44 protein-coding genes (2 of these 44 cut by a window edge) are annotated in these 57,671 nt (G+C 72.6%); 32 read left to right on the forward strand and 12 right to left on the reverse strand.

What is annotated here, in order from left to right; all coding sequences use genetic code 11:
- From IE217_RS12620 to hflX, 3 genes are all read left to right on the forward strand, one after another.
- On the forward strand, positions 1 to 1,602 hold the 3' portion of the coding sequence (locus IE217_RS12620; RefSeq protein ID WP_190177921.1) for a RelA/SpoT family protein. The gene continues 597 nt to the left of window position 1, outside the view; only the last 1,602 of its 2,199 coding nucleotides appear in the window; the start codon falls outside the window, past its left edge; the stop codon is at positions 1,600 to 1,602.
- Between the two features lie 188 nt (positions 1,603 to 1,790).
- A complete protein-coding gene (locus IE217_RS12625; protein ID WP_190177922.1) occupies positions 1,791 to 3,275 on the forward strand; it encodes a M1 family metallopeptidase in 1,485 nt (494 codons plus the stop codon).
- 123 nt (positions 3,276 to 3,398) lie between these two features.
- Positions 3,399 to 4,889: a GTPase HflX gene (hflX, locus tag IE217_RS12630; protein WP_190177923.1), complete on the forward strand. Its 1,491-nt coding sequence runs from the start codon at positions 3,399 to 3,401 to the stop codon at positions 4,887 to 4,889.
- Between the two features lie 80 nt (positions 4,890 to 4,969).
- Here hflX and IE217_RS12635 read toward each other — a convergent pair whose 3' ends face one another.
- The gene (locus tag IE217_RS12635) at positions 4,970 to 6,205 is read right to left on the reverse strand and encodes a trypsin-like serine peptidase (RefSeq protein WP_190177924.1); all 1,236 of its coding nucleotides are present in this window, start codon (positions 6,203 to 6,205) and stop codon (positions 4,970 to 4,972) included.
- Positions 6,206 to 6,538: 333 nt separating this feature from the next.
- Here IE217_RS12635 and IE217_RS12640 point away from each other — a divergent pair, with 333 nt between their 5' ends.
- The 4 genes from IE217_RS12640 (at position 6,539) to IE217_RS12655 (ending at position 13,079) form a co-directional block, all read left to right on the forward strand.
- Positions 6,539 to 7,978: a diaminobutyrate--2-oxoglutarate transaminase family protein gene (locus IE217_RS12640; protein WP_373298007.1), complete on the forward strand. Its 1,440-nt coding sequence runs from the start codon at positions 6,539 to 6,541 to the stop codon at positions 7,976 to 7,978.
- An 81-nt stretch (positions 7,979 to 8,059) separates the two neighbouring features.
- The gene (locus IE217_RS12645) at positions 8,060 to 10,027 is read left to right on the forward strand and encodes an IucA/IucC family protein (RefSeq protein ID WP_190177925.1); all 1,968 of its coding nucleotides are present in this window, start codon (positions 8,060 to 8,062) and stop codon (positions 10,025 to 10,027) included.
- A 24-nt stretch (positions 10,028 to 10,051) separates the two neighbouring features.
- Positions 10,052 to 11,008 (forward strand): GNAT family N-acetyltransferase, encoded by a 957-nt coding sequence (locus IE217_RS12650; protein ID WP_373298008.1) that lies wholly within the window; start codon positions 10,052 to 10,054, stop codon positions 11,006 to 11,008.
- 85 nt (positions 11,009 to 11,093) lie between these two features.
- Entirely contained in the window at positions 11,094 to 13,079 is a 1,986-nt protein-coding gene (locus IE217_RS12655) for an ATP-dependent DNA helicase (protein ID WP_190177926.1), read from the forward strand.
- Between the two features lie 483 nt (positions 13,080 to 13,562).
- Here IE217_RS12655 and lexA read toward each other — a convergent pair whose 3' ends face one another.
- Positions 13,563 to 14,342, reverse strand: a complete 780-nt coding sequence (gene lexA, locus IE217_RS12660; protein WP_189704988.1) for a transcriptional repressor LexA — start codon at positions 14,340 to 14,342, stop codon at positions 13,563 to 13,565.
- A 579-nt stretch (positions 14,343 to 14,921) separates the two neighbouring features.
- On the opposite strand from lexA, the gene nrdR reads away from it, so the two are divergent.
- Together nrdR and IE217_RS12670 are read left to right on the forward strand one after the other, a co-directional pair.
- The gene (gene nrdR, locus IE217_RS12665; protein WP_190177927.1) at positions 14,922 to 15,512 is read left to right on the forward strand and encodes a transcriptional regulator NrdR; all 591 of its coding nucleotides are present in this window, start codon (positions 14,922 to 14,924) and stop codon (positions 15,510 to 15,512) included.
- A 162-nt stretch (positions 15,513 to 15,674) separates the two neighbouring features.
- Positions 15,675 to 18,569 carry a vitamin B12-dependent ribonucleotide reductase gene (locus IE217_RS12670; protein ID WP_190177928.1) on the forward strand — a complete coding sequence of 965 codons (2,895 nt, stop codon included), beginning with the start codon at positions 15,675 to 15,677 and terminating at the stop codon, positions 18,567 to 18,569.
- A 99-nt stretch (positions 18,570 to 18,668) separates the two neighbouring features.
- On the opposite strand, the gene IE217_RS12675 is transcribed toward IE217_RS12670, so the two are convergent.
- Positions 18,669 to 19,202 (reverse strand): TerD family protein, encoded by a 534-nt coding sequence (locus tag IE217_RS12675; protein WP_190177929.1) that lies wholly within the window; start codon positions 19,200 to 19,202, stop codon positions 18,669 to 18,671.
- Between the two features lie 156 nt (positions 19,203 to 19,358).
- Between IE217_RS12675 and IE217_RS12680 the strand changes: the two genes are divergently transcribed.
- The 3 genes from IE217_RS12680 to IE217_RS12690 all read left to right on the forward strand — a co-directional run bounded on the left by IE217_RS12680 (position 19,359) and on the right by IE217_RS12690 (position 21,715).
- Positions 19,359 to 19,964, forward strand: coding sequence for a YdbC family protein (locus tag IE217_RS12680; RefSeq protein ID WP_190177930.1), 606 nt, complete (start codon positions 19,359 to 19,361; stop codon positions 19,962 to 19,964).
- A gap of 161 nt (positions 19,965 to 20,125) precedes the next feature.
- Positions 20,126 to 20,794, forward strand: coding sequence for a histidine phosphatase family protein (locus tag IE217_RS12685; RefSeq protein WP_190177931.1), 669 nt, complete (start codon positions 20,126 to 20,128; stop codon positions 20,792 to 20,794).
- A gap of 3 nt (positions 20,795 to 20,797) precedes the next feature.
- Entirely contained in the window at positions 20,798 to 21,715 is a 918-nt protein-coding gene (locus IE217_RS12690) for an ADP-ribosylglycohydrolase family protein (protein WP_190177932.1), read from the forward strand.
- Between the two features lie 177 nt (positions 21,716 to 21,892).
- Here the strand turns inward: IE217_RS12690 and IE217_RS12695 are convergent, their stop codons facing one another.
- Positions 21,893 to 23,446 (reverse strand): MFS transporter, encoded by a 1,554-nt coding sequence (locus IE217_RS12695; RefSeq protein ID WP_190177933.1) that lies wholly within the window; start codon positions 23,444 to 23,446, stop codon positions 21,893 to 21,895.
- Positions 23,447 to 23,623: 177 nt separating this feature from the next.
- On the opposite strand from IE217_RS12695, the gene IE217_RS12700 reads away from it, so the two are divergent.
- The 3 genes from IE217_RS12700 (at position 23,624) to IE217_RS12710 (ending at position 25,742) form a co-directional block, all read left to right on the forward strand.
- Positions 23,624 to 24,247: a TetR/AcrR family transcriptional regulator gene (locus IE217_RS12700; RefSeq protein ID WP_190177934.1), complete on the forward strand. Its 624-nt coding sequence runs from the start codon at positions 23,624 to 23,626 to the stop codon at positions 24,245 to 24,247.
- 83 nt (positions 24,248 to 24,330) lie between these two features.
- Entirely contained in the window at positions 24,331 to 25,032 is a 702-nt protein-coding gene (gene rnhB, locus IE217_RS12705; RefSeq protein WP_190177935.1) for a ribonuclease HII, read from the forward strand.
- 68 nt (positions 25,033 to 25,100) lie between these two features.
- Entirely contained in the window at positions 25,101 to 25,742 is a 642-nt protein-coding gene (locus tag IE217_RS12710; RefSeq protein WP_190177936.1) for a hypothetical protein, read from the forward strand.
- 485 nt (positions 25,743 to 26,227) lie between these two features.
- Here the strand turns inward: IE217_RS12710 and IE217_RS12715 are convergent, their stop codons facing one another.
- Complete coding sequence (locus tag IE217_RS12715; RefSeq protein WP_190177937.1) at positions 26,228 to 26,842, reverse strand: hypothetical protein; 615 nt, start codon at positions 26,840 to 26,842, stop codon at positions 26,228 to 26,230.
- A gap of 281 nt (positions 26,843 to 27,123) precedes the next feature.
- Entirely contained in the window at positions 27,124 to 29,289 is a 2,166-nt protein-coding gene (locus tag IE217_RS12720) for a RecQ family ATP-dependent DNA helicase (protein WP_190177938.1), read from the reverse strand.
- 130 nt (positions 29,290 to 29,419) lie between these two features.
- On the opposite strand from IE217_RS12720, the gene IE217_RS12725 reads away from it, so the two are divergent.
- From IE217_RS12725 to IE217_RS12755, 7 genes are all read left to right on the forward strand, one after another.
- A complete protein-coding gene (locus IE217_RS12725) occupies positions 29,420 to 31,018 on the forward strand; it encodes a DUF4192 domain-containing protein (protein ID WP_190177939.1) in 1,599 nt (532 codons plus the stop codon).
- Positions 31,019 to 31,419: 401 nt separating this feature from the next.
- Positions 31,420 to 33,339, forward strand: coding sequence for a glycogen debranching N-terminal domain-containing protein (locus tag IE217_RS12730; protein ID WP_229865293.1), 1,920 nt, complete (start codon positions 31,420 to 31,422; stop codon positions 33,337 to 33,339).
- A 129-nt stretch (positions 33,340 to 33,468) separates the two neighbouring features.
- The gene (locus IE217_RS12735; RefSeq protein WP_190177941.1) at positions 33,469 to 34,227 is read left to right on the forward strand and encodes an NUDIX hydrolase; all 759 of its coding nucleotides are present in this window, start codon (positions 33,469 to 33,471) and stop codon (positions 34,225 to 34,227) included.
- Positions 34,228 to 34,288: 61 nt separating this feature from the next.
- Positions 34,289 to 36,505, forward strand: a complete 2,217-nt coding sequence (locus IE217_RS12740; protein WP_190177942.1) for an ABC transporter ATP-binding protein — start codon at positions 34,289 to 34,291, stop codon at positions 36,503 to 36,505.
- Positions 36,506 to 36,667: 162 nt separating this feature from the next.
- Positions 36,668 to 37,555 (forward strand): FadR/GntR family transcriptional regulator, encoded by an 888-nt coding sequence (locus IE217_RS12745; protein WP_190177943.1) that lies wholly within the window; start codon positions 36,668 to 36,670, stop codon positions 37,553 to 37,555.
- 478 nt (positions 37,556 to 38,033) lie between these two features.
- Positions 38,034 to 39,578: an RNA polymerase sigma factor gene (locus IE217_RS12750; RefSeq protein WP_268249143.1), complete on the forward strand. Its 1,545-nt coding sequence runs from the start codon at positions 38,034 to 38,036 to the stop codon at positions 39,576 to 39,578.
- A gap of 121 nt (positions 39,579 to 39,699) precedes the next feature.
- A complete protein-coding gene (locus IE217_RS12755) occupies positions 39,700 to 40,557 on the forward strand; it encodes a serine protease (RefSeq protein WP_190177945.1) in 858 nt (285 codons plus the stop codon).
- Between the two features lie 139 nt (positions 40,558 to 40,696).
- On the opposite strand, the gene IE217_RS12760 is transcribed toward IE217_RS12755, so the two are convergent.
- Positions 40,697 to 40,927 (reverse strand): DUF7455 domain-containing protein, encoded by a 231-nt coding sequence (locus IE217_RS12760; protein WP_189705007.1) that lies wholly within the window; start codon positions 40,925 to 40,927, stop codon positions 40,697 to 40,699.
- Between the two features lie 440 nt (positions 40,928 to 41,367).
- Between IE217_RS12760 and IE217_RS12765 the strand changes: the two genes are divergently transcribed.
- The 6 genes from IE217_RS12765 to IE217_RS12790 all read left to right on the forward strand — a co-directional run bounded on the left by IE217_RS12765 (position 41,368) and on the right by IE217_RS12790 (position 48,245).
- Entirely contained in the window at positions 41,368 to 43,491 is a 2,124-nt protein-coding gene (locus tag IE217_RS12765) for a DNA gyrase/topoisomerase IV subunit B (protein ID WP_190177946.1), read from the forward strand.
- Between the two features lie 188 nt (positions 43,492 to 43,679).
- Positions 43,680 to 44,204, forward strand: coding sequence for a CcdC protein domain-containing protein (locus tag IE217_RS12770; protein ID WP_190177947.1), 525 nt, complete (start codon positions 43,680 to 43,682; stop codon positions 44,202 to 44,204).
- Positions 44,201 to 45,352: a sensor histidine kinase gene (locus IE217_RS12775; protein ID WP_190177948.1), complete on the forward strand. Its 1,152-nt coding sequence runs from the start codon at positions 44,201 to 44,203 to the stop codon at positions 45,350 to 45,352. The genes IE217_RS12770 and IE217_RS12775 overlap by 4 nt, the downstream gene beginning before the upstream one ends.
- A complete protein-coding gene (locus IE217_RS12780; protein WP_190177949.1) occupies positions 45,349 to 46,032 on the forward strand; it encodes a response regulator transcription factor in 684 nt (227 codons plus the stop codon). Before IE217_RS12775 ends, IE217_RS12780 begins: the two co-directional genes overlap by 4 nt.
- Positions 46,033 to 46,101: 69 nt before the next feature.
- Entirely contained in the window at positions 46,102 to 46,656 is a 555-nt protein-coding gene (locus tag IE217_RS12785) for a DUF485 domain-containing protein (RefSeq protein ID WP_190177950.1), read from the forward strand.
- Entirely contained in the window at positions 46,653 to 48,245 is a 1,593-nt protein-coding gene (locus IE217_RS12790; RefSeq protein ID WP_190177951.1) for a monocarboxylic acid transporter, read from the forward strand. Before IE217_RS12785 ends, IE217_RS12790 begins: the two co-directional genes overlap by 4 nt.
- Positions 48,246 to 48,296: 51 nt before the next feature.
- On the opposite strand, the gene IE217_RS12795 is transcribed toward IE217_RS12790, so the two are convergent.
- A complete protein-coding gene (locus IE217_RS12795; protein WP_190177952.1) occupies positions 48,297 to 48,989 on the reverse strand; it encodes a response regulator in 693 nt (230 codons plus the stop codon).
- A 161-nt stretch (positions 48,990 to 49,150) separates the two neighbouring features.
- On the opposite strand from IE217_RS12795, the gene IE217_RS12800 reads away from it, so the two are divergent.
- From IE217_RS12800 to IE217_RS12810, 3 genes are all read left to right on the forward strand, one after another.
- A complete protein-coding gene (locus tag IE217_RS12800) occupies positions 49,151 to 49,966 on the forward strand; it encodes an ABC transporter ATP-binding protein (RefSeq protein ID WP_190177953.1) in 816 nt (271 codons plus the stop codon).
- Entirely contained in the window at positions 49,956 to 50,819 is an 864-nt protein-coding gene (locus IE217_RS12805; RefSeq protein WP_190177954.1) for an ABC transporter permease, read from the forward strand. Before IE217_RS12800 ends, IE217_RS12805 begins: the two co-directional genes overlap by 11 nt.
- Before the next feature lie 123 nt (positions 50,820 to 50,942).
- Positions 50,943 to 52,001: an ABC transporter substrate-binding protein gene (locus IE217_RS12810; protein WP_190177955.1), complete on the forward strand. Its 1,059-nt coding sequence runs from the start codon at positions 50,943 to 50,945 to the stop codon at positions 51,999 to 52,001.
- 54 nt (positions 52,002 to 52,055) lie between these two features.
- On the opposite strand, the gene IE217_RS12815 is transcribed toward IE217_RS12810, so the two are convergent.
- The 4 genes from IE217_RS12815 to IE217_RS12830 form a co-directional block, all read right to left on the reverse strand.
- Entirely contained in the window at positions 52,056 to 52,736 is a 681-nt protein-coding gene (locus IE217_RS12815) for a response regulator (protein WP_190177956.1), read from the reverse strand.
- The gene (locus IE217_RS12820; RefSeq protein ID WP_190177957.1) at positions 52,733 to 54,436 is read right to left on the reverse strand and encodes an ATP-binding protein; all 1,704 of its coding nucleotides are present in this window, start codon (positions 54,434 to 54,436) and stop codon (positions 52,733 to 52,735) included. Before IE217_RS12820 ends, IE217_RS12815 begins: the two co-directional genes overlap by 4 nt.
- Before the next feature lie 98 nt (positions 54,437 to 54,534).
- Positions 54,535 to 55,476 carry a ferredoxin family protein gene (locus tag IE217_RS12825; RefSeq protein WP_190177958.1) on the reverse strand — a complete coding sequence of 314 codons (942 nt, stop codon included), beginning with the start codon at positions 55,474 to 55,476 and terminating at the stop codon, positions 54,535 to 54,537.
- A gap of 95 nt (positions 55,477 to 55,571) precedes the next feature.
- Positions 55,572 to 56,831, reverse strand: coding sequence for a citrate synthase (locus IE217_RS12830; RefSeq protein ID WP_190177959.1), 1,260 nt, complete (start codon positions 56,829 to 56,831; stop codon positions 55,572 to 55,574).
- Between the two features lie 105 nt (positions 56,832 to 56,936).
- Here IE217_RS12830 and IE217_RS12835 point away from each other — a divergent pair, with 105 nt between their 5' ends.
- Positions 56,937 to 57,671: the 5' portion of a citrate synthase/methylcitrate synthase gene (locus IE217_RS12835; RefSeq protein ID WP_190177960.1), read on the forward strand. 432 nt of this gene lie beyond the right edge of the window; 735 of the gene's 1,167 nt are visible here — the first part of the coding sequence; the start codon lies at positions 56,937 to 56,939; its stop codon lies off the right edge, out of view.

Raw genomic sequence — 57,671 nt, forward strand, 5'->3', positions numbered from 1 at the left:
GCCCGCATCGCCAAGGTCACCCGTGACGTCCTCATCCCGCTCGCCGAACGGCTCGGCGTGCAGGCGCTCAAGACCGAGTTGGAGGACCTGGTCTTCGCGATCCTGCACCCCGAGGAGTACGAGCACACGCGCGGGCTGATCGCCGAGAACGCGTCCGCGCCGAGCGACCCGCTCACCGAGGTCGCCGAACAGGTGCGGGGCGTGCTGCGCGAGGCCGGCATCTCCGCCGAAGTCCTCATCAGGCCACGGCACTTCGTGTCCGTGCACCGGGTCTCCCGCAAGCGCGGCAAGCTCCGCGGCTGCGACTTCGGCCGGCTGCTGGTGCTGGTGAACGAGGACGCCGACTGCTACGGCGTCCTCGGTGAACTGCACACCTGCATGACGCCGGTCGTCTCTGAGTTCAAGGACTTCATCGCCGTACCCAAGTTCAACCTCTACCAGTCGCTGCACACCGCCGTCGCGCGCGAGGACGGCCAGGTCGTCGAAGTCCTCATCCGCACCCACCAGATGCACAAGGTCGCCGAGGCCGGCGTCGTCGCCCTCGGCAATCCCTACGCTCCTCCTTCGGAGGAGCAGCCGTCCGGCGAGCAGTCCCCGGGCGACGGCGAGCGCGCCGACCCCACCCGGCCCGGCTGGCTCTCCCGCCTCCTCGACTGGCAGCAGGCCGCGCCCGACCCCGACACCTTCTGGTCCACCCTGCGCGAGGACCTGGCCCAGGACCGCGAGATCACCGTCTTCCGGCCCGACGGCGGCACCCTCGGGCTGCCCGACGGAGCCACCTGCGTGGACGCCGCGTACGCCCAGTACGGCGAGGACGCGCACGCCTGCATCGGCGCCCGCGTCAACGGCCGGCTGGCCACCCTCAGCACCGTCCTGAGGGACGGCGACACCGTCCAGCTCCTCATGGGCCAGGACCCGGCCTCCGAGCCCTCGGCGGCCTGGCTGGAGCACGCCCACACACCGGCCGCCCGCATCGCCATCCAGCGCTGGCTGGCCACCCACCCGGCGCCCGGACAGGCGGCCGCCGGCCCCTCCGGTGAGGAACCCGAGGAGCGCGCGGCGCCCCACACCCCCGAGCGCGCCGCGGCCCCGGCACCCGACACCGGGGCGGACACCCGGCCCGCGCGGCCCGGCAGAGCCAGCGTCGTGGTCGTCGACAGGCCCCGCGCGGGCGCCCGCCTCGCCGGCTGCTGCACCCCCGTGCCGCCGGACGAGATCACCGGCTTCGCCGTGCGCGGCGGCATGGTGACCGTGCACCGGGTCGAGTGCGCCGCGGTCGCCCGGATGAACGGCGCGGGGCGCGCCGAGATCGACGTGCGCTGGGGCGACACCACCGAGTGCCGGGTCACGCTGCTCGCCGAATCGTTCGGCCGCCCCCATCTGCTGGCCGACCTCACCGAGGCCATCGCCCTCGAAGGCGTCGAGATCGTCTCGGCCACCGTGGCCCCGCCGACCCAGCAGCGCGTCCGCCACACGTACACCCTCCAGCTCCCCGACGCCGCCAGACTGCCCGCCCTCATGCGCGCGATGCGCAACGTCCCCGGCGTGTACGACGTGAGCCGCGCCCAGCACCACTCCCCGGCCCAGCCGCCCGGCGCCTGAGCCGCCCGGCGCGCAGGACCCACGCGCGGGCTCGCGCCGTACGCCCTGTGCGCGCCCTGCACGCCGCAGGCGCCGGGCGCGCCGCACGCCCCGGCGCGGCACCGTCGGCGTGCATCCACGGGCCCCGTTCGGGTGGGCCGGGCGCGCGCCGCCGCCGCCCGGCAGCCGGGCGCTGGTAGCGGTGGTGCATGCCGCTCACCCCCCGCCCCCGCGTTCCGCGCCGTATCAGGGCCGCGCTCCTCGGCTCCGCCGTGGCGGTCTGCCTCGTCGCCGCGAGCACCCCGCCCGCCCCGCTGGGCATCGGCGACCGCCTCTTCCCGTACCTCGGCAACCCGGGCTACGACGTGTCGTCGTACGACCTGGACTTCACCTACTCCGGAGACAACGGCAAGCCGCTCAAGGCAGTCACCACCATCGACGCCCGGACCACCCGGGACCTGGACCGGGTGAACCTCGACTTCGCGCACGGCACGGTCGACTCCGTGGAGGTCGACGGCCTGCCCGCCGCCTTCGCCGAGGCCGGCGAGGACCTCGTGATCACCCCGGCCACGCCCCTGCCCGGGCACAGCTGGATGCGGATCACCGTCCACCACACCAGCGACCCCGTGCCCGCCAAGGGCCGCGACGGCGGCTGGGTCCGCACCGCCGACGGCCTCGCCATGGCCAACCAGGCAGACGTCGCCCATCTGGTCTTCCCTTGCAACGACCACCCGTCCGACAAGGCCATGTTCACCATCCGCGTCACCGCGCCCCAGGGGTACACGGCCGTGGCCAACGGTCTGCCCGCCGGCGCCCGCCGTGCCGCGGGCGGCACCACCTGGACGTACCGCACCCGCCACCCCATGGCCACCGAACTGGCGCAGGTCTCCATCGGCCGCTCCGCCGTGGTGCACCGCGGCGGACCGCACGGCCTGCCGGTGCGCGACGTCGTCCCCGCCCAGGACCGCGACAGGCTCGAACCGTGGCTCGCGAAGACGCCGGACCAGATCGCCTGGATGGAGAGCAAGGTCGGGCCCTACCCGTTCGAGACCTACGGCGTCCTCATGGCCTCCGCGGCCACCGGCTTCGAACTCGAGACGCAGACCCTCTCGCTCTTCGAGAAGGGCCTGTTCACCGACCCCGCCTACCCGAAGTGGTACGTCGAGTCGGTCATGGTGCACGAGCTGTCCCACCAGTGGTTCGGCGACAGTGTCAGCCCGCGCGTGTGGTCCGACGTGTGGCTCAACGAGGGCCACGCCACCTGGTACGAGGCCCTGTACGCCGAGGAGAAGGCGGGCAAGCCCATGGAGGCGCGCATGAAGGCCGCCTACGGCGCCTCCGACCGCTGGCGCGCCTCCGGCGGACCGCCCGCGCTGCCCAAGCCCCCCAAGCCCGGGCAGAAGATCGGCATCTTCCGCGCCAACGTCTACGACGGTGCGGCGCTCGTGCTGTACGCCCTGCGCCAGGAGATCGGCAGGCCCGCCTTCGAGCGGCTGGAGCGCGCCTGGGTGCGCGCCCACCGCGACGGCACGGCCGGCACCGCCGACTTCGTTGACCTGGCCTCCCGCATCGCCGGACGCGATCTGAGCGGCTTCCTCAAGGGCTGGCTCTACGGCGAGAAGACCCCGCCCATGCCGGGTCACCCGGACTGGAAGCCCACGCCGGCCCCGACGGCCGAGGCGGTCAAGAAATAACACCGTGACGGGGCGGGCCGGACCGTGCGACCATCGTCGGGCCGGCGCGAGGCGGGTCACGGGAATCTCCCGGGGTACCCGCGCGTTGCACACGGTGAAGGAACCCGACGACGTAAGGACCCAATGACCTCCTCTTCTTCCTCTTCCCAGGCCACCAAGCGCCTCGCGCAGACCTACCCCGAAGGACTTCGGGCCGATGCCCTGATGGAAGAGGACGTCGCCTGGAGCCACGAGATCGACACGGAGCGGGACGGCGACCAGTTCGACCGCTCCGACCGCGCGGCCCTGCGCCGTGTCGCGGGCCTGTCCACCGAGCTCGAGGACGTCACCGAGGTCGAGTACCGGCAGCTGCGCCTGGAGCGCGTCGTGCTCGTCGGCGTCTGGACCACGGGGACCGTGCGGGACGCGGAGAACTCCCTGGCCGAGCTCGCCGCCCTCGCGGAGACCGCGGGCGCTGTCGTGCTCGACGGCGTGATCCAGCGCCGCGACAAGCCCGACGCGGCCACCTACATCGGCTCCGGCAAGGCGGACGAGCTGCGGGACATCGTCCTGGACACCGGCGCGGACACCGTCATCTGCGACGGTGAGCTCAGCCCCGGCCAGCTCATCCACCTCGAGGACGTCGTCAAGGTCAAGGTCATCGACCGTACGGCCCTGATCCTGGACATCTTCGCCCAGCACGCCAAGTCCCGGGAGGGCAAGGCGCAGGTCGCGCTCGCGCAGATGCAGTACATGCTGCCGAGGCTGCGGGGCTGGGGTCAGTCGCTGTCCCGGCAGATGGGCGGCGGCAGCGGGGGCCTCGCGACGCGCGGTCCCGGTGAGACCAAGATCGAGACGGACCGGCGCCGCATCCGCGAGAAGATGGCGAAGATGCGCCGGGAGATCGCGGACATGAAGACCGGCCGCGAGATCAAGCGCCAGGAGCGCCGCCGCAACAAGGTGCCCTCGGTCGCCATCGCGGGCTACACCAACGCGGGCAAGTCCTCCCTGCTCAACCGCCTCACCGGCGCCGGCGTCCTGGTCGAGAACGCGCTGTTCGCGACCCTGGACCCCACCGTGCGCCGGGCCGAGACCCCGAGCGGGCGGCTCTACACGCTCGCGGACACCGTCGGCTTCGTGCGGCACCTGCCGCACCACCTGGTCGAGGCGTTCCGCTCCACCATGGAGGAGGTCGGCGACTCCGACCTGATCCTGCACGTGGTGGACGGCTCGCACCCGGACCCGGAGGAGCAGCTGGCGGCCGTGCGCGAGGTGATCAGGGACGTCGGCGCCACCGACGTGCCCGAGATCGTCGTGATCAACAAGGCGGACGCGGCCGACCCGCTGGTGCTCCAGCGGCTGCTGCGGGTGGAGAAGCACTCCATCGCCGTCTCCGCCCGTACGGGCCGGGGCATCGCCGAACTGACCGCCCTGATCGACAACGAGCTGCCGCGGCCCTCCGTGGAGATCGAGGCGCTCGTGCCGTACACCCACGGCAAGCTGGTCGCCCGCGCCCACACCGAGGGCGAGGTGATCTCCGAGGAGCACACCGCGGAGGGCACCCTGCTCAAGGCCCGGGTGCACGAGGAACTGGCCGCGGACCTGGCGCCGTACACACCGGCCGCCGCGGTCTGACCGGCCGCCGGCATCGCAACCGGAAGGGCCGCCCCGCCGTCGAGCGGGGCGGCCCTTCCGGCTGTCGCCGGACGATCGGCTCAGCGGCCGGCGAACTTTTTGCCGGCCGCCTCGTAGACGCCCTTCGCCACCGCGCCCAGCCGCGGCCCCGCCAGCCAGCCCGAGGTCACCGGGCCGATCGAGGTGTTGGAGACCAGGGCCGGCTTGCCGTCCGCGCCGGTCTCCACCCAGCCGCCGCCCGAGGAACCGCCGGTCATGGTGCAGCCGATGCGGTACATCGTCGGGTCGGTGGCGTTGAGCGACAGGCGCCCGGGCTTGTCCTGGCACTGGTAGAGCCGCTGACCGTCGTACGGCGGCGCCGCCGGGTAACCGGTCGCGGTGAGGCTCTGCACCTGCGGCACGGCAGGCGCGTCGAAGTTCACGGGCAGCGCCGCGCCCACGGTCTCCTGGAGGGACTTGCCGCCGCTGCCCTGTTCCGGCGTCACATGGATGACGGCGAAGTCGTAGCCGGCGCCCTGGCCGCCGGTCGCGCCGCCCTGGGAGATCCACTGCTGCGAGGTCTGCGCCCAGTCCGCCCACCACACGCCGTAGGGCGCGATCGTCCGCCGCGGGGCGTTGCGCAGCTCGTCGGTGCTGCGGCCGTCGTTGTTGTACGACGGCACGAACGCGATGTTGCGGTACCAGCCGCCCTTCTTGCCCGCGTGCACGCAGTGGCCCGCCGTCCACACCAGGTTGGACCTGCCCGGGTTGGCCGGGTCCTCCACGACCGTCGCCGAGCAGACCATGGTCCCCTCGGGGGAGTCGAAGAACACCTTGCCCGCGGTCGCCGCGTTGGCGTGGTACGTCGGCGCCACCGCCTGCGCCCGCACCGGGGCCGGCGTCGGGTCGGTGACGCCCTGGTCACCGGAGAGGTCGTTCGAGTCGACCTGCTTGGCCGGGTCCTTGGCCCGGCGCATCCGGTCCGGGTTCCACAGGCCCTTGATGATCGGGTTGATGAAGTCGTTCGCCTCGCGCAGCCAGTCGTCCCGGCTCCAGTTCTTCCAGGCGCCGTTCTTCCACTTGTCGATGTCGATCCCGTGTTCCTTCAGCTTCTGCCTGATGTCGTCCGGGATCTGGATCTTGCCGTCGCCGCCGCCCGAGCCGGTGGCGCTCGCGGCGGCGGAGGACGCGCCGTCCGCCTTGCCGTCGCCCGAGCCGCAGCCCGTGACGGTGAGCGCCAGCACCGAGACCAGCGCGACGGCGGCCGGAACGGGGGAGGCCGTGCGGCGTGCGCCTCCTCCTCGGCGAGCGGTGAAGGACGGGCGTATGGGTCGCATGGTCTTGACTCCCCCTGCTGTGAACGGACTTGCTCGGTACCGCCGTGATCCCGCGTTCTCCCCGGCCGGGTTCGGGTGCTGCGCACGACGTGTGGAACGGCACCACACACTATGCGCTCGCTGTGGGGGACCGCCGACGGAACGGCAACGGTTCCGTCACGGCAAGGATCTTGGACGGCAAGGATCTTGGGACAACCCGTAACCGTGCGCGCGGCCGGCGGTTGTAGCGGTGGGGGGTCCGCTGTCCGCGTCCGGACCCCGGGGCTCGTCAGGAAGTCGAGGTGACGGCCCGTGAGGTGACGACGCCCTGGGAGTGTGGGAGGACGAGGAGCCGTGACCGTGACGGAGTCTGCGCCAGGGGCCGGGCCGCGGATGGACGCGGCCGCGGGGGCGCGCGCAGCGCACGAGGGCATCCTGCGGCGCCAGTCGGCGCGCGAGTCGGCGGCGCGCACCTACGCGCGCGCCCTGCCCATCGTCCCCGTACGGGCGCGCGGGCTCACCATCGAGGGCGCGGACGGCCGCCGTTACCTGGACTGCCTCTCGGGCGCCGGCACCCTGGCCCTCGGGCACAACCACCCCGTCGTGCTGGAGGCGATCCGCAAGGTGCTCGACTCCGGCGCGCCGCTGCACGCGCTCGACCTCGCCACACCCGTCAAGGACGCCTTCGTCACCGAGCTGTTCCGCACCCTGCCGCCCGGACTCGCCGGCCACGCGCGCGTGCAGTTCTGCGGGCCGGCCGGGACGGACGCGGTGGAGGCCGCGTTCACCCTCGTCCGGGCGGCCACCGGACGGGACGGCATCGTCGCCTTCGCCGGCGCCTACCACGGGATGACCGCGGGAGCCCTGGCCGCCTCGGGGCACGCGGCCGACGTACGGGTCGCCCGCCTGCCCTATCCGCAGGACTACCGCTGCCCCTTCGGCGTGGGCGGGGAACACGGCGCCGAACTCGCCGCCCGCTGGGCCGAGTCCGTCCTCGACGACCCCAAGTCCGGGGTGCCGCTGCCCGCCGGGCTGATCCTCGAACCCGTGCAGGGCGAGGGCGGGGTGATTCCCGCCCCCGACGGGTGGATGCGGCGGCTGCGGCGGATCACCGCCGACCGCTCCGTCCCCCTGATCGCCGACGAGATCCAGACCGGCGTCGGACGCACGGGCGCGTTCTGGGCCGTGGAACACAGCGCAGTGACACCCGACGTGATGGTGCTGTCCAAGGCCATCGGCGGCAGCCTGCCCCTCGCCGTCGTCGTCTACCACGAGGACCTCGACGTCTGGGGGCCCGGCGCCCACGCCGGAACGTTCCGGGGCAACCAGCTCGCGATGGCCGCCGGCACCGCCACGCTGGCCCACGTCCGGGAGAACGGCCTCGCCGAGCGCGCCGCCTCGCTGGGAGCCCGCATGCTCTCGCGACTCCGGGCGCTGGAGGGGGCGTACGAGTGTGTCGGTGAGGTGCGGGGGCGCGGGCTGATGATCGGGGTGGAGCTGGTGGAGGAGGAATGCGCCAAGGGGCGTGAGGGGGAGCTGGAGCGCGGTGCGGGGCGCGAGGGGGCGTGCGACGAGGGGCGCGCGGAGGGGCGTCCTCGCCCGGCCGCGCCTCATCTCGCCGCCGCCGTGCAGCGGGAGTGCCTGAAGAGGGGACTGATCGTCGAGCTCGGCGGCCGCCACGCGAGCGTCGTACGGCTGCTGCCCCCGCTGACGATCAGCGACGAGCAGGCGACGGCGGTGCTCGACCGGCTGGCCGACGCGATCGACGCGGCGGCCCGCGACCAGCCCGGGTAGCGCCCGGCGCCGCCCCGCGACCAGCCCGGGTAGCGCCCCGCGAGACGCCAGCCGTACGACCGCACGACGCACGAGGACTCCTTGAACGCCACCCCCGCACCACCCGGCCGCCCCCGCCCCCGCCCCCACGGCACCTCCGGGACCGTCCCCCACCAGCAGAACGATCAGTGGTCCGACCCCCTCGACCACCCCGACCCGCACACCGCAGCCCAGGCGGCGGCCGTGGACGGCCTCCTGCGCTGCTGGGTGCGCGAGACCGGCACGCGGGCCCCCGAGGGCGGCACCCTCCGCGTCCCCCTCCCGGCCACGGGCACCGCGCTGCTCGTCCCGGTCCTGCACTGGTCACCGACCGGCTGGCACCGCTTCGGCCCGCCCTGCCTGGTCGGCACCACGGACGGGGCGCCGGATCGACTCCCGCCGCTGGACGCCGTCACGCTCGCGGCACTGCTCGCCCGGGAGGCCGCCACGACACCCGGGCCCGCCGTGGACGGGTCGGGTGCCGCCGTGGACGCGCCGGGCCCCGCCGTGGATGGGCCGGGTGCCGCCGCGGACGGGGCGGGCCCCGTCGTGGAGGGGTCGGGCTCCGCCGTGGACGGGACGGACACCGCCGACCTCGTGGCCCGGGTCGCCGACTCCGTACGCCGCACCGCCCTCTTCGTGGCCGAACGCCGAGCCGATCCCGTCGACGGCCCCGACCTCTTCCTCTCCGCCGAACAGGCCCTGGTCCTCGGGCACCCGTTGCATCCGGCCCCCAAGAGCCGCGAAGGCATGACGGAGGCGGAGACGCGCGCCTGCTCACCCGAGCTGCGCGGCTCGTTCCCGCTGCACTGGGTGGCCGTCGACACGTCCGTGCTCGCCGCCGACTCGGCCTGGACCGAGCGCGGCCGGCCCGTCCCCGCCGAGCGGCTGACGGCCCGGCTCGCCGGACCGGGGCTCGCACTGCCCGAGGGCTGTGCCGCCCTGCCCCTGCACCCGTGGCAGGCGCGCGACGTACGGCACTGCCCCGGCCCGGCCGCGCTGTTCGAGACGGGGCTGCTCCGCGACCTGGGCGCCCATGGACCGCACTGGCACCCGACCTCCTCCGTGCGGACCGTCCACCGCTCCGGATCGGACGCCATGCTGAAGCTGTCGCTGGGCCTGCGCATCACCAACTCGCGCCGGGAGAACCTGCGCAAGGAACTGCACCGGGGCGCCGAGGTGCACCGGCTGCTGCGTTCGGGGCTTGCCGGGGAGTGGCGGGCCGCCCACCCGGACTTCGACATCGTGCGCGACCCGGCCTGGCTCGCCGTGGACGACCCCGGGGGCGAACCCGTGACCGGGCTGGACGTGGTGATCCGGCACAACCCCTTCGACCCTTCCGACGACGTCTCCTGCGTGGCCGGACTCGCCGCGCCCCGGCCCTGGCCCCGCGCGCTCGCCGCGCCGGCGACGCGGTCCCGGCTGGCCGACGTCGTCACCCGCCTCGCTGTCCGGACGGGCCGCCCGCGCGGGGCCGTCACCGCCGAGTGGTTCCTGCGCTACCTCGAACAGGTGATCCGCCCCGTGCTGTGGCTGGACGGCGAGGCGGGGATCGCCCTGGAGGCCCACCAGCAGAACACCCTGGTCCTGCTGGACGCCGAAGGCTGGCCCTCGGGCGGCCGCTACCGCGACAACCAGGGCTACTACTTCCGGGCCTCGCGGCGGGACGAACTCGACGCCCGCCTGCCCGGCATCGGTGAACACAGCGACACCTTCGTCTCCGACGAGGTCACGGACGAGCGCTTCGCCTACTACGTCGCCGTGAACAACGTGTTCGGCCTCATCGGCGCCATCGGTTCCCAGCGGCTGGCCGACGAACGGCTGCTGCTGGCCGCGTTCCGCCGCTTCCTCGAGGCCGCCGCCTCCGGGCCCGCCCGCACGCGCTCCACCCTGCCGGCCCGCCTGCTCGACGCCCCCGTCCTGCGCTGCAAGGCCAACCTGCTGACCCGGCTGCACGGCTTGGACGAACTGGTCGGCCCGGTCGACACCCAGTCCCTCTACGTCGCCATGGCCAACCCCCTGCACTCCTGACCAGCCCACCGAGAGGAGCGCGCCATGCCTCCCACCGACGCCGGTGCCGCCACCGGCCACGCCCCGGCGACCGGGGCCCCGGCCCTCACGACGCCGACCGCCGTACCGGACCTCGTCACCGGCACTGCCACCCCGGCATCCACCACGGACACCGCCGTCCCGGACACCGCCGTTCCGGACGCCGGCCCGGTGCCCGCCCTCCCGGTGTCCGCAGGGCCGGTGTCCGCCGGCCCGGGGCCCGCGGGGCCGGTCCTGGACCCCGCGCCCGCAGCACCCGCGGAGGACACCGGTGAGGCGGACAGCGAGGACACCGGGCAGGCGGACGGCGAGGACACTCTCGACCTCCGCCTCCCCGAGGAGTTCGTCGCGGCCTTCGGGCTGCTGCCCGGGACCGGCGCCCCGCGCAAGGACGCCCTGCTCGACGGCGTAGGCGACTGGGGAACCACGGTCACCCCCGTCGGGCCCTTCCGGCTGCTCCCGGTCCGCCTCGAGCGCGACCTGCCGGTCGTCAGCCGCTGGATGAACGATCCGGCCGTGGCGGAGTTCTGGCAGCTGGCCGGGCCGCAGAGCGTCACCGAGGCCCACCTGAGCGCGCAGCTCGACGGCGACGGGCGCAGCGTGCCCTGCATCGGCCTGCTCGACGGCACACCCATGAGCTACTGGGAGATCTACCGGGCCGACCTCGATCCGCTGGCCCGCCGCTATCCGGCCCGGCCGCACGACACCGGCGTCCACCTGCTGATCGGCAGCGTCGCCGACCGGGGACGGGGGCTCGGCAGCACCCTGCTCAGGGCCGTGGCCGACCTGGTACTCGACCGGCGCCCCGCGTGCGCCCGCGTGGTCGCGGAACCCGACCTGCGCAACGCGCCCTCCGTGGCCGCCTTCCTGACGGCGGGGTTCCGTTTCTCGGCGGAGATCGAGCTGCCCGGCAAGCGGGCCGCCCTGATGATCCGCGACCGGTCCCTGCGCCACCTGCTGTGACGGGGGGTCGTTGTGGCTGGGCGGAGGGGCCCTCCTCCACCGTGATCGCCCGTTTGTCAGTGCCGAGCCGTAGGGTGGTCGCGCTATGACGAAGCCCTCACTCCCCGAACTCCTGCATGCCGCCGTCGCCGCAGTCGGCGGCACGGAGCGCCCCGGCCAGGTGACCATGGCCCAAGCCGTCGCGGACGCCATCGACGACGGCTCGCACCTGCTGGTCCAGGCCGGCACGGGCACCGGAAAGTCCCTCGGCTATCTCGTGCCCGCCCTCGCGCACGGGGAGCGTGTCGTCGTGGCGACCGCCACCCTCGCCCTTCAGCGCCAACTCGTCGAGCGCGACCTGCCGCGCACGGTCGACGCCCTGCACCCGCTGCTGCGGCGCCGCCCGGAGTTCGCGATGCTCAAGGGCCGGTCGAACTACCTGTGCCTGCACCGGCTGCACGAGGGCGTGCCGCAGGACGAGGAGGAGGGCCTGTTCGACCAGTTCGAGGCGGCGGCGCCCACCAGCAAGCTCGGCCAGGACCTGCTGCGGCTGCGCGACTGGTCGGACGAGACCGAGTCCGGCGACCGCGACGACCTCACGCCCGGCGTGTCCGACCGCGCCTGGGCCCAGGTTTCGGTGTCCTCCCGGGAGTGCCTGGGCGCCTCGAAGTGCGCGTACGGCGCGGAGTGCTTCGCCGAGATGGACCGTGAGCGGGCGAAGCTCGCCGAGGTCGTCGTCACCAACCACGCGCTGCTGGCGATCGACGCCATCGAGGGCGCCCCGGTGCTGCCGCAGCACGAGGTGCTGATCGTCGACGAGGCGCACGAGCTGGTCTCCCGCGTCACCGGCGTCGCCACCGGGGAGCTCACCCCCGGCCAGGTCAACCGGGCGGTGCGCCGGGCGGCGAAGCTGGTCAACGAGAAGGCCGCCGACCAGCTCCAGACCGCCGCCGAGGGCTTCGAGCGGCTGATGGAGCTGGCGCTGCCCGGCCGGCTGGAGGAGATCCCGGAGGATCTCGGTTACGCGCTGCTGGCCCTGCGGGACGCCTCGCGCAACGTCATCTCGGCGCTCGGCTCGACCCGCGACAAGTCCGTCCAGGACGAGGACGCGGTCCGCAAGCAGGCGCTCGCCTCCGTGGAGAACGTGCACGACGTCGCGGAGCGCATCACCAACGGCTCCGAGTGGGACGTCGTCTGGTACGAGCGGCACGACCGCTTCGGGGCCTCCCTGCGTGTTGCGCCCATGTCGGTGTCCGGCCTGCTGCGGGAGAAGCTGTTCGCCGACCGCTCCGTCGTGCTGACCTCCGCGACCCTGAAGCTCGGCGGCGACTTCAACGGAGTCGGGGCCTCACTGGGGCTCGCCCCGGAGGGCACGGAGGGCGAGGACGTGCCCCAGTGGAAGGGCGTCGACGTCGGCTCCCCCTTCGACTACCGCAAGCAGGGGATCCTCTACGTGGCCAAGCACCTGGCGCGTCCCGCGCGGGACGGCGACCGGGGAGACATGCTCGACGAGCTGACGGAGCTGATCCAGGCGGCCGGCGGGCGGACCCTCGGCCTCTTCTCCTCCATGCGGGCCGCCCAGCTCGCGGCCGAGGAGCTGCGCACCCGGATCCCCGAGTTCCCGATCCTGCTCCAGGGCGAGGAGACGCTGGGCGAGCTGATCAAGAACTTCGCGGCGGACCCGAGGACGTGTCTCTTCGGCACGCTCTCCCTCTGGCAGGGCGTCGACGTGCCCGGCGCGAGCTGCCAGCTGGTCGTCATGGACAAGATCCCGTTCCCCCGGCCCGACGACCCCCTGATGAGCGCCCGCCAGAAGGCGGTGGAGGACGCGGGCGGCAACGGCTTCATGGCCGTGGCGGCCACGCACGCCGCCCTCCTCATGGCCCAGGGCGCCGGCCGCCTGGTACGCGCCTCGGGGGACCGCGGCGTGGTGGCCGTATTGGACCCGCGCCTGGCCACGGCCCGCTATGGCAGCTACCTCAAGGCCTCCCTCCCCGACTTCTGGTACACCACGGACCGCAACCAGGTCCGCAAGTCCCTGTCATCGATCGACGCGGCAGCCAAACAGAACGAGGCCGAGCTGGCGAAATAACCACAGGCTCACGGCCCGCCCGCCGCCCGGGCCTCGCAGGGGCACGGGCCGCGCGGGATCCGTGGGCCCGGGCTGCCCGAGTCGTGCGCAGCCCCCAGGACCGGGCCGCACCCCAGGCGAGGACGCGCACGAGCCCTGCCCAGCCGCCGGGGCACGGAGGCCGCCGGGGCACGGGCCGCCCGAGCGGTGAGCATCAGCGGGCAGGGCCGACCCGTGCCGTTCGATGGCCGACCCGCGCCATGCCATGCCCGTACCGTGCCAGCTCGCACCGTGCGCGTGCCGTGTAGCCCGTGCCGCGGCCCAGGCGCTCCGCGGCCGTGCTGCGGCCCGGGCGCTCCGCCAGCCGCCCCGTAGAAACCGCGCCCCGCGCTGGGCCGTGCCCCGCGCTGGATCGCGATCCGGGCAGCGCAGGGCCCCGGAACCGGCGCAGGGGTCCCGGGGCCCGATCAGGAGGCGGGTCGGCGAGCCCGCCCGCGGCGGTTCTCACACGCGCCGCAGCACCGCCACCACCTTGCCGAGGATCGTCGCGTCGTCGCCGGGGATCGGCTCGTACGCCGCGTTGTGCGGCAGGAGCCATACGTGGCCGTCCTCGCGCTTGAAGCGCTTGACGGTGGCCTCGCCCTCGATCATCGCGGCCACGATGTCGCCGTTCTCCGCGACCTGCTGACGGCGGACCGTGACCCAGTCGCCGTCACAGATGGCGGCCTCGATCATCGAGTCGCCGACGACCTTCAGCACGAACAGCTCACCGTCGCCGACCAGCTGCCGGGGAAGAGGGAAGACGTCCTCGACCGACTCCTCGGCGAGGATGGGCCCACCGGCGGCGATCCTGCCGACCAGCGGGACGTAGGAGGCGGCCGGCTTGCCCACGGTGTCGGTGGGCTGGAGCGTGGTGGCCTGGTCGGACCCGCGGACCTCGTAGGCGCGCGGACGGTGCGGGTCGCGGCGCAGGAAGCCCTTGCGCTCGAGTGCCATCAGCTGGTGTGCGACCGAGGAGGTGCTGGAGAGGCCGACGGCCTGGCCGATCTCCCGCATCGACGGCGGGTAGCCGCGCCGCTGGACGGAGTCCCTGATCACCTCGATCACCCGGCGCTGCCGGTCGGTGAGGCCCGAGCTGTCCGCCCGGATGCCTGGAGGTCGGCCCGGCAGGGATCGCTTGTGTCCCTCGGGATTCGCGGCTTCGTTCATCGCATGCACCGGCTCGAGTCGGCCCTGGGAGCGGTCCTGGGCAGTGATGGTGGCACTGTCTGCGGTGGTGGTCACGTCGTCGGCCCCTCTCGATGGTCTCCCTCCGGCACAACGGTAGTTGCTTTCGAAAGGTTGCGCCAAACACACGTTCGAGTGAAAAACCGCGGATTGCCTTACTTGATCATGTGTCCGGGTGTATGGCCGACGCGATGCCTGGCGGGTGGAAAGCCTCGTTGTCGTAGCTCTTCACCGCTGCGCCGGCCACCTCGTGGGCTGCCGTGCCAGTCTGCCATCCGGCGTGCCGTCGACCGGATGCCGGTTCCCATCTGCCCGGGAGTCCCACGCGTCCTCCGTGCGGCGCCCACGGTATCTCCGCAAGCGCTCCCGCGGTACGGGTGTGCGTCGGCGTGTTTCCCGTGGTGACGCGGGCAGACGAACGGCGGACGCCCCCGTCCGCTCGCGCGCGACACGCCGCGGATCCCCGTTTGTTACAAGCCAATCCCCACATCTAGTGGTTGGATGGCTACAGCAGCCCACAAGTTGTGGTCCCCCGGGTCTTCGGCCCGCCGATCATCGCCTATGCTTGGGGCTGCTTCGCGGGGCTCCTGAGGCCCGGCGAGGCTATTGCGTCTGCTGTGAGGAGGGTTGGAGTCCATGCACTGCCCCTTCTGCAGGCACCCCGACAGCCGTGTCGTCGACAGTCGTACGACGGACGACGGCACGTCGATCCGTAGGCGCCGCCAGTGCCCTGACTGCTCCCGTCGGTTCACGACCGTGGAGACGTGCTCGCTCATGGTGGTCAAGCGGTCCGGAGTCACCGAACCCTTCAGCCGTACCAAGGTCATCAACGGTGTGCGCAAGGCATGCCAGGGACGGCCTGTCACCGAGGACGCGCTCGCCCTGCTCGGTCAGAGGGTCGAGGAGGCGGTGCGCGGCAGCGGAAGCGCCGAGGTGGCCGCCCACGACGTCGGGCTGGCCATACTCGGCCCCTTGCAGGAGCTGGACCTCGTCGCCTACCTGCGGTTCGCGTCCGTCTACCGGGCGTTCGACTCGCTGGAGGACTTCGAGGCGGCGATCGAGGAACTCAGGGAAGGCGCGCGTCCCCCCGCGCGGCACGGGGGCGACGACGGCGGAGGCGGCGGCGAAGGCGCCGCGGCGGGCCGGGAGAACGGCCACGGCCAGGACGACGGCGGACGCCCGGGGACGGCTGCTGAGGTCCCCGAGCCCGCAGGCGCCGCCGACTGATCGGCGGGCCGGCCCGGACGGCGTGTCCGGGTCTGGCTCAGCGGCGGCGGAGAAGACGGTCGCGGGCGACAGCGGCAGGGATGCCCGCACCACGAGACACAACACCGTGCCACCGGAACATCGGGGCACTTCAGGGCGTTTTCGCCCGTACAGGGAGGCGGCATGACAGAGACGGCGAGCGGTCCGGCACGAGGTTCCCGCGCCAAGGGCGGCAAGGCGGGGAACAAGGGACTGCACATCGAGCGCATCCACACCACCCCCGGCGTGCACCCGTACGACGAGGTGAGCTGGGAGCGCCGTGACGTCGTCATGACCAACTGGCGCGACGGCTCGGTCAACTTCGAGCAGCGTGGCGTCGAGTTCCCCGACTTCTGGTCGGTGAACGCGGTCAACATCGTCACCAGCAAGTACTTCCGCGGTGCCGTGGGCACCCCGCAGCGCGAGGTCAGCCTCAAGCAGCTGATCGACCGCATCGTGAAGACGTACCGGAAGGCCGGCGAGGACAACAAGTACTTCGCCTCGCCCGCCGACGCGGAGATCTTCGAGCACGAGCTGGCCTACGCCCTCCTGCACCAGATCTTCAGCTTCAACAGCCCCGTCTGGTTCAACGTCGGCACGCCCCAGCCCCAGCAGGTCTCCGCCTGCTTCATCCTGTCCGTCGACGACTCCATGGAGTCGATCCTCGACTGGTACAAGGAAGAGGGCATGATCTTCAAGGGCGGCTCCGGAGCCGGCCTGAACCTCTCCCGGATCCGCTCCTCCAAGGAGCTGCTCTCCTCCGGCGGCAACGCCTCCGGTCCGGTCTCCTTCATGCGCGGCGCCGACGCCTCCGCCGGCACCATCAAGTCCGGCGGCGCCACCCGCCGCGCCGCCAAGATGGTCATCCTCGACGTCGACCACCCCGACGTGGAGGACTTCATCCAGACCAAGGTCAAGGAGGAGGAGAAGATCCGCGCGCTGCGCGACGCGGGCTTCGACATGGACCTGGGCGGCGACGACATCACGTCCGTCCAGTACCAGAACGCCAACAACTCCGTCCGCGTGAACGACGAGTTCATGAAGGCGGTCGAGCAGGGTGGCAAGTTCGGCCTGCGCGCTCGTATGACCGGCGAGGTCATCGAGGAGGTCGACGCCAAGTCCCTCTTCCGCAAGATGGCCGAGGCCGCCTGGGCCTGCGCCGACCCGGGCATCCAGTACGACGACACGATCAACCACTGGCACACCTGCCCGGAGTCCGGCCGCATCAACGGCTCGAACCCCTGCAGCGAGTACATGCACCTGGACAACACGTCCTGCAACCTCGCCTCGCTGAACCTCATGAAGTTCCTCAAGGACGACGGCAAGGGCAACCAGTCCTTCGACGTCGAGCGCTTCGCCAAGGTCGTCGAGCTCGTCATCACCGCGATGGACATCTCCATCTGCTTCGCGGACTTCCCGACCCAGAAGATCGGCGAGAACACCCGCGCCTTCCGCCAGCTCGGCATCGGCTACGCCAACCTCGGCGCCCTGCTGATGGCCACCGGCCACGCCTACGACTCCGACGGCGGCCGCGCGCTCGCCGGCGCCATCACCTCGCTGATGAGCGGCACCGCGTACAAGCGCTCCGCCGAACTGGCCGCGGTCGTCGGCCCGTACGACGGCTACGCCCGCAACGCCCAGCCGCACCTGCGCGTCATGAAGCAGCACTCCGACGCCAACGCCACGGCCGTGCGCATGGACGACCTGGACACCCCGGTGTGGGCCGCGGCCACCGAGGCCTGGCAGGACGTCCTCCGCCTCGGCGAGAAGAACGGTTTCCGTAACTCCCAGGCCTCCGTCCTCGCCCCGACCGGCACCATCGGCCTGGCGATGTCCTGCGACACCACCGGTGTCGAGCCCGACCTCGCGCTGGTCAAGTTCAAGAAGCTGGTCGGCGGCGGCTCGATGCAGATCGTCAACGGCACCGTCCCGCAGGCCCTGCGCCGCCTGGGCTACCAGGAGGAGCAGATCGAGGCGATCGTCGCCCACATCGCCGAGCACGGCAACGTGATCGACGCCCCCGGCCTCAAGCACGAGCACTACGAGGTGTTCGACTGCGCGATGGGCGAGCGGGCCATCTCCCCGATGGGCCACGTCCGCATGATGGCCGCGATCCAGCCGTGGATCTCCGGCGCCATCTCCAAGACGGTCAACATGCCGGAGTCGGCGACCGTCGAGGAGGTCGAGGAGATCTACTTCGAGGCTTGGAAGCTGGGCGTCAAGGCGCTCGCCATCTACCGCGACAACTGCAAGGTCGGCCAGCCGCTGTCCGCCAAGAAGAAGGACACCGCGCAGGAGAAGGCGGAGGAGCCCGCCACCGTCGAGTCCAAGGTCGAGAAGGTCGTCGAGTACCGCCCGGTCCGCAAGCGCCTGCCCAAGGGCCGCCCCGGCATCACCACCTCCTTCACCGTCGGCGGCGCCGAGGGCTACATGACCGCCAACTCCTACCCGGACGACGGTCTCGGCGAGGTCTTCCTGAAGATGTCCAAGCAGGGCTCGACCCTCGCGGGCATGATGGACGCCTTCTCCATCGCGGTCTCGGTGGGCCTGCAGTACGGCGTGCCGCTGGAGACGTACGTCTCGAAGTTCACCAACATGCGCTTCGAGCCGGCCGGCATGACCGACGACCCGGACGTGCGGATGGCCCAGTCGATCGTCGACTACATCTTCCGCCGCCTGGCGCTGGACTTCCTGCCCTTCGAGACGCGCTCCGCGCTCGGCATCCACTCCGCCGAGGAGCGCCAGCGCCACCTGGAGACCGGCTCCTACGAGCCGATCGACGACGAGGACGTCGACGTCGAGGGCCTGGCCCAGTCGGCGCCCCGGCAGATCGACCTGAAGGCCGTCGCCACGCCGAGGGCCGAGGCCGAGGCGGCCCAGCCCGCCCCGAAGCAGGCCCACACCAGCGCCGAGCTGGTGGAGATGCAGCTGGGCATCCAGGCCGACGCCCCGCTGTGCTTCTCCTGCGGCACGAAGATGCAGCGCGCCGGCTCCTGCTACATCTGCGAGGGCTGCGGCTCGACGAGCGGCTGCAGCTGACGGCCGAAGGCCGGCAGCCTGAGGGCTGAGGGCTGAAGGGTAAGGGGCGTCGGCAATGGCCGGCGCCCCTTACCTGTCTCCGTCCGCCGCCCGTGTCCGCTACGACTGGCGGGCGCGGCCCATGGTGCGGGTGAAGGTGGCCGGGTCGTCCTCGAAGCCGTGGACGCCGGGCCGGAAGACCCAGTTCCCGGCCTCGTCGCGCGCGAACTCCGCCACGGTGGCCGCCGTCGCCCCGAGCACGCCCGCGAAGTCGTCCTCCGCCAGCACGGTGTAGCCCTCCCGGATGCGCAGACCCGGGCCGAGCACGTTGCCGAAGGCGCGGTGCCCGTAGCGCTGCTGGATGACGACGCCGACGACCACGCGCGCGTACCGCTCGGAGAGCCGCTCCAGCTCCAGCGTCATGACCTCGTCCCAGCCGAAGCCCCGGCCGTCCCTGCTGTCGCGGTTGAGATAGATCGTGCCGTCGGGAGAACGGCTGTCGAAGTGCACCACGTAGGCCGGTGCGCCGTAGAGATCGTCCGTCCCGTAGGGGGCTGCCACGATGTCGAGGTCGGTGGGCGGCTGCCCCGCCGGACTCGGATCCCACTTGAGCGCGACCTCGACCTTGCGGATCCCCTTGCTGAGCCCGCTCACCGGACTCCCCCTTCCCGGTCCCCGTGCGCCCCCCTGCCCCAACTTCCGGATCGCGGGCGCACGTTGTCCATCGTGCCACGCACGCGGGGGCGCTCGCGCGGGCGCTGTCCCCACGAGAGTGACCGGCGCCACGCTCCTGGGCCTTACGATGGCGCGGTGCTGGTCAAGTGGATTCGCTGCACCGTGGTGGACCGCCGGGGCTTCGAGCGGGGACAGCGAAAGTGGGCGGGGCTTCTGGGGGAGCCGGGGTTTCGGGGGCAGGGGGGTGGCTGGAGCCGGGCACGGCCGGGAGTGGCGCACGTCTTCGCCTTCTGGGAGAGCCGCGCCTTCTACGACTCCTTCATGGCCCGCTCCCACGACCGCCTCGCGGCGGCCCAGGCCGGCACCTTCAAGGACGCCCAGGCCCGCCTGTTCGACCACCGTTTCGACGTGAAGACGGGCTTCGAGCCCCGTTTCTCGGACGCCGACCTGCTCCGCGTGGCCCTGTGCCGCGTCCACGAGGAACGCGCCGAGCACTTCACCCTCATGCAGGAGAAGGTCTGGAACCCGGCGATGGCCGGCTCGCCCGGCATGATCCGCGGGCTGTTCGGCGAGGCGCCCGGCAGCGAGTTCCTGGTGCTGTCGATGTGGAAGTCCTCCGCCGAACACGGCAAGTACCGCACCGAGCGGGTGGAGCGGCTCGCGCTGCGCGCCCAGACGGAGGCCGACGTCGTGGCCCTCACGGGCGACATCGTGGAACTGGAGCCGACCTGGACGGTCTGAGCGACCTGGACGGTCTGAGCCGACCTGGACGGTCTGAGCCCTCACCGACAGCGGTGCCGCCGTGCACGGAATGTGGCGCAGGCGCCACGAACTGTGTGACGTACACCGTACGAGGCCCTCTCGAGTCCTCGATCCGCCGTCACCCGATCTAGTGTTTTGGCATGGCACGACCACGGCGCATCGTCCTTGTCCGGCACGGCGAGTCGACGGGCAACATCGACGACTCCGTGTACGAGCGCGAACCCGACCACGCGCTCCCGCTCACCGAGCGCGGCCGGCAGCAGGCCGAGGAGACCGGCAAGGAGCTGCGCGACCTGTTCGGCCACGAGCGCGTGAGCGTGTACGTCTCCCCCTACCGGCGCACCCACGAGACCCTCAAGGCCTTCCACCTCGACCCCGATCTCATACGGATCCGCGAGGAGCCCAGGCTGCGCGAGCAAGACTGGGGCAACTGGCAGGACCGCGACGACGTACGCCTGCAGAAGGCCTACCGCGACGCCTACGGGCACTTCTTCTACCGCTTCGCCCAGGGGGAGTCCGGCGCCGACGTCTACGACCGGGTCGGCAACTTCCTGGAGAGCCTCTTCCGCAGCTTCGAGGCCCCCGACCATCCGCCCAACGTGCTGCTGGTGACGCACGGACTGGCGATGCGGCTGTTCTGCATGCGCTGGTTCCATTGGACCGTCGCGGAATTCGAGTCGCTGTCGAACCCGGGGAACGCGGAGGTACGGATGCTCGTTCTCGGGAGCGACGGCAAGTACACCCTGGACCGGCCGTTCGCGCGGTGGCGGGAACCGGAACCGTACGGGATCACCGGATGGAGTGGCTGAGACATGACCCCTGACCCCTCGCCCGGCGCCCGCCTGGAGCGCGCGCTGGCGAGCCTGCGCGGACTCGCGGTAGGGGACGCGCTGGGCTCGCGGTTCTTCGTGCCGGCGAACTATCCGCTGCTCAGGCGCCGTGAGCTGCCGTCCGGTCCCTGGCGGTGGACTGACGACACGGAGATGGCCTGCTCGGTCGTCGCCGTCCTCGCCGGCCACCACCGGGTCGACCAGGACGCCCTGGCCGGGTCCTTCGCCGCCCACCACGGCGCCGACCGGGCTTACGGCGCCGGAACGGCCCGGCTGCTGGAGCAGATCCGCGCGGGCGGCGACTGGCGCACGCTGGCGCCGGCGCTGTTCAAGGGGCACGGGTCGTGGGGGAGCGGCGCCGCGACCCGCGTCGCGCCGCTCGGCGCGTGGTACGCGGACGACCCGGAGCAAGCCGTCCACCAGGCCGAGATCTCCGCCTACCCCACCCACCAGCACCGTGAGGCGGTCGTGGGCGCCATGGCCGTCGCGGCCGCCGCCGCACTGGCCAGCGCGGGCGGCCCGCCGGACGCGGGGGCCCTCCTCGACGGTGTGATCGCCCTCGTGCCGTCGCGCAGCGCGGTCGGCGCGGGGCTGCGGCGCGCCCGCGACATGCTCGACTACGACAACGCGTCCACCGTGGCCGCCGTCCTGGGCTGCGGACGCCGTACGACGGCCCACGACACGGTGCCCTTCGCCCTGTGGTCGGCCGCCCGCCGCCTGGGCGACTACGAGGACGCCTTCTGGACCACCGCCCAGGCCGGCGGCGACATCGACACCACCTGCGCCATGGTCGGCGGCATCCTCGCCTCCCCGCCGCCGGCCTGGGCCGACCGAACGGAGGCCTTGCCGTCCTGGGTCCCCCAGGCGACCGAGCCCGCCGCGGGACTCCACCGCCTGTGAGGCCCGACTGACCCGAACCCGACCCCGAGCGGGTATGCCAGGGGCGGGGGCCGCCGGGCGCACCGAGGCCCCGGTCCCGGCGGTCGGACAGGAGGGGGGCGCGGGGACGGAGTCCCCGCCGGGGCCCGGGGCTGAGCCTCGGGGGTGACTTTCGTTCGCGGGACTCACACCCGCGTCTCACACCACCCCCGGCCCCGCCGCCCCCGCTCCCGACAGCGCGTCCAGGTCGCTCCTCCGGACCCTGATCACCAGCCACGCGGTGGCCAGCGCGAGCACGGCCATCGCCGCGGCCGGCACGAACGCCGTGGAGATGCCGTGTGCCAGCACCTCATGACTCCAGGGCGCCGGCAACTGCCGAGTCCGCGCGAACTCCGCCTTCTGCTCCGCGGACCCCTGCGCCAGCAACTTCGGCACCTGCTTCTTCGCCTCGTCGGCAGCCGCCGTACCGAACACCGTCGTGAGGATGGACAGCCCCAGCGAACCGCCCACCTGCTGCGTGGCGTTGAGCAGCCCCGACGCCGCACCGGCCTCGTGCGGCGCGACCCCCGACACCGCCGTGACGGTCACGGTCACGAAGTTCAGCCCCATCCCGAAGCCGAACACCAGCATCGGCCCGAGCACCCCGCCGAGATACGAACTGCCGGGGCTGATGAACGTCTGCCACACAAGGCCGACCACCGCCAGCGTCGACCCGGCGACCATGAACGGCTTGGGACCGAGCACCGGCAGGAACCGCTGCGACAGCCCCGCCCCCACCGCGATCGCGAACGTCACCGGCAGGAAGGCCAACCCGGCCTTGATCGGGCTGTATCCCAGCACGTTCTGCACGAACAGCACGATGTAGAAGAACATCCCGAACATCGCGGCCGCCAGGCTGAGCATGATCACGTACGTTCCCGAGCGGTTCCGGTCGGCGAACATCCGCAGCGGCGTGATCGGCTCCGGGGCCCGCCGCTCGGTGAACACGAACGCCGTCAGCAGCACCACCGCCGCGGCGAAGGACCCGATGGTGAGCCCGTCCCGCCATCCGTCCTCCGACGCGCGGATGAACCCGTAGACGAGGGCCGCCATACCGGCCGTGGAGGTCAGCGCGCCCGCGATGTCGAACCGCCCGGGGTGGCGCTGGGACTCCGCGATGTAGAGCGGCGTGAGCACCGCTATCAGCACACCGATCGGCACGTTGACGAAGAGCACCCAGCGCCAGTCGAGCCATTCGGTCAGCATGCCGCCGGCCAGCAGCCCGATCGCACCGCCGCCCGCGGACACCGCCGCGAAGACGCCGAAGGCCCGGTTCCGCTCAGGCCCCTCGGGGAACGTGGTCGTGATGAGCGCCAGCGAGGTCGGCGACGCGATCGCGCCGCCCACACCCTGCAGGGCGCGCGCGGCCAGCAACTGCCAGGGCTCCTGCGCGAGTCCGCCCAGGAGCGAGGCGAAGGTGAACAACAGGATGCCGGTCATGAAGACCCGGCGCCGGCCGAGGATGTCGCCGGCCCGCGCCCCGAGGAGCAGCAGACCGCCGAAGGTGAGCGTGTAGGCGCTCACGACCCAGGTGAGATCGGTCGTGCTGAACCTGAGCGCGTCTTGAATGTGCGGGAGGGCGATGTTCACAATCGTCGCGTCGAGTACCACCATGAGTTGGCAGGCCGCGATGACGGTGAGCGCGAGGCCGGGATGCCCCTCCCGGCGAGCCGCACCCGGCTTCTGTTCCTGGATCAACTGAGAGGTTGTCACTATGAGTCCCCCACAACGGCGTTAGTGAACGATCGCGTTCACTGTCGCGTCAACGGTAGTGAGTCCCCAGTAGTGAACGCAAGCGTTCACTTAAGGCTTCTCCCCGGTGCACCCCCGGCACCGGAACCGGAACGTCCCACTCCCCGCTTCCCGCTCCCTGCTCGCTGGAGACAACAGATGGTTACCTCGCGCTGGGCGGCCGCTCCCGCCCAGACGGCCGCTCCCCGCCGACGCGGCGCCGTACTCGAACGCGCCATCCTCGACGCCGCGCTCGACCAGCTCGGCACCGTCGGCTGGAAGGGCCTCACCATGGAAGGCGTGGCCGCCGGCGCCCAGACCGGCAAGGCCGCCGTCTACCGCCGCTGGCCCTCGAAGGAGGATCTCGTCGCCGACGCCCTGCGGGCCGGACTCCCGCGCGTGGAGGAGGCGCCGGACCTCGGCGGCGTACGCGAGGACCTGCTGGCCCTGTGCCGGCGCGCCCGTGACGCGATGTTCTCGCTCCCCGGCACCGCACTGCGCGCGGTCATTCACGAATGCGACCCGGCCCAGGCGGAACGCTTCCACGGCGTGATCTTCACGGGCGTGGTCGAGCCCACCGTCCGGCTGCTCCGCGACGTCATCACCCGCGGCATAGAGCGGGGCGAGGTGCGGCCCGACGCCGCGAACGGCTACGTCTACGACGCCATCCCGGCCATGCTGATGTACCGCTCCAAGATGTGCACCAGCGAATGGACCGATCAGGACCTCGAGGACATGATCGACCACCTGATGGTCCCCCTGCTGCGCCCGGCGGGCGGCTGACGGCAGGGGTGCGCGGCGGTACGCACCCCAGGGGGAAACCGGGGTGTCGCCGCGAGATCCCGTCGGCGTAGGCTAAGGGCGCCATGCCGTACGAACCACCCACCCACACCGTCGAGCGCTCCCTCAGAGCCACGACCGGAGCGAAGGTCATTGCCGGTGTCGACGAAGTGGGGCGCGGCGCGTGGGCCGGCCCCGTCACGGTCTGCGCGGCGGTCACCGGACTGCGCCGGCCCCCCTTGGGCCTCACCGACTCCAAGCTGCTCACCGTCAAGCGGCGCACCGCGCTCGCCGCGGAACTGCACACCTGGGTGACGGCGTACGCCCTCGGGCACTCCTCCCCGCAGGAGATCGACGACCTGGGCATGACGGCCGCGCTGCGGCTGGCGGCGGTGCGTGCCCTGGAGGCGCTGCCCGTCCGTCCCGACGCGGTCATCCTCGACGGCAAGCACGACTACCTCGGCACCCCCTGGCAGGTCCGTACGGTCATCAAGGGCGACCAGTCGTGCGTGGCCGTCGCGGCGGCCTCGGTGATCGCCAAGGTCCACCGCGACAAAATGATGGCCGAACTGGGTGCCGACCATGCAGACTTCGGTTTCGCGGCCAACGCCGGATATCCGTCGCCCGTGCACCGGGCCGCGCTGGAGGAGCGGGGGCCCACCCCGTACCACCGGCTTTCGTGGGCGTATCTTGATGCGCTGCCCCGGTGGCGGCACCTCAAGAAGGTCCGCGCCTGGGCGGACGGGGGCGTTCCGGAGATCGAGGGTCAGCTCGGCTTCGATTTCTGACCGCTCCGCCCGCCCCGAAGTGCCACCCGCCCACGCGGGCCGCACCAACGTTTGATAAATATCAGCCCATGCCTCTCATTCCCGAGGAGCCTCAGATTCACGAGAGCGCCCAGGGTCCCCGCGTCACTCCGGCCACCGGCCGCACCGCGCCGACCCCCCGCCCTGTACCCGGCCCCCGCCCCGCGGCTCCGCCGCGCCCCGGACGTCCCGGCCCTGTGCGGCCCGCGCCGCCGGTGCAACGCACGCCCCGGGACGGTGGCGCCGCGACCAAGCCCGGGCCTGCGCAGCCGGCCACTCCGGCCGCTCCTACGGCCCCCGCGAGCCCCCAGATCCAGCTGATCCCCGCCTCTCCCGAGGGCGCCGTCGACGCGGCCGAGGAAGCGGTCGACCTGCTCCTGGAGTCCGGCCGTGCCCCCGGTGAGGTGCTGGTGATCACCACCGGCGACCCGCACCCGTGGGCCGCGCACGAACTCTCCTTCGGCGAGACCGCCTACTGGGCCCAGCACGACGCCGGCGACGACGTCTTCTACACCGGTGCCGCCGTGGCCGCCCGGGCCACGTCGCGTCCGGTCGTGGTGGTCGCCGTCAACGGTGGCTCGGACGGCGACGCCGCCAAGGCCCTGCCCCTGGCCCACTCGCTCGCCGGCGCGCTGCTGATCGTCTGCGGTGACCCGCAGCAGATCAACGCGGTGCTCGGCGCCGGCGTCTGAGCCGGTCCCGCACACCGGGCCGGCAGGCGTCCTCCAGGGTCAGACGGCGGACCCCGCCCGCGCACCCGCGCGGCGGGGGCTTCGGCGTGCACGCGAACGTGTCGCGCCGACCGGCCCCGGGTCACCTTTGTGCCGTACGCCTGCCCGCCGACGGGCCGGCCGGGGGCGCTCGCCTCTCGTGGCCCAACGGGCGATGGCCCGACGGGCCGGTGATGGCGACGGGCCGGTGTCCTGGTCTTCCTGTGTCCTGGTGGTCCGGTGTCCCGGTGGGCCGACGGGTCCTCGACGAGTCGACGAGTTGATGAATCGACGAGTCGATGAGTAGAGAAGCCCGCGAGTCACGAGCCCGCGACTCACGCGTCGCGAGTCCGCGAGTCGCGAGTGCACGAGCCCGCGGGTCCAGCGGTCCGGGTCCGGAGTTGGGCGCGGAGCCCTCGGCCGGTGCCGTCACCGGCCGCGACGGCGTGCCCGGACCGCCGCCGGCCTCAGCGGGCCGCCGCGCGCCGCAGTACCTCGGAGGCGACGCCTCCGGTGCGGGGCTGCGGTGGCGGCGCCACGGCCGTCGCGAACGGTTCGGGCGGCGAGTCGGCGTTCGGGCGGCGGCCGCCGCGGCCCTCGCCGAGTACCTGCCAGCCGTCCCGGGTCAGCGTGATGTACGCCCCACAGCGCAGCCCGTGCAGGGTGCAGGCGTCGCGCAGACCCCACATCCACGCGCCGTCCTCCTCCGTCCAACGCCCGTCGCCCTCACGGCAGTAGAGCAGCACCGCGGTGCGCACCGGGGTACGGCGCCGCAGATCGTGCGGGATGACCCGGCGCAGCTGCGCGAGCAGTGCGTTGCGGAACATCCAGCCGTCCGCGGGCGCCGGACGGCGCACGAACGACGCGCTCGCCCGCAGCCGGTCGTCCGGATCGAGGACCGCGACCACGGCGGTGGCCGGCCCGGGATGGTGCCTGGCGTGCAGTCCGCTGACGACCTCGCGCGGATTGCGCAGCAGAGGGATGCCCGCGGCGGCCCACTCCGCGGGTTCGAGCAGGCGAGTGGCGGAGGCGGCGGACGTCGACAACGACGCCGCCGAGGACGGAGCGAATCCGAAGGTCACGTTCCTCCCTTCGGCTACGCGCCCACACTGCGGGCGGGGTCGGACTGGGGGAGCGCACACCGCAGCAGAGCCCTACCTGATCACGGCTGAGCCGTGCGGGGAGCGGACTTCAATTCTTCCTGTCGAACTGGGATGCGGCAACGAGCAATTGAGGCAGCCGACCCATATCGGATGACCCGTGGCTTATATCCCTACCCCGTGTGCCGCCGTGCGACGCATGGGGAGGCGCCCCGGCTCGTGCTCGCCTTTGCCCGTACGGCTGGGCGACCACCCGCGCGGGTTCAGCCCTGAACAGCCAGTACCAGCGGCATCACCCCCTGTGCGCCGGCCCTTCTCAGCAGCCGGGCCGCGACCGCCAGAGTCCAGCCCGTCTCGGTGTAGTCGTCGACGAGCAGGACGGGTCCTGGGCTGCCGGCGAGGGCGGACGCCAGGTCCGGCGGCACGGTCAGCGCCCCGTCGAGAGCCTTGAGACGCTGGGCGCTGTTGCTCCGGCGCACCGGCTCCGTGTCCCCGGTGTACTCCACGGTGCCCAGCAGCGGCAACCGGCCGACGTCGGAGATGTGCGCGCCAAGGGAGTTGATCAGCCGGGGCCGGGTGCGCGAGGCCACGGTGACCACGCCGACCGGGCGCGGCGGGGCGTCCGGTGCCCCGGAAGCCCAGCCCCCGGGGCCCTTCGCCCAGTCGGCGAGCACGCCCACCACCGCCCGCGCCACGTCCTCCGGCACGGGAGCGTCGGGGGCGTGCGAGGTGAGCATCGGCCGCAGCCGGTTGCCCCACCCGATGTCCGACAAGCGCCCCAAAGCCCTTCCCGTGGCAGCCTGTTCAGCGGCGGGAATACGGCCCTTGAGGTCGACGCCGATCGCCGGCAGACCCGTCGGCCACATGCGGCGGGGCTCCACCTCCACCCCGGCCCGGCCGAGGTCCACGCGCGCGGCGTCCAGCGCCGCCGTGGAGGTGTCGGCGGTGAACCGGGCGCCCGCGCAGTTGTCGCAGCGTCCGCACGGCCTGGCGCTGTCGTCGTCGAGCCGGCGCTGCAGGAACTCCATCCGGCAGCCGGTCGTCGCCGCGTACTCGCGCATGGCCTGCTGCTCGGTCCGGCGCTGCCGCGCGACCCAGTCGTAGCGCTCGGTGTCGTACGTCCACGGCCGCCCGGTCGCGGTCCAGCCGCCCTTGACCCGCCGCACCGCGCCGTCCACGTCGAGCACCTTGAGCATGGCCTCCAGGCGGGAGCGGCGCAGCTCGACCAGGGGCTCCAGGGCGGGCAGCGACACCGGGCCCTCCGCGCGGGCGAGCACGTCGAGGGTCCGGCGCACCAGGTCCTCGGCCGGGAAGGCCAGCGAGGCGAAGTACTCCCAGATCGCCTCGTCCTCCTTGCCGGGCAGGAGCAGCACCTCGGCGTGCTCGACGCCGCGGCCGGCGCGGCCCACCTGCTGGTAGTAGGCGATGGGGGAGGACGGCGAACCGAGGTGCACGACGAAGCCGAGGTCGGGCTTGTCGAAGCCCATGCCGAGGGCGGAGGTGGCGACCAGGGCCTTCACCTTGTTCCCGAGCAGGTCGTCCTCGGCCTGCTGCCTCTCCGCGTTATCCGTGCGGCCGGTGTAGGAGGCGACCGTGTGCCCGCGGTGCCGCAGGAACGCGGTGACCTCCTCGGCGGCGGCCACGGTGAGGGCGTAGACGATCCCGGAGCCCGGGAGTTCGTCGAGGTGGTCGGCGAGCCAGGCCATCCGGTGCGCGGCGTCCGGCAGGCGCAGCACGCTCAGGCTCAGGCTGTCCCGGTCCAGCGGCCCGCGCAGCACCAGCGCGTCCGAGGCGTCGCCGGTCCCCAGTTGTTCGGCGACGTCCGCGGTCACGCGCGCGTTGGCCGTGGCGGTGGTGGCCAGGACGGGGACGCCGGACGGCAGTTCGGTCAGCATGGTGCGCAGCCGCCGGTAGTCCGGGCGGAAGTCGTGGCCCCAGTCGGAGATGCAGTGGGCCTCGTCCACGACGAGCAGGCCCGTGGCGGAGGCGAGCTTGGGCAGCACCTGGTCGCGGAAGTCGGGGTTGTTGAGCCGCTCGGGGCTGACCAGGAGGACATCGACGGCGCCCGCGGCGATCTCCGCCTGAACGGTGTCCCACTCCTCGGTGTTCGCCGAGTTGATCGTACGGGCGTGGATGCCGGCGCGGGCGGCCGCCTCCACCTGGTTGCGCATCAGCGCGAGCAGCGGGGAGACGATCACCGTGGGCCCGCTTCCGCGCGCCCGGAGCAGGGAGGTGGCCACGAAGTAGACCGCGGACTTGCCCCAGCCCGTGCGCTGGACGACCAGGGCCCGGCGCCGCTCGGCGACCAGCGCCTCGATGGCCCGCCACTGGTCCTCGCGCAGCCTGGCCGTGCCCGTGTCGTCGCCGACGAGGCGGGCGAGTACCGCGTCGGCCTCCGCTCGCAGGCCGGCGTTGCTCGTGTGCTCCATGGGTCCCATACAACAGGACGGCACTGACAATCGGGACACCGCGGCGGCGCGACCGCCGGGGTGACGTGTCCCTGCCCGGACTTATCCACAGGCCGAAGCGGAATTTTCCCGTCCGCGAGATCGTCGGCGCATGACGAATCACAGCGAAACGCCAGGACCCGCCGGTAACAGCCACATCGCGTACGAAGGACCGGGCCCCGAGCACCAGATCACCCTCCGCACACCGGCAGAGCTCGCCGACGCCCTGCCCTACCTGCTCGGATACCGGCCGGAGGACAGCATGGTCCTGGTCGCGCTGCACGACCAGGACGGCCGCGGCCGGTTCGGCGGCCGGGCCAGGCTCGGCATCCCGTCGAGCAGCGGAGACTGGCCGTCCGCCGCCCGCCAGCTCGCGCACGGCCTGATCACCGGCAGCGAGCGCAGGGGTGCCAAGCCCGCGCAGATGGTCGCCTTCGTCTGCCAGGAGCCGGGTCCCGGCGAGTCGGGACGGCAGGTCATGCGCCGCCTGGCGCCCCTCGCGCAGAAACTGCGCACGGAGTGCGGGCGCCTCGACGTGCCCGTCATCGAGGCGATGTGCATCTCCGCCGGCCGCTTCTGGTCCTACTGCTGCCCCACCGAGGGGTGTTGCCCCGAGGACGGCCGGCCCATGGGGCTGCCCGGCACCTCCGTGCTGGCCGCCGCGGCGGCCTACGCCGGCATCCAGGTGCGCGGCAGCCTGAAGGAACTGCGGGCCCGCTTGCTCCCCTGGGAGACCGCCGCCGCGCTGGAACAGGAGATCGCCCTGGACTCGGCCGGCCTGGCCGTGGTCCCACGGATCCTCGACGACCACCGCCGCGCCGAAGTGGCCGAGGAGACCCTGGAACTCGCCGAGCGGGTCATGCGGCGCCTCGCCGAGGCGCCCTTCGTCGCCGGCAGCGCCGCCGCGGACCTGCGCGATGACGGCCTGATCACCTCGGAGGAGGCCGCCACGCTGATCCTCGGCCTTCAGGACCGGACCACCCGCGACCGCGCGGCCGAGTGGATGGAAGGGGACGACGCGGGTCCCGCCCTCCGGCTGTGGCGGGCCCTCGCCCGCCGCTGCGTCGGCCCGTACGGCGAGCACGCCGCGGCGCCCCTGACCCTCGCCGGCTGGGTCGCCTGGTCGACCGGCGACGACCTCGAGGCCCGCGAGGCCCTGGCCATGGCGTTGGGAGCGGACCCCGAATACCTCTTCGCCCGCCTCCTCCACCAGGCCTGCAACGAAGGACTGGACCCCGAGTCGATCCGCCGCTGCCTGCGCGGCGAACGAGTCCAGCGCGTGCGGGCGCAGGGTCCTACGGCGAACGACGCGGACACTGCGGCACCTTCGCGGCCGGACGGCCCGGAGGGTGGGCGGATGAGCGACCTCGAGGAGGCGGGTGACCGCGGAGAGCTGCCCGACGACGGCATGGAGCCGCTGGTGACGGACCGGACACCGAACACAGGCGGTTTCCGCACCCTCTCCCGCGAACCGCAGGAGACGTCGCCGCGCCGCAGGCGCCGCACGCGGGCGGGGGAGCCCCGCCCCGTCGTGGCCGCCCCGGACAGGACCCGGCCCGGCACCCCACGGCCCGACGGCGCGCACTCCGGCCCGTCCCGCAAGCCCGGCCGCGGCCGTCCGGACGGCACTGCCAAGGGCGGGGCGCGGCGGGGGAGCGCCCGCAACCCTGGCGCGGACCCCTCCGTGCACACCACCGGGGAGGAGAGGTGAGCACCACGCCGACCGCGTCCACCCACCCCCGTTCGGTCGGCTTCCCAGGCCAGAGGCGTGACCCGGACGACTTCCGCCGCGTTCACCTGAGTGGCGGAACGCCTGGCCGGGGCGCACCGCCGAACCTCCCGTGCCTCTCACGGGCCGGCGCCGGGCGCCGGATCCGCCCGAGGCCCACAGAGCGCAGAGGAAGCCGCCCCATGCCCCAGCCGACTCCGCCCCCCGCCGCCGGCACCGCCCTGCGCGGCAGGGCCGTACCGTCCGGAAAGGGAGCGACGAGCCCTCCGCCGTTCCCACCGGGCCCGGACGGACCGCAGGCACCTCCGGTGCGGCGCGGCCCTCGGCTCGGAGAGCCGCCGCCCAGGCCGCACTTCGCGGAGCTGCCTTCGGCCCACGACGTCATGATCTGCGTCGCCCTGCCCGGACTGGCCATCTCGGGCGAGCAGGGCCGGCTCAGCGGCCGGGGACTGGAGGGCTTCTACCGCGCGGGACGCCGCCTGCTGTCCCGTTGCGAGGTCCGCGTCGCCGGACGCGAACCACTCGCCGTGCAGGCCCGGTTCACCGGGGCCGACCGGGCGCGATTCGTGGGCACGGTGTGCGCCGCACCGGGAGCGGGTCCCGATCCCGATGTGGTCGTGGAGCGCACCAGGGACGCGGACGGCACCGAGCTGATCACCCTGCGCAGCGCCTCCCCGCGCCTGCTGCACCTGCCCCTCGAAGTGGCGCTCGGCACGGATCTCGCCGAACTGGGGGAGATCGCCTCAGGCCGGACGGATCGCGAAGTCACCGCCGCCGTGCGCGACTCGGGCCTGCGCTGGACGTCGTCCGCCCTGAGCGTGTCGGTCACCGCCGACCCTCCGCCCACGGACGCGCTCGCCTCGGCGGGGCTGCTGCGCTGGGAGTTCGCCCTGCCGCCCGGAGGCACGGCGAGTGTGGAACTGCGAGTGCGGCAGGACGGCGCGGGACCCGTGCGTGCGGCGGGCCGCACGGCGCGCGGCCTCCTCTCGGACGCTCGCGCCACCGGCGACGCCCCCGGCATCGAGGCACTGCTGCGCACCTGCGTCGACGACCTCAGAGGCCTGTTGCTGCGCGACCCGGCGCACCCGGCGGATCTGCACCTCGCGGCGGGCGCGCCCTGGCGGTGCGGTCTCGCTCCGGCCGAAGCGCTCAGCGCGGCCCGCATGGCACTGCCCCTGGGCACCGGACTCGCCGCGGGCACGCTCCACACCCTCGCCCGGACCCAACATCCCGGCCCAGGACCCCGGTCCGGCATGATCCCCGGCCCCAGACGGGACTCCGGCCCGCACCTCCCACCCGGCTGCACCGGCACCGAGGCCACCCTCCTCTTCCCCGTCCTCCTCGCCGAGGCCCGCCGGTGGGGACTGCCGGAGCGGGACACGCGCAGACTGCTCCCGGCGGCCGAGCGCTGCCTGACCTGGCTGCGCGACACGGTGGGCGACGGCACCTACCTGCGTGAGCCGCTGCCCGGCGGCCCCGTCCGCTGTGAGACCCAGGCCCATGCCCACCGCGCCGCCCTCCTCGGAGCCGATCTGCTCGAAGCCTTCGGGCGTCCCGGCGCCGACGGCCTGCGGCAGTGGGCGCAGGAACTGCGTACGGCGTTCGGGAAGGACTTCTGGGCCGAGGACCGCAGCGGTGGCAGACCGGCCGCCGCCCGCACCTCCGACGGCCGCCTTCTGCCCCACCTCGGCGGCGCCGCCGTCCACCTCCTCGACACCGGCCTGCTCGGCGGAGGCGAGCACGCGCCAGGTCTGCTCGACAAGACCCGGACCGAACAGCTCGCCCGACTCCTCGGCGGCCCCGCGATGGACTCCGGCTGGGGGCTGCGCGGACTCGCCGCCAGGGAACCCGGCCACAACCCCTTCGGCCACCGCGCCGGAGCCGTGCGCGTGCCCGAGACCGCCATCGCCCTCGCCGGCCTGGCCGCTGCGGGCCATGAGAAGGAGGCGGCCTCGCTGGTACGGGGCCTCCTCGCCGCGGCAGGGGCTTTCGGTCACCGCCTGCCCGAGATGTTCGCCGGCGAGCAGCGCACCGAGGGCGGCGCCCCCGTGCCCCACCCCGCGGCCTGCCGCCCCTCGGCCACGGCCGCGGCGGCGGCGGTACTGCTGCTGACCACCCTCGCCGGCATCCGACCCGACGCACCGGCCGGGACGGTCACGCTCCGCCCGATGCGCACCGCGCCCGCCGGGGAGATCGGACTGACGGGGCTGCGGGTCGCGGGCGCACCGTTCTCCGTGCGGGTCAGCCGCCTCGGGCTCCCCATGGTGGAGGAGGCCGCCGAGGGACTGCAACTGCGCGCGTGACCTCGCACGACGCCCGTCGCGACGGAGCGGGAAGCCGGCCGGCACACCCGTGGCGCGGGGAAAGGACCATCCGCCGAAGCGACCGGTGAAGGGAGTGTTTATCGTCAGGCAGACGCCTATGATCGCCGCATGCCCTACGACCCGTCAGCGTTCCCGCCCTTCGCCGTCACCGTGGACCTGGTCGTGCTGACCGTGCGCCGCCACGCCCTGTGCGCGCTGGCGGTGCGCAGGGGCGAGCCCCCGTTCCAGGGCCGCTGGGCGCTCCCCGGCGGCTTCGTAAGGGCCGACGAGGACCTGGCGCAGGCCGCGGCGCGCGAACTGGCCGAGGAGACCGGACTGCAGGCCCACGACCCCGCCGCCCCCGTCCACGACCACGGCGCCCACCTGGAGCAGCTCGCCACCTACGGCGATCCCAAGCGCGACCCCCGTATGCGCGTCGTCAGCGTCGCCCACCTCGCGCTCGCGCCCGACCTGCCCGCGCCCAGAGCGGGAGGCGACGCGAGCAACGCCCGCTGGGCGCCCGTCGAGGAACTGCTGGCGCAGGGCGGTTACGGACGAGACGGCGAGCCGGTGGCTCCGCTCGCCTTCGACCACGCGCAGATCCTCGCGGACGGAGTGGAACGCGCCCGGTCGAAGATCGAGTACTCGTCGCTGGCGACCGCCTTCTGCCCGCCCGAGTTCACCGTCGGGGAGCTGCGCCGCGTCTACGAAGCGGTGTGGAACGTCGCCCTGGACCCCCGCAACTTCCACCGCAAGGTGACCGGCACCCCCGGGTTCCTGGTCCCCACCGGAGGCACCACCACCCGCCAGGGCGGCAGGCCGGCGCAGCTCTTCCGGGCCGGCGGCGCCACCCTGCTCAACCCGCCCATGCTGCGTCCTGAGGTCTGACCTGCCGAACTCTGCGGCGGGGTACCCGAAAAAACGGACATAACGCGCTATCTTGCTGCGGGTGATCCAGGCCTTCGGACTGACCAGCGACTCCCGTAAGGACCTTCCGCCCGCCGTCGACGACGTCTCCTTCGAAGCGCACGCGGGCCGTGTCACCGTGCTCCTCGGCGCGGCGGGCGCGGGCAAGACGACGGCGCTCAGACTGATGCTCGAACTCCAACACGGCCGTGGCATCACCTACTTCAAGGGGCGGCCTCTGCACCGCATCCCGCACCCCGCGCGCGAGGTCGGCGTCCTGCTCGGCGATGTCCCCGGGCACCCCTCGCGCTCGGTACGCGGCCATCTGCGGATGCTGTGCGCGGCGGCGGGCCTGCCGGTCCGGCGCGCCGACGAGGTGCTGGAGGTCGTGGGGCTCGTCAGTCTGCGCGAGGAGCGGCTGGGCACGCTGTCGCGGGGGGTGGACCGCCGCCTCGGGCTCGCCTGCGCCCTGTTGTCCGACCCGCACACCCTCGTGCTGGACGAGCCGGCGGACGGGCTCTCCGCGCGGGAAAGCCGTTGGCTGCACGGCGTGCTCCGGGCGCACGCGACGCAGGGGGGCACGGTTCTGTTCACCACCTCCGACCCCAAGGAGGCGGCGCGCACGGCGGACCGCGTCGTCACGATCGAGCGGGGCAGGGTCGTGGCCGACCAGGAGAGCGCGGACTTCGCCCGCAACCGGCTGCGTCCGCGCGTGGCCGTACGCAGCCCGCAGGCCGCTCGCCTGGCCGCCCTCCTCAGCAAGGAGGCGCGCACCGGGCGGCGGTCCGTCGAGGTCGTACGCGAGGAGGGCAACCGCCTGTCCGTCTACGGCAGTACGTGCGCCGACGTCGGCGAGGTCGCGTTCCGGCACGGCATCCTCGTCCACCAACTCGCCGACGAAGTAGGGGACATGGGCCCCGGGGCCGGAGGCGCCGAGCCTGCGGCCGTCACCACGGCCACAGCGGCGGAGCCGGTTCCGGTTCCGGCGTCCGTCCTGGCCGCCGTCTCCGCCACCGCACGCGCCGCCGACGAGACGGACATGCGCAAGCAGGACGCCGGACAGCCGGAGACTTTCGAGTCCACCGAGATCTCCGGGCTCACTGGCACTTCCGAGCCCGCCGAGGCTCCGGAACTCACGGACACCCCCGCAACCACGGCCGCTGTGCACCCAGGCGACGACCCCGCCCGCGCGGAGCCCCAGCGCCTCTCCGACCGGGCCTCGTCCGAAACCGCCGCCGCTTCCGTCTCGACCCCGGCCCCGAAGACGCCCTCCGCCACAAGCACGTCCTCGGCCCCGAAGACGCCCCCCGCCACGAGGACGTCCTCCGCCCCGAAGGCGCCCTTCACCGAGAAGCCGCCCTCCACCGCGGCCGCCTCCGAAGAGGCTCACGCCGAAGCCGCCCCCCACGCCTCCATCCCCACCCCCCGCCCCGCGGAGACCGTCGCGCTGGATCCGTCCTCGCCGCTGCCACCCCCCATCTCCGTCCGCCCGGGCCGCAGCCCCCTGCGTCCGCTGCGTTACGAACTGCGCCGTGCCGCCGGCATCGGCACCGGGTTCGTCACCGCCGCCGCCGTCCTCGTCGTATCCGCCCTCACCGCCCTGGTCATGGGCCGGATCGGGCACACCCCGCAGCCGCGCCTGCTCGCCGCGTGGCCGCAGCAACTGCCGCTGCCGCCCGCCGCACTCGGGGCCGGGCTGCTCGGCGCGCTCTCCTTCGGCGACGAGTTCCGCCACCCCGCGCTGGCGGCGGACCGCGGCACCGTCCCCCGCCGGCTCGGGCTGCTGACGGCCAAACTCCTGGTCAGCGCCGCCACCGCGCTGACGCTGGCCTTCCTCACGGTCGGCTGCGACGCCGAGGTGCTCTACGTCGTGTACGGACGGGAGCTCACCCAGGTTCCCGGCGACTGGATCTCGCTGGGAGCGAGTTGGGCCGGTCTCGTGGTCGGGTGCGGCTGGGCCGGAGTGCTGGCCGCGGGACTGTTCCGGTCGGCCACGGCGGGCCTCGCGGCCGTGGTGGCGGTGCCGGTCGTCGTCGCGCCTCTGGTACAGGCGGCGATGGGCGGGGAGGCATGGGACCCCACCGGTCTGCCCGCGCGGCTTCGGAGGTCGTTCCTGCTGCAATGGCCCTTCGGCGGCGACGGGCTCCTCGTCGCGGCGGCGCGTGTGATTTCCCAACCCCTGGGCGCCGCAATGGTGTTGATGGTCTCCGCGCTGTCCTGCGCGTACCTGGTGACGACCCTGCGAAGCAGGGTCAAGTGACTGTCCTTCGCGCCCTTTCGCCCGGCCTCTGCGCGCAATTCCCCGGGGAAAGCCCATTTCTTTCCGATAAGGCGTCAATTGCGACGGAGTGAGCGATCACCCTTTCGTGTGCTTTTCACCAAAGCCCTCAAGGGAGTTGGAGGCGACGCCGACAAAGGATCCGTGAGTACCCTTGCGCACACCATGATGACCGCCGCCCGCCCCACAGACTCCGGTCTCGTCGGCCCGGGCGAACTCGACCGCTACCCGTACGCCGACGCGCCCGTCCCCGACCGCGTCGCAAGCCCCTCCTGGGAGGGCGCGGATCCCGAGCTCGGCCGGGTGGGACGGCGCGCCGCGGGCAGCCGCGGCCGCGGACTGCACGGCCAACTCGTCCAGCAACTCGGTCAGATGATCGTCTCCGGCGACCTCGGCGCCGACCGGCCCCTGGTGCCGGAGGAGATCGGCCAGCGCTTCGAGGTCTCCCGCACCGTCGTCCGTGAGTCGCTCCGGGTCCTGGAGGCCAAGGGCCTGGTCAGTGCCCGCCCCAACGTCGGCACGCGCGTGCGCCCGGTCAGCGACTGGAACCTCCTCGACCCGGACATCATCGAGTGGCGCGCCTTCGGGCCCCAGCGCGACGACCAGCGCCGTGAGCTGAGTGAGCTGCGGTGGACGATCGAGCCGCTCGCCGCTCGCCTGGCCGCCGGCCACGGGCGCGAGGACATCCAGCAGCGCCTGTCCGACATGGTCGAGATCATGGGACACGCCCTCGCGCAGGGCGACGCGCTCACCTTCTCCCGTGCGGACGCCGAGTTCCACACCCTGCTGATCCAGGTCGCGGGCAACCGCATGCTGGAGCACCTCTCCGGCATCGTCTCGGCCGCCCTCCAGGTGTCCGGCGGACCCGTCACGGGCTGTGACCGGCCGAACGACACCTGCCTGGCGCAGCACGCCCGCATCGTGGAGGCGCTCGCGGCGGGCGACTCCGCGGCGGCGGAAGGGGCCATGCGTCAGTTGCTCACGGTGCACCCCGAGGTCGAGCGGGTGGTTCCCGCGCCGCGCGAGCACTGACCGCGCGGAACACACACCGATCGCGTGAGCGGCGACCGCGGGAGCAGTGACCGCGCGCGGACGGCACGGCGCAGGACCCTGCCGTCCGCCCGCGGCCTCATCCGGCCGGCGAACCTCCCCGCACAGGACCCCGCCGGAGTCTTTGCGCCCCGGCGGGGTCCTCACGCGCCAGGGCGCCGCCGGCCCTCCGGGCCCGCCGCGGTGTCCGGTGACTCGCCTGATCTCATTTGGACGCATCTGACCGGTTTTGAACGCTTACGGGGTGTGACTCGGGCCACGCGGATTGGGCGTAACGCTCATGGGGACAACGCGATGACCTAAGAGGTGACAGCCGAGGAAGGAATACGGACGCCGTTCATGGCGCTGTGCATCTTCCCGGCCCCCGCCCGCGCCGTCGGCCATCCCCAGGCCGGTGGTCGGCTCCTGTCCGTCGTGGACGGGGCCGGAAGCCGTTTTCCAACGTTCCGAGAGGTTGTTCGTGTCGGCCAGCACATCCCGTACGCTCCCGCCGGAGATCGCCGAGTCCGTCTCTGTCATGGCGCTCATTGAGCGGGGAAAGGCTGAGGGGCAGATCGCCGGCGACGATGTGCGTCGGGCCTTCGAAGCTGACCAGATTCCGGCCACTCAGTGGAAGAACGTACTGCGCAGCCTCAACCAGATCCTCGAGGAAGAGGGTGTGACGCTGATGGTCAGTGCCGCGGAACCCAACAAGCGCACCCGAAAGAGCGTCGCAGCGAAGAGTCCGGCCAAGCGCACCGCCAGCAAGACGGTCGCTGCGAAGACGGTGACCGCACGCAAGGCCACCGCCACCGCCACTCCGGCGGCGCCTGCCGCGGACACGCCGGTCGAGGACGACGCGCCCGTCACGAAGGCCGCTGCGAAGAAGGCCGCCCCCGCGAAGAAGGCGGCGGCCAAGAAGGCCGCCCCCGCCAAGAAGACGGCGGCCAAGAAGACCACCGCCGCCAAGAAGGACGACGCCGAGATCCTCGAGGACGAGGTGCTCGAGGAGGCCAAGGCGGGAGCGGAGGAGCCGGAGGGCGCCGAGAGCGCCGGTTTCGTGCTCTCCGACGAGGACGAGGACGACGCCCCGGCCCAGCAGGTCGCCGCGGCCGGCGCCACCGCCGACCCGGTCAAGGACTACCTCAAGCAGATCGGCAAGGTCCCCCTGCTCAACGCCGAGCAGGAGGTCGAGCTGGCCAAGCGCATCGAGGCCGGTCTCTTCGCCGAGGACAAGCTGGCGAACTCCGACAAGCTCGCCCCGAAGCTCAAGCGCGAGCTGGAGATCATCGCCGAGGACGGGCGCCGCGCCAAGAACCACCTCCTGGAGGCCAACCTCCGTCTGGTGGTCTCCCTGGCCAAGCGCTACACCGGCCGCGGCATGCTCTTCCTGGACCTCATCCAGGAGGGCAACCTCGGTCTGATCCGCGCGGTGGAGAAGTTCGACTACACCAAGGGCTACAAGTTCTCCACGTACGCCACCTGGTGGATCCGTCAGGCGATCACCCGCGCGATGGCCGACCAGGCCCGCACCATCCGCATCCCGGTGCACATGGTCGAGGTCATCAACAAGCTCGCCCGTGTGCAGCGCCAGATGCTCCAGGACCTGGGCCGCGAGCCCACCCCGGAGGAGCTGGCCAAGGAGCTCGACATGACCCCGGAGAAGGTCATCGAGGTCCAGAAGTACGGCCGCGAGCCCATCTCGCTGCACACCCCGCTGGGCGAGGACGGCGACAGCGAGTTCGGTGACCTCATCGAGGACTCCGAGGCGGTCGTCCCGGCCGACGCGGTCAGCTTCACGCTGCTGCAGGAGCAGCTGCACTCGGTGCTCGACACCCTGTCCGAGCGCGAGGCGGGCGTGGTCTCCATGCGCTTCGGTCTCACCGACGGTCAGCCGAAGACCCTCGACGAGATCGGCAAGGTGTACGGCGTCACGCGCGAGCGGATCCGCCAGATCGAGTCCAAGACCATGTCGAAGCTGCGCCACCCGTCGCGTTCGCAGGTGCTGCGCGACTACCTCGACTAGGTCAAGCCCCCTGCCCCTCGAAGGCCCGGCTCCCCGACGGGAGCCGGGCCTTCGTGCTGCGGGCCGCGTCGGTTCGCGTGACTCTGGGTCTCCGATGATCGTCCCAGAGTGAGGAGAACCCATGCGACGCCGTATTGTCCGCGCACTGGCCGGGCCGCTGGTCCTCGCGGCCGCGGGGGCCGCGATACCGCTGGTGGCCGCGGCGCCCGCGGCCGCCGACAGCGTCGTCGTCGGCGGGTTTCCCGTCGACGTCTCGCAGAGCCCCTGGACGGTGGCCCTCTCCAGCCGTGACCGGTTCGGGGGTACGCGCGCGGGACAGTTCTGCGGGGGTGTGGCCATCGCCCGGACCGCCGTGCTGACAGCGGCCCACTGTCTGGGCAGAGACGTCGTCGGCGCACCGCCGACACGGGACCTGAAAGTGATCGCCGGACGCACGGACCTGCTCTCGGCCCAGGGCGAGGAGATCCCCGTGCGCGACACGTGGGTCAATCCGCGCTACGACGGTGTCACCAACGCCGGTGACTTCGCCGTCGTCACACTCGCCGAGCCGCTGCCGCAGAGCGCGGTGATCCCCATGGCGGCCGCGGGGGACCGGGCCTACACGCCGGGGACCAGTGCCGTTGTCTACGGCTGGGGCGACACCAGCGGCGCCGCCGCCTACGCGCACGGTCTGCACGCCGCGCGGGTCCACGTGCTGCCGGACGCCCAGTGCGAGCGGGCGTATCCGGGCAGTGTCGAGGGCACCTACCAGCCGGAGACCATGCTCTGCGCCGGTGAGATGCGGGGCGGCCGTGACGCCTGCCAGGGGGACAGCGGAGGGCCGCTGGTCGCGGAGGGCCGGCTGATCGGGCTGGTGTCCTGGGGGAGCGGCTGCGGACGGGCGGGCAGTCCCGGCGTCTACACGCGTGTGTCGGACGTCGTACGGACGCTCGGCCACGGCGGTGCGAAGGCACTGAGGCCGGGAGCCGGCGAAGGCTGATCCCCTCGCCGCAGGCCCCTCGCCGCAGGTCATGAAGAGGGCGGCCGCCGGTCATGAAGACGGGCGGCCGCTCCCGTGTGTCAGGAGCGGCCGCCCGTTCGCCGGCCTGGTGCCGGTGCTGGCTCGTCGTGCGAGGTTGTCAGCGCTCTTCTTCGGACGCACTCGCCGGAACGGCCGTGAGGCGCTCCGTCTCGTCCTGTATCTCAGCGGCGATCTTCTTGAGTTCCGGCTCGAACTTGCGGCCGTGGTGGGCGCAGAAGAGCAGTTCGCCGCCGCTGAGCAGGACGACGCGCAGATACGCCTGGGCGCCGCAGCGGTCGCAACGGTCAGCGGCCGTCAGCGGGCTCGCGGGGGTCAGAACAGTAGTCACGTCGCCTCTTCTCTAGCTCGACGAGCTGTCGTACCAGGGTCAACATCCAACCAGCCCCAAACGTTCCCGCTCGTGGCTTTTCCTCGAAAAATCTTTCCGAGGCGGCTGTGCGTTGCCGGTTTGGCGGCGAATGTGCCGTATTGCGTGTCTATGTGTCGTACGGGTTCGCGCTGTCGGTCATGGTCGGTCCTCCCCGGCCGGGTTGCCGGTTGTTCATGAGGACGTGCCCGGAGCCTAAATGGTTCATGCCTCGAAGGGAACGTGATATCTGCTTCACTCCAACGAGGGATCGAACATCCATGCGACTCTCTACTAGTCTTGGTCCGTGCCGAGGGTTGCGTTACAAGGGCTCTACCAGGCCTCGGTACCCTCTGAGCGGCAACCCAAGCCGCGCCCCGCCCCACCGGGGCCCCACTGGAATTCAGCGAGGAGCGAACCGCGTGACCGCCGAGACGTCCGTGCCGTCCACAGCGCTGCTGGCAGGAGCAGACCGGGACGGTTCCAACTACACCGCGCGGCACCTGCTCGTCCTCGAGGGGCTCGAGGCCGTGCGCAAGCGCCCGGGCATGTACATCGGCTCGACCGACAGCCGCGGCCTGATGCACTGCCTGTGGGAGATCATCGACAACTCCGTCGACGAAGCCCTCGGCGGCTACTGCGACCACATCGAGGTCGTCCTGCACGACGACGGCTCCGTCGAGGTCCGTGACAACGGCCGCGGCATCCCTGTCGACGTCGAGCCCAAGACCGGCCTGTCCGGCGTCGAGGTCGTCATGACCAAGCTGCACGCCGGCGGCAAGTTCGGTGGCGGTTCCTACGCCGCCTCCGGCGGCCTGCACGGCGTGGGCGCCTCCGTCGTCAACGCCCTGTCGGCCCGGCTGGACGTCGAGGTGGACCGCAACGGCAGCACCCACGCCATCAGCTTCCGCCGCGGCGTCCCCGGCACCTTCGCGGGCAACGGCCCGGAGGCCCGCTTCGAGGCGAAGGGCGGCCTGCGCAAGACCAAGAAGATCCCCAAGACCCGCTCCGGCACGCGCGTGCGCTACTGGGCCGACCGCCAGATCTTCCTCAAGGACGCGAAGCTCTCCCTGGAGAACCTCCACCAGCGTGCCCGCCAGACCGCGTTCCTGGTCCCCGGGCTGACCATCGTCGTCCGCGACGAGTACGGCCTGGGCGAGGGCGGCAGCAAGGGCGAGGAGTCCTTCCGCTTCGACGGCGGTATCAGCGAGTTCTGCGAGTACCTGGCCACGGACAAGCCGGTCTGCGACGTCCTCCGCCTCAGCGGTCAGGGCAGCTTCAAGGAGACCGTCCCGGTCCTCGACGACCACGGCCAGATGACCCCCACCGAGGTCACCCGCGAGCTCGGCGTGGACATCGCGCTGCGCTGGGGCACGGGCTACGACACCACCCTGCGCTCCTTCGTCAACATCATCGCCACCCCGAAGGGCGGCACCCACGTCGCCGGCTTCGAGCAGGCCGTCACCAGGACGATGAACGAGGTGCTGCGCGCCAAGAAGCTCCTGCGCGTCGCCGAGGACGACATCGTCAAGGACGACGCCCTCGAGGGCCTCACCGCGGTCGTCACCGTCCGCCTCGCCGAGCCGCAGTTCGAGGGCCAGACCAAGGAGGTCCTCGGCACCTCGGCGGCCCGCCGGATCGTGAACAACGTGGTGACCAGGGAACTGAAGGCGTTCCTGACCTCCACCAAGCGGGACGACGCCCAGCAGGCCCGTGTGGTCATGGAGAAGGCGGTGGCCGCCGCCCGCACGCGCATCGCCGCCCGCCAGCACAAGGACGCGCAGCGCCGCAAGACGGCCCTGGAGTCCTCCTCGCTGCCCGCCAAGCTCGCCGACTGCCGCAGCGACGACGTCGACCGCAGCGAGCTGTTCATCGTCGAGGGCGACTCCGCGCTCGGTACGGCGAAGCTGGCCCGCAACTCCGAGTTCCAGGCGCTGCTCCCGATCCGCGGCAAGATCCTCAACGTCCAGAAGTCGTCCGTCACCGACATGCTCAAGAACGCCGAGTGCGGCGCGATCATCCAGGTGATAGGAGCGGGCTCGGGCCGGACCTTCGACCTGGACGCGGCGCGCTACGGCAAGATCATCATGATGACGGACGCCGACGTCGACGGCTCCCACATCCGCACCCTCCTGCTCACCCTGTTCCACCGCTACATGCGGCCGATGGTCGAGTCGGGCCGGGTCTTCGCCGCGGTGCCCCCGCTGCACCGCATCGAGCTGATCCAGCCGAAGAAGGGCCAGGACAAGTACGTCTACACCTACTCGGACCGCGAGCTGCGCGACAAGCTGCTGGAGTTCCAGAGCAAGGGCATCCGGTACAAGGACTCGATCCAGCGGTACAAGGGCCTGGGCGAGATGGACGCGGACCAGCTGGCCGAGACCACGATGGACCCGCGCCACCGCACCCTGCGCCGCATCAACCTCTCCGACCTGGAGGCCGCGGAGGGCGTCTTCGACCTGCTGATGGGCAACGACGTGGCGCCCCGCAAGGAGTTCATCGCGAGTTCGGCGGCGACGCTGGACCGCTCCCGCATCGACGCGTAGCCCGCCGTGCGCGGCCGGAGCGGCCCGGGTGACCGGGCCTTCTCCACCCCCGGGTGGAGACCGGCGGCGCCGTGGAATCCACCCGTGATCCACCCGGGCTCCGATCAGCCGGCCCGCGATCTTCCGTAGCGTCGAAGGCGTCGGCGGCACTCGGCCGCCGCCACTCCTTCCCGCTCACGGAGGCTCTGATGTCCGGGCTCGTCAACGCGCTGGTGATCGTGGCCGTCGCCGCCCTGGTGATCTCCCGGCAGTTCCGCGCACGCCGGCTCGACGCCGACCGGCGCTGGTGGGTGCTGCCCGCCGTCCTGGCCGTCGTCGCGCTCCGCGAGCCCGGCATGCTCGACGCCCACCACCGCACCGCTTCCGCCCTGCTGCTCGCCGTCGAGGTGGTCATCGGTCTCGGTGTGGGCGCGGGCTGGGCCTGGACCACCCGCATATGGGTCGAGGCGGACGGCGCCGTGTGGACCAGGGGCACCAAGGCCGCCGCGGCCGTCTGGGTCGGCGGCATCGCCCTGCGCGCCGGTCTCTTCGCCCTCGGCGCGCTGCTGGGCGTGCACCAGGACAGCTCCGCGCTGATGCTGACGCTCGCCGGCACGCTGCTGGTGCGCTCCGGCGTCCTCGCCTGGCGGACGCAGTCGCTCGGCCCGGCGGCCACCCGCACGGCGGCGTACGGTGACGGCATGCCCCGGCCCGCGTGGAAGGAGCGGGTGTGACACCGAACGCCTGGACGCGCTGGCCCTCTCCGGAGGCCCTCGCACGCGTCGGAATCTCGCAGCCGCGCAGGATGCTCGGCTGGGCGGTGCGGGGGCTGGTGATCGGCATGCTGCTGTGGGGCGCCTTCACCAGCAACCGCGTTCCCCTGTGGGGAGCCGTCGCCGCCGGGGCCGGGGTCCTCGTGGCGGCGGCCGCCGCCTGGGGGTTCTTCCGCACCACGCTCGCGCACCGGCTCGTGCCCTCCCTGGCGCTGATCGCGCTGCTCCTCGGCCTCGCGGTCGCCGCACAGGCCACCGGGTTCCGTGTTCCCGCGCTGGTCATCTGGTGCGGTTGCGCGGTGGCCGCCCTGGAGCGGCTGCCCGTCGCCGCCGCACTGCCCGTCACCTCGATCGCCCTGGCCGCCTACGCCGCGGTCAATGACGACGTGTGGCTGACGACCGCGGCCACCACGGCGGGCCTCGCCCTGGCCGGATACGTCCTGCGGCTCGACGCCGAGGCGCGCGGCAGCGCCCAGCGGCTGCTGGCCCAGGAGCGGGCCGCGCGCGCCGCGGAGGCGGAGTCGGCGGCGCTGGCCGAGCGGGCCCGGATAGCCCGGGAGATCCACGACGTGCTGGCGCACAGCCTCTCGGCGCAGATGGTGCACTTGGAGGCCGCGCGGCTGCTCATCGAGCGCGGCGCGGACCGCGAACAGATCCTCGATCGGGTCGTCGCGGCGCGCGCGATGGCCCGCGACGGTCTCGACGAGACCCGGCAGGCCCTGTCCGCCCTGCGCGGCGAGCTGACCCCGCTTGAGGACTACCTCACCGAACTCGTGGGCGCGAACGACGGGGCGGAGGTCACCGTCTCGGGTGAACGCAGACGCCTTCCGGCCGAGGCGTCGCAGGCCGTGCGCAGGGTCGCCCAGGAGGCCCTGACCAACGCCCGCAAGCACGCCCCGGGCGCCAAGGTCCGGCTGCGGCTGGAGTACGGCGAGGACCAGGTGACGCTGGACGTACGGGACACCGGTGGCACGCCGGGCGATCTCACCGCCTCCGGCGGCGGGTACGGTCTGCTGGGCATGCGGGAGCGTGCCGAGCTGCTGGGCGGTTCGCTGGAGGCAGGGCCGCACGAGGAGGGGTTCGCGGTGACGTTGAAGGTGCCGGCATGACGCAGGAGGCCGGCAGGAAGCCCGCGCGGGTGATCGTGGCGGACGACCAGACGGTCGTGCGCGAGGGCATCGTGATGCTGCTGGGGCTGCTGCCCGGAGTGGAGGTGGTCGGCGCCGCGGGCGACGGCGAGGAGGCGGTGCGGCTCGTCGCGGAACTCGCCCCGGACGTTGTCCTGATGGACCTGCGCATGCCCCGCTGCGACGGGGTCGAGGCCACCCGGCGGATCCGTTCGGGGTACCCGGGAACCCAGGTGGTGATCCTGACCACCTTCGCGGACGACGAGTCGCTGTTCCCCGCGCTCAGAGCCGGGGCACGGGGGTATCTCACCAAGGACGCGGGCGGGGACGAGATCGTCCGGGCCGTGGAGAACGTGCTGTCCGGGGACGCGGGGCTGTCGCCCGGCATCCAGCGCAGGCTGCTGGAGCGGCTGTCCGAGCCCGAGGCGTTGCCGGTCCCCGCCGAGCCGGCGCCGGACGGTCTGACCGCGCGGGAGTGCGAGGTGCTGGAGCTGATCGCCGAGGGGCTGAGCAACCAGCAGATCGCCCGCCGGCTGCACGTTTCCACCGCGACGGTGAAGACCCACATCAACAACCTGTTCGCCAAGACCGGAGTCAAGGACCGTGCGCAGGCCGTGCGTTACGCCTACGTGAAGGGCCTGGCACGGCCTCCGGCGGGGTGAGTCACCTGATGGGGTGAAGAGCGCGGGGAACGGAAGTCAGAAATCCTCCCGGTCTGTCCATCCTTGGTCATGCAGTCAAGCAACGGTCGTTCCCGCGGCGCCGGGGACGAATCAGCGAACGTGTCAGGGGACCACCCCGACCGGACCCCGGCGCCCGAGGACACGCGATACCGCGACCCCTGGTACGACGCGCTGGCCTCCGGCTGGGGCGAGGGCGAGGCGAGAGGCGCCCCCACCGCGCGGGTGCCGGCGGCCCGCCGGGAGGAGCGGCCCCAAGGGGGCGCCGAAGCGGCGGCCGACGTGTACCTCGAGGTGCAGCGCAGCGCGGCGTTCCAGGAAGTGCGCAGCCGGTACCGGAGGTTCGTGGTGCCGGGAGCGGCGGTCTTCCTCACCTGGTACGTCGGGTACGTCGTCACCGCGACCACCGCGCCCGATTTCATGGCGCGGCCGGTGGCGGGAGCGGTGAACGTGGCGATGGTCGCGGGGGTCGGGCAGTTCCTCACCACCTTCCTGTTCACCTGGGCCTACGCCCGGCACGCACGTCTGCGCCGGGACCGGGCCGCGCTCGAACTGCGCTGGGATACACAGGAACTGACGCGCGGTGTGCGGGGCGGTGCCTCATGAGCGCAGACCACCAGAGCCTGGCGCTGCTGCTGTTCAGTGTGTTCGTCGCCGTCACCCTGGGGATCACCACCTGGGTGAGCCGCCACCGGCAGGGCTCGGCGGAGGAGTTCTACGCGGGCGGGCGGCTGTTCTCACCGATGGAGAATGGTTTTGCCATCGCGGGCGACTACATGTCCGCCGCCTCCTTCCTCGGCGTCACCGGACTCATCGCGCTGTTCGGCTACGACGGACTGCTGTACGTGGTGGGGTTCCAGGTCGCCTGGCTGGTGGTGCTGTTCCTCGTCGCGGAACTCGTGCGCAACTGCGGGCGGTTCACCCTCGCCGACGTGGTCGCGACCCGGATGAGGGAGCGGCCGGTGCGCATCGCCGCGGGCACCTCCTCGGTCACCGTGTCCGTGCTGTACCTGGTGGCGCAGATGGTGGGCGCGGGAAGCCTGGTGGCGCTGCTCCTCGGCCGGACCGGCGAGGCCGCGCAGGCGTGGACCGTCATCGGCGTCGGCGCGCTGATGGTGATCTACGTGTCGCTGGGCGGCATGCGCGCCACCACCTGGATCCAGATCGTCAAGGCGGTACTGCTGCTGGGCGGCACCGTCGTCCTGACCGCGCTCGTCATGATCCGCTTCCACGGCGACCTCGACCGGCTGCTGCTCACCGCGGCCGATCGCAGCGGCCACGGGAACGCGTTCCTCGCCCCGGGTCTGAAGTACGGCGGCGGCTGGACCGCGCGCCTGGACTTCATCAGCCTGGGGCTCGCGCTGGTGCTCGGCACGGGCGGGCTGCCGCACATCCTCTCCCGCTTCTACACCGTCCCGACCGCGAGGGCCGCCCGGCGGTCGGTGATCTGGTCGATCGGGCTCATCGGCGGCTTCTACCTGATGACGATCGTGCTCGGCTTCGGCGCGGCCGCCATCGTGGGACCGGACGCGGTGCGCGGGTCGAACGCCGCGGGGAACACGGCGGTTCCGCTGCTGGCCCTCGACCTCGGCGGCGGCGCGGACTCCACCGCGGGGACGGTGCTGTTCGCGGTGGTGGCGGCCGTCGCGTTCGCCACCATCCTCGCCGTCGTGGCCGGCATCACGCTCGCCTCCTCGGCGTCGGTGGCGCACGACCTGTACGCGTCCCTGCGCCACCCGGGCGGCCGGCAGCGCAGCGAGGTGACCGTCGCGCGCGTCGCGGCCGTGGGCATCGGCGTGGTCGCCATCGCCCTCGGTCTGCTCGCCCGTGACCTCAACGTCGCCTTCCTGGTCGGGCTGGCCTTCGCCGTCGCCGCCTCGGCGAACCTGCCGGTGCTGCTGTACTCGCTGTTCTGGCGGGCGTTCACCACCCGTGGCGCGGTGTGGGCCGTGTACGGCGGCCTGATCCCCGCGCTCTTGCTGGTCGTGCTCTCGCCAGTGGTCTCCGGGAGCCCCGACTCGCTCTTCCCGGGCACCGACTTCCAGTTCTTCCCGCTGCAGAACCCGGGCATCGTCTCCATCCCGCTCGGCTTCCTCGCGGGCTGGCTCGGCACGGTCACCTCGCCCGAGCTGCCCGACGCGGCCAAGCACGCGGAGACGGAGGTCCGTTCGCTGACGGGGGCGGGAGCCGTGTGATCAGGGGCCCCTACGGCGGCGTGGAAGGACACCGTCCGCGGGCCCGGGCTGCTACGGCGCCACCCACGCGTACCGGTGCTCGGGGCGTCCCGTGTCGCCGTAGCGCAGGGACAGGCGCAGCCGGCCGGCCTGTTCGAGGTGGCGCAGGTAACGCTGGGCCGTGGAGCGGCTCAGGCCCGTCCTGGCCGCCACCTCGTGGGCCGACAGGGGCTGGCCGGCGCGGTGCAGCACCCCGCAGATCAGGTCGGTCGTGGGCTCCGAGTGGCCGCTGGGCAGGCCGGGCGAGGAGGGCGCCGGTGCGGTGCGCAGGGCGCCGAAGATCCGGTCCACCTGCTCCTGCCCGGTGACGCCGTGCCCGCCGACCCGGTCCACGGTGCGGCGCAGCGCGGCGTAGGAGTCCAGCCGGGTGCGCAGCGCGGCGAAGGTGAAGGGCTTGACCAGATAGTGCAGCGCGCCCAGCCGCATCGCCTGCTGCACGGTCGCCACGTCGCCCGCCGCGGTGATCATGATGACGTCGGTGCCGATGCCCTGTTCGCGCATGCGGTGGACGAGTTCAAGCCCCGTCCGGTCGGGCAGGTAGTGGTCGAGCAGGACGAGGTCGACACCCCCGCGCTGTACGGCCGTCAGCGCCTGGGCGGCACTGTGCGCGCGGGCGGCCACCCGGAAGCCGGGAACCTTCCCCACGTATTTCGCGTTTATCTCAGCGACACGGAAGTCGTCGTCGACCACCAGGACGTCAATCATCGGGCCTCTTTCTCCCAAGGCCAGGCGAGCGTTAAGCCCGTGTTTCGGCTCCGTTGTTGTAGCGCGAGCAAAAAGAGCACAACAGGTCCTTGCGAGCAAAACAACGGCTTGCGCTCAGAAGACTCCTGCTGTGGCCGGGGCCACATCTACCGTCCCGGGCCATGAGCACAGACACGAGCCCCGCCATCGAGCTACGGGGCGCGAGCAAGACGTTCAAGACGCCGTCAGGAGGCTTGCACACCGCCGTCAGGGATCTCGACCTCACCGTCCGGCGTGGCGAGTTCGTGGCGGTGGTCGGTCCGACCGGCTGCGGCAAGTCGACGACGCTGACCCTGGTCAGCGGGCTGGAGGAGCCCACCGAGGGCGACGTGCTGGTGGCCGGCGAGCAGGTCCGCGGCGTCGGCGGCAAGGTCGGTTTCGTCTTCCAGCAGGACGCCACCTTCCCCTGGCGCACCGTGCTGTCCAACGTGATGGCCGGGCCCCGCTTCCGCGGTGTGCCGAAGGCGGAGGCCAAGGAGAAGGCGCGCGCCTGGCTGGCCCGGGTCGGCCTCTCCGCGTTCGAGGACCGCTACCCGCACCAGCTCTCCGGCGGACAGCGCAAGCGCGTCGCCCTCGCCGCCACCTTCGTCAACGACCCCGAGATCCTGCTGATGGACGAGCCCTTCTCGGCCCTCGACGTGCAGACCCGGGCCCTGATGTCGGACGAGCTCCTCGAGTTGTGGGAGGGCACCGGCTCCTCCGTCGTCTTCGTCACCCACGACCTGGAGGAGGCCATCGCGCTGGCCGACCGGGTCGTCGTGATGACCGCCGGTCCCGCGACCGTGAAGCAGGTCTTCGACATCGACCTGCCGCGCCCGCGCAAGGTCGAGCAGGTGCGCCTGGAGTCGCACTTCATCGACATCTACCGGGAGATCTGGGAGTCCCTCGGCGAAGAGGTCCGCATCACGCGCGAGAGGGGTGCCGCCCATGTCGCCTGAGGTGCTCAGCACTCCGGTCGTCGACACGGCCAAGCCGACCGACCGCGCCCAGTCCCGGGCCCGTGCGGCGCGCAAGCGCAAGGCGGTCGTCAGCTCGGCCCGCCTGGTGCTCCTGGTGGCCGTGCTCGGCCTGTGGGAGGTGCTCTCGCGGGCGAAGGTCATCGACCCGTTCAACTTCTCGATGCCCTCGCAGATCTGGGACCAGATCTGGACCTGGGTCACGCACGGCACCGCGCTCGGCTCGCTCGGCGAGCAGATCTGGTTCACCCTTCACGAGGCCCTGCTCGGCTGGGCGTTCGGCGTGGTCGCCGGTGTGGTCCTCGGCATCGCGCTCGGCCGCATCGCCTTCCTCGCCGACGTCCTCGGCCCGTACATCAAGGTGCTCAACTCCATACCGAGGATCGTCCTCGCCCCGATCTTCGTGATCTGGTTCGGGCTCGGACCGGCCTCCAAGGTCGCCTCCGCGGTCGTCCTCGTCTTCTTCCCGGTGTTCTTCAACGCCTTCCAGGGCGCCCGCGAGGTGGACCGCAACCTGGTGTCCAACGCGAGGATCCTCGGCGCGAGCGACCGCCGGGTGACGCTCCAGGTGGTCATCCCGTCCGCGACCTCGTGGATCTTCACCAGCCTCCACGTCAGCTTCGGCTTCGCCCTCATCGGCGCCATCGTCGGCGAGTACATCGGCGCCACCAAGGGCATCGGCCTGCTCGTCGCGCAGTCCCAGGGCACCTTCAACGCGGCCGGTGTGTACGCCGCGATGGTCATCCTGGCCGCGGTCGCCCTCGTCGCCGAGGGGCTGCTCACCTTCGCCGAGCGCCGCATCTTCCGCTGGAAGCCGGCCGACTCCGGGCACTGAACCGCCCGCCCGGCAGCACGCCCGGGCACCACACCGCGAGACCACACACCCCGCTCCCTGTCCCGCACCACCTTCCCGCGGGCCTTCCGCCCGCGAGTCATCTCACAAGGACGTGAAACCCTCATGCGCCAGTCCGCCAGATTCATCGCGTCGGCCGCCGCCGGCCTGCTCGCCCTGTCCTCCCTCACCGCCTGCGCCAACGACGCGGCCGGCTCGACGGCCGTCACCGGCAGCGGCGGGGGCGGCAAGGGCGAGCACGTCAAGATCATGGTCGGTGGCCTGGACAAGGTCATCTACCTGCCCGCGATGCTCACCCAGCGCCTGGGCTACTTCTCGGCGGAGGGCCTGGACGTCGAGTTGCTGAGCGAGCCCGCCGGCGTGCAGGCGGAGACCGCGCTGGTCTCCGGCCAGGTCCAGGGCGCCGTCGGCTTCTACGACCACACCCTCGACCTCCAGGTCAAGGGCAAGTCCGTCGAGTCCGTCGTCCAGTTCTCGCGCGCCCCGGGCGAGGTGGAGGTCGTCTCCAACAAGGCCGCGAACAAGATCACTTCGCCGAAGGACTTCAAGGGCAAGAAGCTCGGCATCACCGGCCTCGGCTCCTCGACCGACTTCCTCACCAAGTACCTCGCCGTCAAGAACGGCGTGAAGGTCAGCGACTTCACCCCGGTCGCCGTCGGCGCCGGACCGACCTTCATCTCCGCCCTCCAGAAGGGCTCCATCGACGGCGGCATGACGACCGACCCGACCGTCGCGACGATCCTGGACAAGAAGGCCGGCAAGGTCCTGCTCGACATGCGGACGCCGCAGGGATCCCTTGAGGCACTCGGCGGTCCGTACCCGTCGTCAAGCCTGTACATGCAGACGGACTGGGTCAACGGTCACAAGGAGACCGTCCAGAAGCTGGCCAACGCCTTCGTCAAGACGCTCAAGTGGATGTCCACCCACAGCGCCACCGAGATCGCCGAAAAGATGCCCGCCGACTACTCGCAGGGCAACAAGTTCCTGTACGCGTCGGCCATCAAGAGCACGCTGCCGATGTTCACCGAGGACGGCGTGATGCCCGCGAACGGCCCCGAGACCGTTGAGAAGGTCCTCAAGTCGTTCAACCCCAACATCAAGAACGCCAAGGTGGACCTGTCCAAGACGTACACCACCGAGTTCGTCGAGAAGGCGACCGGCTGACATCCGTATGCAAGGGGGGACACGGTCTCTTCCCCCGCCCCACGAGCCGTGTCCTCAGGCGCGGGCCGCCCACACGTAACGGTGTTCAGGGCGGCCCGCGTCGCCGTACCTCAGGGTCAGCCGGACCCGTCCCGCGCGTTCCAGCAGCTTCAGATAGCGCTGGGCGGTCTGCCGGCTCACCCCCGTCCGGTCGGCGACCTCCTGGGCCGACAACGGCTCCCCGGCGTCCATCAGGGACCGGCGCACCAGGGCTGCGGTGGCGGGGGAGTGGCCCTTGGGCAGCTCGCGCGGCGACGGCGCGGACAGCGCTGCGAAGATCCGGTCCACCTCCGGCTGTTCGGCCTCCCCGCCGCCGTCCAGGGTGCGGCGCAGCCGCGCGTACGCCTCCAGTTTGGCCCGCAGCCCCGCGAAGGCGAACGGCTTGACCAGGTACTGCAGCACCCCCTGCCGCATCGCCGACTGCACGGTCGCCACGTCCCGGGCCGCCGTCACCATGATCACGTCGGTCTGGTGGCCGCGCCGCCGCATCTCACGGACCACGTCGAGGCCCGTCTCGTCGGGCAGGTAGTGGTCCATGAGCACCAGGTCCACGCGCGGCAGCGTCTCCAGCCGGTGCAGGGCCTCGGCGGCGCTGTGCGCCTCGGCCGCCACACGGAAGCCCGGGACCTTCCCGACGTAGGCGGCGTTGACCCGCGCGACCCGCGTGTCGTCGTCGACGACCAGGACCTCGATCACGGTGCCGGCTCCTCCCCGACAAGGCCGTGGCCCGCCCCTGGGGCGGCCAAGACCCGCGGAAGCGGTGCCGGCTCCGCCGGAACCAGCTCCGTCTCGGCCAGCGCCTCCGGCAGTACGACGACGAACCGGGCGCCGCCACCGGGCGCCTCGCCCACGGTCACCTGCCCGCCCTGCCGCTCGGCGAGCCTGCGCACCAGGGACAGGCCGATGCCGCGTCTGCCGTGCGCGGGCGGCTGCTTGGTCGACCAGCCCTCCGTGAAGATCTGCTCGCGCCGATCCGCCGGGATTCCGGGACCGGTGTCGGACACCTCCAGGACCGCGGTACGTCCCTCGGTGCGCAGTTCGACCTCCACGCGCGCGTGCGGGGTCGCCGCCACGGCGTCCAGTGCGTTGTCCACCAGATTGCCGACGACCGTCACCAGACCCCTGGGGTCGACCAGCCGGTCCGGCAGCCAGGTACGGTCCGAGACCCACAGGGCGACTCCCCGCTCGGCGGCCACGGTCGCCTTGCCGACCAGCAGCGCGGCGAGCAGCGGGTCCTGGATCTTCTCGGTGACCTGCTCGGCCGTGGCCCGGTGGTCGCCGACCACCTCCCCGACGAACTCCACGGCGTCGTCGTACATCTCCAGCTCCAGCAGCCCGAGCAGGGTGTGCATGCGGTTGGCGTGCTCGTGGTCCTGCGCGCGCAGGGCGTCGATCAGCCCGCGCGTGGAGTCCAGTTCCCGGCCCAGCTGCTCCAGTTCGGTGCGGTCGCGCAGCGTGGCGACGGCGGCCCCGTCGTCGGTGGGCATGCGGTTGGCGACCAGGACCCGCTGCCCGCGCACGGTGAGCAGGTCGGTCCCCGTGACCCGCCCCGCCAGCACGTCCGTCGTACGGCCCTCGCCGAGTGCCTCGTCCAGCGACCGGCCGACCGCCTCGTCGCCGATGCCGAGCAGCCGCCGTGCCTCGTCGTTGAGCAGCCGGATGCGGCCGCCGCGGTCGAGGGCCACCACGCCTTCCCGTATGCCGTGCAGCATCGCCTCGCGCTCGGCGAGCAGGGCCGCGATGTCGGAGAAGGCCAGGTCCCGCGTCTGCCGCTGCACCCGCCGGGAGATCAGCCAGGCGGCCAGCGCGCCGGCGGCCAGTGCGCCGCCCGCGTAGGCGAACAGGCTCGGGACGGTGTCGACGAGCTTGGCGCGCACGCTGTCGTAGGCGATGCCGACCGAGACCGCGCCGATGATGTGGTGGCCCGAGTCGTACAGCGGCACCTTGCCGCGCGCGGAGCGGCCCAGGGTGCCGGTGTCGATCTCCATGACCTCCTCGCCGGCGAGGGCCGCGTCAGGGCTCGTCGAGACGTGTTCGCCGATCTGCCACGGGTCCGTGTGCGACCAGCGGGTGCCGTGGTTGTCCATCACCACGACGTACTCGGCGCCGGTGGCCTTCCGGATGCGTTCCGCCTCCCGCTGCACGGGCCCGTCGGCGCTCGGCGCGGTGCTCCGCAGGTTCCGCGCGATCTGCGGGTTCTGCGCGGTGGTCTCGGCGATGGCGAGGGCCCGGCGCATCGCCTGCTCGTCCAGCTGGTGGCTGAGCGGCGCGAGGAACAGCCCGGTCGCGAGCACCGCCACCCCCGCGGCGATCGCCAGCTGCATCAGCAGCACCTGCGAGAAGACCCGCCGGGGCAGGCCCAGGCGACGGCGGCGTGCGGGGGGAGTGCCATTCATGCCCACGACGGTACGTCGGCCGGTGGCGGCCGCCCCAGAGGTGTGCCGCGGATCTCGGTCACCCCGCGCGGGCACGCCGGCCGGCGAGGCGGGCACCGTCAGCCGGCGAGCCGGGTGGCGGTGACTTCCCGCAGCGCCACCACGTCCATGAGCGCGGGGCCGCCCAGGACCGACGCGCCGCAGCTCTCCGGGCGGGGCGGCGCGGCGGCCGTCTGCCGCACCCTCACCCGCCACCGGCGTCCGTCGGCGTGGGCGACGGTGACCTCCCAGTGGGGTGCGGCGCCGTCGGCGCGCACGACGGTGAGGGCGTCCGCGCGGTACTCGTCCGCGGCCGCCCGCACGGCCAGCTCCGCGGCCTGTCCGGGCCGTTCCCAGGCGGTGCGGCCCCGGCAGCCGTCCAGGACGACGCGGCCCTCCTGGACGGCGTGCAGGACGTCCTTGACGGCGTGCGCCTCGGCCCTGCCGTAGGCGTATCCGTACGGCAGGACGAGCAGCGTGGGCGAGAAGCGGTGGCCGCCCAGGTGCGTGACCTCCCAGACCCCGCGCACGCCCGAGGAGGCGAGCTCGGCCGCGAGGGGGCGGCCGAGGAGGGCGCAGCACCGGTCGCGCTTGCCGTTGGTGCACACGAACGCGAGCGGGCCGCCCACGTGGGCCGCGCCCTCCAGCACCGTGTCGAAGGTGTCGTGGTCGCCCCGGCCGAGCGCGGTGAAGTCCAGGTCCAGCAGGTGTTCCGGCTCGGTGATGGCGGCGCCGCGCAGCCAGGGGTTCCCCGGCACCGTGTGGGCCGCGTACACCTGCCGCACGGAGGGCGTGCGGCGGTCGGCGTGGCGGCCGGGGCGGCGGATCAGCGCGACGCGCACACCGGTGCCCCGCGTGGCGCGGTCCAGCGCGCGGCCGAGGGCGGGATCCAGATGGCTCGAGGTGAGCGCCTTGGCGCCCCACGGGCCGGGCTGCTCCAGCAGCAGCCATGTCGTCGCGGTGACCGCGGTCGCGGCCATCGGCTCGTCGAGCTGCCGGGAGACGGTCGAGCACCTACTCACACAGGTGAGCCTAACCTGACCGCGGGTGAAGCGACTTCCGGCCGTCGGAGTGATCTGGTCCGCGGGCCGCCGTGGCCCCGCGCAGCGGACTCCGTTCAGGGCAGCGGCTGCGGCGGGCGGGGGCCGACGTACTGGCCGCTCGGGCGCATGCGCAGGGGGCGCTCCCCGTACTCCTCCAGGGCATGGGCGATCCAGCCCGCCGTGCGCGCGACAGCGAAGATCGTCTCGCCCGCCGTGGCGTCCATCCCGGCGGAGGCGGTGAACACGGCGAGGGCCAGGTCGACGTTGGCGTGCAGCGGGGCGTGGCGGGCCGTGGTGGCCACGACGTCGCGGGCCGCGGCGAGCGCGGGGGCGGCGCGGGGCACGTCCGCCAGGAGCGCGAAGAGGGCACTCGCGCGGGGGTCCTCGCCGGTGTAGAGGCGGTGGCCGAGCCCGGGGATGCGGCGGCCGTCCCGGAGCTCCTCGGCGATCACGGGTCCCGCGGAGCCCCGGTCGAGCACCTCCAGCAGCAGCCGGTGGGCCAGGCCGCTGGCCGCGCCGTGCAGCGGGCCCTCGATCACGCCCAGCCCGGCCGACACGGCCGCGTAGGCGTGCGCGCGGGCGGAGGCGGCGACGCGCACGGCGAGGGTGGAGGCGGCCAGGTCGTGGTCGGCGAGCAGGGCGAGCGCCGTGTCCAGCACGCGCGTTGACGCCTCGTCGGCGGGGCGGCCGCTCAGCCGGGCCCACAGCCGGCGGGCGAGCGGGCCGCGGTCGGGGTCGCGGTGACCGCCGTAGGGCACCGGGGGGAGCGCGGCGACCAGGGTCGGGATGAGGATGCGCGCCGTGCCGAGCACGGCGTCCTCGGACAGGTCGAAGCGCAGCGGGTCCGCGGCCGCGGCGGCGATCGCGGCGACCCGGAGCCGGTCGGTGGGCCCGGTGTGCTCCGGCAGGGCGTCCACGGCGCGGCGGGCCACGGCGACAGAAGCCTCGGGCGCGGTGAACGCGGCGCCGGGGCGGAGCTCCCCGGTCCACAGCCACTCGGCGACCTCCTCGTAAGTGTGCCGCGCGGCCAGTTCGGTGGCGTCCACTCCGCGGAAGTAGTACCGGTCCTGGTCGATGAGCGTGATGCGGGTGCGCACGGAGAGCTCGCCGCCGGAGCCCGAGCCGCCGCCGTCCCGCCTGTTGCGCCGGGCGAGCGCCTCGACCTCGGCCGCGTCGAAGGTGCTGCCGCGCCCACCCGCCCCGCGGCGGCTGCTCAGCTGACCGCGGCTCACGTACGCGTAGACGGTTTCGGGCTTCACGCCCAGCACCTCGGCGGTCTCCTTGGTCGTCAGCCGCCGTTCCGCGGGGCCGCCGGGGGCTACTTGATCGCGCATGGGGTCACCGTATCCGTCCGCTCGATGTAGATGCATATTGATTGAATCAATGTTGACAGAATAGGAATCAAGCATGGACAGTCGAATCAAGTCCAGGGAGGAAACATGTCCGTCAACAGGGCCGCAGCCACTCTCGTCGACGCGCCGAGGGGTCTCGCCGGAGTCGTGGTCACCGACACCCGAATCGGTGACGTCCGGGGCCTCGAGGGCTTCTACCACTACCGGCAGTACTCCGCCGTCGAACTCGCACGCACCCGCCGCTTCGAGGACGTCTGGTACCTGCTGGTGCACGGTGAACTTCCGGACGCCCGGCAGGCCGCTGACTTCGCCGCACGGACCGCCGCGCTGCGCCGGCTGCCCGAGGAGGTCGCCGGGGCCCTGCCCGCGATAGCGGCGGCGAGCACACGTTCCGGGCCGCTCTCCGGCCTGCGCACCGCGCTGTCGCTGCTGGGTGCGGCCCGGGGCTTCCGCCCGGTGTACGACATCGACGCCGACCGGCGGCGGCAGGACACGCTCGTGGCGTGCGCGGCCGTACCCACCCTGCTCACCGCGCTGCACCGGCTGGGGCGGGGCCTGGAGCCCGTGCCGCCCCGCGAGGACCTGTCCTGCGCGGCCAACTACCTGTACATGTTGACGGGCCGCGAGCCGGAGCCGGAGCGGGCCCGTGCAGTCGAGCAATACATGATCTCAACCATTGATCACGGATTCAATGCCTCAACCTTCACCGGGCGGGTCGTCGCGTCCACCGGAGCGGACGTGGCCGCGTGCCTCGTGGCGGCCGTAGGAGCGCTGTCGGGACCACTCCACGGAGGAGCGCCGAGCCGCGCACTGGACACCCTG

The organism is Streptomyces naganishii JCM 4654, from assembly GCF_014650575.1.
Classification (GTDB): domain Bacteria; phylum Actinomycetota; class Actinomycetes; order Streptomycetales; family Streptomycetaceae; genus Streptomyces; species Streptomyces naganishii.

What these genes read in the sequence shown, in the direction of transcription:
- hflX (WP_190177923.1), top strand. Translation starts at nt 3,399, where the DNA reads ATGACCTCCTCTTCTTCCTCTTCCCAGGCCACCAAGCGCCTCGCGCAG.
- IE217_RS12635 (WP_190177924.1), bottom strand. Translation starts at nt 6,205, where the DNA reads ATGCGACCCATACGCCCGTCCTTCACCGCTCGCCGAGGAGGAGGCGCA.
- IE217_RS12770 (WP_190177947.1), top strand. Translation starts at nt 43,680, where the DNA reads ATGTCCGGGCTCGTCAACGCGCTGGTGATCGTGGCCGTCGCCGCCCTG.
- IE217_RS12810 (WP_190177955.1), top strand. Translation starts at nt 50,943, where the DNA reads ATGCGCCAGTCCGCCAGATTCATCGCGTCGGCCGCCGCCGGCCTGCTC.
- nrdR (WP_190177927.1), top strand. Translation starts at nt 14,922, where the DNA reads ATGCACTGCCCCTTCTGCAGGCACCCCGACAGCCGTGTCGTCGACAGT.
- IE217_RS12655 (WP_190177926.1), top strand. Translation starts at nt 11,094, where the DNA reads ATGACGAAGCCCTCACTCCCCGAACTCCTGCATGCCGCCGTCGCCGCA.
- IE217_RS12690 (WP_190177932.1), top strand. Translation starts at nt 20,798, where the DNA reads ATGACCCCTGACCCCTCGCCCGGCGCCCGCCTGGAGCGCGCGCTGGCG.
- IE217_RS12725 (WP_190177939.1), top strand. Translation starts at nt 29,420, where the DNA reads ATGACGAATCACAGCGAAACGCCAGGACCCGCCGGTAACAGCCACATC.
- IE217_RS12730 (WP_229865293.1), top strand. Translation starts at nt 31,420, where the DNA reads ATGATCTGCGTCGCCCTGCCCGGACTGGCCATCTCGGGCGAGCAGGGC.
- IE217_RS12780 (WP_190177949.1), top strand. Translation starts at nt 45,349, where the DNA reads ATGACGCAGGAGGCCGGCAGGAAGCCCGCGCGGGTGATCGTGGCGGAC.
- rnhB (WP_190177935.1), top strand. Translation starts at nt 24,331, where the DNA reads ATGCCGTACGAACCACCCACCCACACCGTCGAGCGCTCCCTCAGAGCC.
- IE217_RS12700 (WP_190177934.1), top strand. Translation starts at nt 23,624, where the DNA reads ATGGTTACCTCGCGCTGGGCGGCCGCTCCCGCCCAGACGGCCGCTCCC.
- IE217_RS12720 (WP_190177938.1), bottom strand. Translation starts at nt 29,289, where the DNA reads ATGGAGCACACGAGCAACGCCGGCCTGCGAGCGGAGGCCGACGCGGTA.
- IE217_RS12795 (WP_190177952.1), bottom strand. Translation starts at nt 48,989, where the DNA reads ATGATTGACGTCCTGGTGGTCGACGACGACTTCCGTGTCGCTGAGATA.
- IE217_RS12685 (WP_190177931.1), top strand. Translation starts at nt 20,126, where the DNA reads ATGGCACGACCACGGCGCATCGTCCTTGTCCGGCACGGCGAGTCGACG.
- IE217_RS12650 (WP_373298008.1), top strand. Translation starts at nt 10,052, where the DNA reads ATGCCTCCCACCGACGCCGGTGCCGCCACCGGCCACGCCCCGGCGACC.
- IE217_RS12790 (WP_190177951.1), top strand. Translation starts at nt 46,653, where the DNA reads ATGAGCGCAGACCACCAGAGCCTGGCGCTGCTGCTGTTCAGTGTGTTC.
- IE217_RS12710 (WP_190177936.1), top strand. Translation starts at nt 25,101, where the DNA reads ATGCCTCTCATTCCCGAGGAGCCTCAGATTCACGAGAGCGCCCAGGGT.
- IE217_RS12625 (WP_190177922.1), top strand. Translation starts at nt 1,791, where the DNA reads ATGCCGCTCACCCCCCGCCCCCGCGTTCCGCGCCGTATCAGGGCCGCG.
- IE217_RS12830 (WP_190177959.1), bottom strand. Translation starts at nt 56,831, where the DNA reads ATGCGCGATCAAGTAGCCCCCGGCGGCCCCGCGGAACGGCGGCTGACG.
- IE217_RS12785 (WP_190177950.1), top strand. Translation starts at nt 46,102, where the DNA reads ATGCAGTCAAGCAACGGTCGTTCCCGCGGCGCCGGGGACGAATCAGCG.
- IE217_RS12805 (WP_190177954.1), top strand. Translation starts at nt 49,956, where the DNA reads ATGTCGCCTGAGGTGCTCAGCACTCCGGTCGTCGACACGGCCAAGCCG.
- IE217_RS12800 (WP_190177953.1), top strand. Translation starts at nt 49,151, where the DNA reads ATGAGCACAGACACGAGCCCCGCCATCGAGCTACGGGGCGCGAGCAAG.
- IE217_RS12735 (WP_190177941.1), top strand. Translation starts at nt 33,469, where the DNA reads ATGCCCTACGACCCGTCAGCGTTCCCGCCCTTCGCCGTCACCGTGGAC.
- IE217_RS12670 (WP_190177928.1), top strand. Translation starts at nt 15,675, where the DNA reads ATGACAGAGACGGCGAGCGGTCCGGCACGAGGTTCCCGCGCCAAGGGC.
- IE217_RS12820 (WP_190177957.1), bottom strand. Translation starts at nt 54,436, where the DNA reads ATGAATGGCACTCCCCCCGCACGCCGCCGTCGCCTGGGCCTGCCCCGG.
- IE217_RS12755 (WP_190177945.1), top strand. Translation starts at nt 39,700, where the DNA reads ATGCGACGCCGTATTGTCCGCGCACTGGCCGGGCCGCTGGTCCTCGCG.